Consider the following 45,260-nt stretch of genomic DNA (forward strand, 5'->3'; position numbering starts at 1 on the left):
GAATTTAATAATATTTCAATGTAATTATTTTGCTCATACAGTTGATTTGCTTATCCCTCGTCGGATTAACAGGCTCTATAAGACTTTCCGCAATGTTACTTCCAGCATTTTCTTCAAAATTTGAAAATGCGCCCTATATAGCAATAGAACTTGACGGTATTATATAGCAGAATTATAATAGTATGTAAGGAGGTGTGTGGTTTGGCATACAAGGTACTGATAGTTGATGATGAGTATCTAATTCGTCAAGGACTTTCAGAAGGAATACCCTGGAGTGAAATCGGATTTGAGGTATCCGGTACTGCTGCAAACGGCAGGGAAGCTCTTGCTCATATCAGAGAAACTGTTCCAAATGTCATAATTACAGACGTGAAAATGCCTGTTATAGACGGTATAGAGCTAAGCAGAATAGTTAAGCAGGAATATCCTGATATTAAAACTATAATTTTAAGCGGCTATGGAGAGTTCGAATATGCTCAAAAGGCTATTGAATACAATGTATGCTCCTACATCTTAAAACCTTTGAATGAAGAGGATTTAATAAAGCTTTTTAAGAACATATACAATGAACTGGAAATCCAAAGTAAAATTAAGAGTAAAATGAAGGAAAGTGGGTCGGCATCAGGTAATTTCTTTAACGGCCGCAGGGATGAAATTATAGATTACGTTTTTATGAAGCTTATCAGCAGGGATTTTGAAGAAGAGGGTCAGTATGAGAAAGATCTCATGAGTGTTGGATTTAATACTAGAAATAAATATTTTTACATAGCCGCTTTTAACTGCAGCAATATTAGTAAAAATAATGGAAAAAAAATATCTTCTGAAGAATTATTTCAATTATCAAGTAAATATTGCAAGCAGTTAGGTTATCAGGTTTTGTATCTGAATAGGGTTTTTTACGTAGTAGCACATTGTGAAAATAAAATTCTGCGGAGAGACCAGGAATATTTTGCAATGGGGATTAAAAACCATATTGAAAATACACTAAACTCAGAATATAACGGCAATTATGTTATAAGTATCGGCATAGGAAGGGTATGCAAGGAACTTTTAAATTTACGGGATTCTGCTAACGAAGCTGGTATTGCATTAAATTACAAGTATTATAGCGGCGAAGGAAATATAATTTTTTATGATGAAATTAGACTTAATCAAAATGTAAGTATAAATAAAAGCCAGATAGAAGCTGTTACTAAAGAACTTATTGCCGGAATTCTAAACGATAATGATGGACTTTTAGTTCCTTTGCTTAAAAAGCTGTTTTTGCATATTTCATCATTAAACTTGCTGGATATTAATAAATTATGTATAAAGTGTACACAAATATATTTATCAATAGTTGAGGAAATAAAAAAAGAGTACATTTTTATAACGGCTTTAACAGAAGAAGAATTTTTTAATAGGATTGCCAAATATGAAACCTTTAAGGATATGACCGAAGAATTTAAATGGGTTGTTCTTGATTTGAAGAAACAAATAAAATACTACAATCAAACCAGCGACAGACACCAGTTCATATTAAAAATTAAAAAACATATCAATGAAAATTACCATAATAATTTAACTCTGGATAAACTATCCCGTGACTTTTTTATAAATCCCTCATATTTAAGCAAGATTTTTAAAGATGAAACAGGAGAAAACCTATCAGATTACATATTGGGTGTACGCATGAAAAATGCCGAAAGGCTTCTTAAAACCTCTAATGCAAAGATACAGGAAGTATCAAAGCAGGTTGGATATGAAGATTACAGGTATTTCTGTACAGTTTTTAAAAAAGTCATGGGTGTGACACCTCTCCAGTATAGAATTAAGTCAACTTAAGCCGGGAGATGGAAATGAAAGTTAAATTAATTGGCAGTAAGAGCTTCAAAATGCATTATAAGGACGTAATTCTTGTTACGTCTATCCTTCTAGCTGCTATTTTCCTGATATCAGTAGCAATACACTCGTATTACAACACAGTAGGGTATATTAATAATAAACTGGATAGCATTAATATTAGTATAATAGAACAGACAGCAAACATAATTGAGAACAATTTAAGTCAAATAAGGAAAATAGCTGAATATATTGCAACCGATGAAATACTGATAAGTTATATTGAACAGTATGAATCCGGCTCTCCCGGAAATAAACCACTATTACTGAGAAATATTGTCTCGAGAACAGGTATTATGAAGCAATTCAACAAGTATATCTATAATATAGTTATTGTTACGAATAGCAGTATTATGGCACCAGGTGTGGATCTGGGAGTATATGACCTGAATTATGAAGCCATCAAACAGTCGGATTATATGGAGTACATAAAAAAGACTTTATGTGGTGAAGCTGCGTTCGTTCCTCCTTTTGAGAATAGCCTAACGGAGAATTTAAATTATAAGTTCGAATATATACGGTATAAGTATAATTTTGCCAGTATAATTAAAAAAGATGAAAAAGAGTATGGTTGTGTTTTCATACTGTTAAAGCCTGAGATATTTAGGGAACTTTTGAGTCCTAATACTTTTTTGATAAACCAAAAAAAGGAAGTTGTTGCTGTTGGTGCGGGTTTAACTGATGAGCAAATAAATCCGGTAGTCCAAAATTGTATACTAAATACAGGTAATAAAACGATATGTAATGAAACAGACAGCTATAAAATGTACCTGAAGAATCTCGAGTCTGTAAAGATGAATATTGCATATATTCAGAGGAATTCATATTTTATTAAAGATATTAAAGAGTATAGGTTCTACCTGCTTGTTACTTTAGTTCTTATCATTCTACTGGCGGTTATTATGTCGAGAATAATTTCTACAAAAATTATATCACCCTTACAGCAGCTTACAAACAGTGTTAAAAGTTATGTTTATGGAAGTAATGTAAAACTATATAAAAAGAACATTAAAGAAGCGAAACCCGGTTTATCCTTAAGGGAGAGTATACTGGTGTATCTAATTGGAGTAGTAATAGTACCCGTAAGTATCTATTTGGTTATTTCATATTATGTAAGTTATAATATTATTGAATCATACATTATCAATTCATATTCCAATGTTTTTAACCAGGCAGTTGAGAATATTAATTATTTTATTGATACTAAAGAAAAGATTATAAAAAATATCGCTTTCAATCTTACTGTGCAGAAATTACTGAGTGGGAAAACTTCTGAGGGAGATATATCTAAAATAGTTGACAGGGCGCTTAAACTGGGGAATGGAAGAGATGATGTATTTATTTACACAAGTACTAAAGATATTTTCTTTACAAATTCAAATGTCAACTCAAATACTACAGTTAAAAAGGAAATGCTGGAGGAAAGCCAGAATAAAAGAATAATTACAACGTGGGTTGATACTGTAAAAGATGAATACGGGAGAACGTTATTTAATCTGTTGATAAAGGTTAACAGCCTTGAAGAGTTTAATAATATAGGATTTATTCAATATCAGATTGGGGAATTTGAACTGGAAAATATATATAAGAACATAATAAAAGATAATACAAGCATTTTTATAGTAAACAAAAATGGACAGATTATTTCACATCCGGCTAAGAATATGATCTTAACAAGCCTTGAAGAAGAGAATATTGCTTTTGAAACAGAGAATTACGGAAGAGACAGGAACAAGCTTATTTTTATGAAAGAAATCAGAAATACTCCATGGTATCTAGTAGGCCAATACTCCTTTGACTTGCTTAATATTGACAAGCGCACTTTAATATATGAAAAAATTTATATTTTTGCATTATTCTTACTTTTAACTATTATTATTGCATTCATATTCGCATTTGGCCTGACCAGGTCGCTTGACAGGATAAATAAGCTGATTAAAAAAATGAGGATAGACAAATTCAATGTTGAATTTCCCCATAATACTATATTCAGCGAGATAAATGAATTAGGACAAGCTTTCAATGAAATGGTTGCTAGAAACGAGCAGCTTATTTACCAGCTTCTTAACTCAACTAAAAAACAGGCTGAACTGGAAAGCAAAAAAAAGAAATCGGAGCTTACTGCTTTACAGTTTCAGATAAATCCACATTTTCTTTATAATACTTTTGAAAGTATAAACTGGCTCATTAAACGCGACTGTAAAAAGGAAGCGATAAGTATGGTAAAATCCTTAAGTCAGTTTCTAAGGCATGTTGCTAGGTCAGACGACCCTATAGTTTTAATATCTGAGGAAATACAACATGCAAAACATTACATAAATATAATGAAAATAAGATATGGTGACCAGATAGATTTTATATGGGACATTGATGAAAAACTGATGTCCTCAAAGACCATAAGGCTGACACTGCAGCCGGTAATCGAAAATGCAATATATCATGGTATTCGTCCCAAGCAGAGTGAAGGGATTATAGAAATTAGCTGCAGAACGGATGAAAGTGGAGAGGTTATTATATTTTCGGTAACAGATAACGGTATTGGAATTCCGGAAAATATTCTTCAAAAGATTATTGAGGAAATAAACACTGATGAAGCCGGGGGGAGTATAGGGCTTCACAATATTCAGAGCAGAATAAAGCTATATTTTGGTGAAGAGTATGGTATAAGCATTTTCAGTAAGGAAAGTGAGGGTACAACAGTAGAAATCAGGATCCCAAACACACAAAAAAAATAAACAATACAAAAAAAATTAAACATTTTTATCTTCTGTATAATGTTAAAATAAAACTAGAGTTGGCTATAAATCTATGATAGCAATATAAATCTGTGATCTCGAAAATGTTATTTAGATAGAAACAGTCTTTTGAAAAAGGAGGAATATCTTCTGGAGAATGTAAATTGTAGAATTTATTCGAGTAGAATTTATTCGAGTGGAGAATCTGATTATTTTGTAGGTAAAAGAGGAAGACTAAAAAGGTACTTGGTTTGTTCTATGCAAGGGTATTTTCCAGTGCTTGTAAAGACAGGTCCGCAATCTCTTGCTGTTATTTACAGGACAGGGGGGACGCATGTAAGTATATCTGCTACACTTGCTGTATCAACATCTAGTGATGGAGGGAAAAGCTGGTCTGACCCTGTTGAAATATACCCAAGATGGGAAGATGTGAGGAATCCTGCGTTTGGCGTTAATAGCAGAGGTGAACTTGTTGCTGCATTCTGGAAAGGCAAGCAGTGCTATGAAGTAGCTGATGGGGAAGCCAAAGGCTTTAGTATAAAGTATGCGAAAAAAGGGGATTTTACATTCACAACAATTAGTTCTGACGGTGGTAAGACATGGAGTAAACCAACACCATTAAACATTGAAAATCTCAGGCTAATTTCTCCTTACGGTAGAATTATAACAGCCCCTGATGGTACTCTTCTGATGAGCGTATATGGGGTTCCTGCAGGTGATGATGAAGCAAAAGATAATGTGGTATACCTTATAAGAAGCAGAGACGGTGGAAGGACTTGGGGGAATGAATCCGTTGTTGCCCATGACTACAACGAAACCTCTTTTGCGTTTATGCCTGACGGGACTCTGATAGCTGCCGCCAGAAACTGGAGCAAGGGTCAGTTTGTTTCCATACTTTTTAGTAAGGATATGGGGTATACCTGGAGTGAACCAAAACAGGTGACGCGAAATTCAGAGCATCCTGCTGATTTGACGCTGCTTCAGAGCGGAAAGCTTCTTCTTACATTTGGAAGAAGGGTAAGGCCTATGGGATGTGGAGCCTTAATCAGTGAAGACGGGGGTAAGACCTGGAGGCATGACAAGGAAATTTTACTTGCAGGAGATGGTATAGAAAATGGTGACCTTGGATATCCTTCAACAGTACAACTTGATGACGGGACTATAGTTACTGTTTTATATTATGCGAGCGGTTCGGAAATGGCGAAAGGGACTTGTGGATGGGGAGATGTATCCTGCCAGGCCATACATTATAGAGAAGAAGATATTGCTTTTTAGCTCATATAATGATCATATAATGATCATATAATGATCAGATAATGATCAGATAATGATCAGATAATGATATAATGCCGATTTGTTTATTGCTTTGCTCTTGAGTATAAATGTTAAATGGGGGGAAGAAAACGATTGCCGGAAACCACCAATATAAGCAACCTATATAGCAAAAGAAAATTTCAAAAGACCCTACTGCTTATGTATAAGCATAGATATTATTATCTGCTCTTGCTTCCTGTTATTGCTTATTTTATTATATTTCATTATATCCCTATGTATGGGGTAACCCTTGCATTTAAAGATTTTAATATGAGGCTTGGGATTTTGAAGAGTCCATGGGCAGGTTTAAGTTATTTTCAAAGGTTGTTTGGAAGTAATAAGTTTTGGGAGGTATGTATAAATACACTCGTAATAAGTACTATGAAGCTTGCTTTTTGTTTTCCGGCACCGATAATACTGGCACTGCTTATAAACGAGATAAGAAATCCGAAGTTTAAAAAAATTGTTCAGACTGTATCATACATGCCGCATTTCATATCATGGGTAGTACTCGCAGGAATAATTATTGAACTGCTGTCTCCCAGCAGAGGTGCAGTAAATTATATTGTTACATTTTTTGGTGGCAAACCTATATATTTTCTTACAGAACCCTCCATGTTCAGATGGATTGTTGTTATAACTGCCATGTGGCAGAGTGTCGGGTGGGGAACAATAATTTATCTAGCGGCAATAGCAGGAATAGATATAACCCAATATGAGGCAGCTTATATTGATGGTGCCAACAGGTTCCAGATTATAAGAAGAATAGTGCTCCCGTCAATACTTCCTGTTATATCAATAGTATTTATCTTGAATCTGGGAGGAATTTTAAACGCTGGGTTTGACCAAATATTCAACCTTTATAACCCAATGGTATACAAGACAGGTGATATAATTGATACCTATGTTTACAGGGTGGGGCTTGTAGATATGGAATACAGTTTTTCAACAGCAGTGAATCTTTTCAAAAATGTTATTGGACTTATACTTGTTCTTTCTACTAATTTTGTGGTAAGAAGAATTGGTGATGGTGAAAATGCATTATGGTAGGAGGTGCATGGGTGTACAGACCTAAAAGAACTAGATGTGATATAATATTTGATGTATGTTTATACTTTTTAATGGTAATACTGCTTGTAATATTCCTGTATCCTATATGGGATACTATTGTCGTATCCTTGTCAAGTCCTAAATTTGTAAAAAAATTGGGGTTCCGTTTACTCCCTGATGATTTTACTTTAGCTTCCTATAAGGAAGTATTTAAAGACGATATTATTGCTATAGGGTATATGAATACACTAATAAGAGTGATAATTGGTACTACTTTGACGGTTCTTATCACATACTGTGGAGGGTATGCTCTTACCAAAAAGAGTTTACCATTCAGAAGGACGATTTTGCTTTTCATACTGTTTACCATGTTTTTTAGCGGCGGTTTAATACCATCGTATCTACTGATGAAAAAGCTTGGATTAATTGGGTCCCGGTGGGCTTTGATTCTGCCAATGACTACATCAGCATGGAATCTGATTATTGCAAGGAATTTTATTAAGACAATTCCTGAATCACTTGAGGAATCGGCATTTATTGATGGTGCCCATCCGTTAATAGTAGTGTTCAGAATAATGATGCCGCTGTCAATGCCTATAATTGCAGTCCTGGCACTGTGGTCGGCAGTTGGACACTGGAATTCCTGGTTTGATGCGCTGATATATGTAAGGTCTAGAGATAAAATGGTACTTCAGCTTGTATTAAGGAAAATACTTATCGACCAGGATGAAGAATTAATGAAAGGCGGGGCACTGGTTTTTATGCAGGATGATACATCTCCTGAAACTGTTAAAGCAGCTACTATTATAGTGTCTATAGCACCAATTATATGTTTCTATCCATTCCTTCAGAAATATTTTGTCAAAGGTGTATTGATAGGTTCAGTAAAAGGTTGATAAGGTAAATGCGGCATAAAAAATAAAATGCTAAAACCCGCCTCTTTTAAGGGTTTCAGTATTTTACAAATAATTAAAAAAATATAAAAATAGGAGGTATTTGTATGGGTATGAACTGTATTAATAGGGGTATTTTAAAGGTATTTGTACTTATCCTGATTGCAGTGATGGTATTTACCTTGGGCTTCACAGGATGTATCAAGAGTGATACTTCCGGCCAAACTGTAGAGGATACTAAATCTACCGGTAGCACAAAATTTGATAAGAAACTAAAAATCACATGGATTGTCTACAACCAGTTTGACAACCCTGTCAAGGAAGGCACGGAAACTCAGAAATTAATAGAGGAAAGGTTTAACGTAGAGCTGGATATTCCGGAACTTGATGTTCACAGTGAAGACCAGTGGACTGTTTTCTGGGCTTCAGGGAACACTGCAGACCGGATCCAGTCAAACAACATGAGCAAATACTTCAAAAAATTTGCAGATCAGGGCATCTTAAGGCCTATTACCAAGGACATGCTTTATAAGAATGCTCCAAACTGGATGAAAGCTGTAGAATCTTTGATTGACCCTAAGGTTTTCATGCCCCAGATTACGTATAAAGGCCAGGTTTGGGCAATCCCGTATACAAATATGGCACAAGCCAAGGTGAGCTTTGTTACGGCTGCAAGAAAGAGCTATATGGATAAGGTTGGGATTACTAAGCCTCCGGAAACACTGGATGAGTATTATAACTTGATTTATAAATTTACCAAGGATGACCCGGATGGAAACGGCAAAAACGATACTTACGGACTTCACTACCAGTTTGGATATGTATGGGGTACATTTGGTATTTACCCGCATTCCTGGTATGATATTAACGGTAAGGTAACTTATACAAGTACTACTGAAGAGTATAAGGAGGCTTTAAAGCTATTAAACAAGTGGTATAAAGAAGGACTCATAGACCCTGAATTTGTTACTGATAAAAGAGATATACAAAGGGCTAAATGGGCTGAAGGCAAGCTTGGAATGCTCGAAGACCATCCCTGGTGGTTTGCATCTTCAACACCAAACAACGTAAGCGCAATGGTGCTTGATAAATATCCGGGGGAGGAACTGGTATTTTTCCCGGCCGTCAAAGGTCCTAACGGTAAATCCGCTTCATACGCATACTATCCGAATGTTGTCAACAACGCTATATACTTTGGGGCTGAAACCAGTGATGAAAAAGTAGAAAGAATCATGGCTATAGAAGACGCAATTGCAGCGGATAGAGACCTGTATGTAAGACTATGGTTTGGTGAAAAAGGAAAAACATATGAAGTGAATGAGGATGGGATTATTATACCCAATAAAGACCTGTTAACAAAAGAAAAGATATCAGAGCTTGGCTTAATGCAGACATTTGCTCTTAAGCCGACTACTGAAGAAGACTTCAAGAAGGAGACGCTTAAGTCAGACATGCCGCCGTATGAAACTGCATTCAAAAATAATCGGATATACAGCGGTATTGTATTCCCGGTAGACGGAATTAACAAGGCTTATAACGAGAAGTCAGCGGACATAAGCTCAATATCGCAGGAATTCTATTTTAATGCCATTACCGGAAAGATTGACATTGATGCAGAATGGGATGCATACATTAAGAAATTGAATGATGCAGGACTGCAGGAAATCCTGAAAGGATTTGAAGAAATTATAGTCAGATAGATATATATGAGTCCTTTTAAAAAGCTGGGATTCCCGGTTGTTCCGCGGATTCCAGCTTTTTTTTGTAAATAATAGAGTATTTACCTACTAGGATATATTTCCGCATTACTGTCATTTCACGGTGATCCACCTGGAAACGGGAGGAAGATTATCAACTTGTACTGTCAATACGGCAATACCTGGCTTATGGCCGGACTGTATGACAGCCATACATCTGCCGCGGAAAATTCTACGGCTGTTACCCTTATAGGATTCATTGGAGGTAAGGTCACCATTATCAACCCCTGCAATGAAAGCAGGCCCTGTTACTAAAAATTTGGCCATCGGCTCCGCAAATGGGACTTTATTTCCTTCTTTGTCTAACAAGGCGACAACTGCATGTATTACGTCATGACCGTCTGCACGAAGCTCCTGTTTATCAATATCAAGCTGTATTTTGGCAGGAGAACCTGCAGTGCGTAGTTCACAGATAGCAGCCATTTTTCCATTAACATAGCATTCTGCCTTGAGGATGCCAGGTTCATAGGGTATGAAAAACATGGCTATCCTGTCTGCGGTTTCCTTAGGGGAAACTTCGCCAAAATATTTACCATTCAAATACATTCGGACTTTATCACAGTTTGTAAATGCAGCTACACGCATCATATCTCCTTCACGTCCATCGAAATTCCAGTGGTCGGCGAGCTTGGGAAATCCCCAAAAAACAGGCTCCATGTCATGCCTAACAGTTTCATCCATCACGCACACATATATAAACGGATTATCATTTCCAACCCAAAGAGACTTTAGATGGTACCCACGTGGTTTGATGATGCCACAGGTATCAATGGGACATGCAGCCCATCCTTTGCTTGGGAAGGGTCTTGCCTCACCAAGATAATCTATCCCTGCCCAGATGAAACCGCCAGCAACCCATGGACGGTCTTCTACATCAAGCCACGCTGGACGCGCCATATAGCGTTCGCCTGTTTCCCCGGTTGAGCGGTAATAAGGGACAATCTCACTGCCGATAATTGCTTTACGCAGTCCAAGTTTGCGGTAGTCATCATACCATTCTTCCTGGTAATTCAGCATGGCTACATCGACAAGTTTCAAAAATTCCATTACATATTTAACCATCTGTTCGCGAGTATACTCTCCACTGGACCCAGGTATAGCGTAGGGCATTAGTGCGCAACTGATAGGACGCGAAGGATCCTTTTTACGTGCATAATTAACAAGCATTTCCATAGTACGTAGAGTTATTTGCTCTGTTGGATCTTCACAACGATTGACTTCATTACCGACCGACCAGACAATAACGCAAGGGTGGTTATAATCCCTATCCATCATAGAATCAATGTCCTGTTTCCACCATTCTTCAAAAAACTTGTAATAATAACCGGATTTCCAGTGCCACTTGTCAAATGCCTCATCGATCACGAGAAAACCAAGTTTATCACAGAGGTTTAAAAGCTCGGGAGCAGGAGGGTTATGGCTTGTCCGAATGGCATTACATCCTAATTCCTTTAAGGTTTTCAGCCTTCTTTCCCACATGGCAGGTGATGGAACAGCAGCACCAACACAACCACAGTCATGATGCAGATTGACGCCTTTAAGCTTAAGATTTCTGCCATTAAGCCAAAAACCCGTATCACCATCAAATTTAAAATATCGTATACCAAATTTTTCTTCAGTTAAATCGATTTCCTTCTCATCTTTTACCAGTATGGCTTGGAGCGTGTAGAGGTTGGGAGAATCAATATCCCAAAGTATTGCATTTTCTATCAAAATATCAAGGTTTACAACAGTATGAGAATTTGATTCCACACTAAATTGAGTCTTTTCACAAGCAACCACACATCCGCTTGGGGCTTTGATTAAAAATTTAGCTGTACCGTTGACTGAAGACATTCCGGCATTGAATATTTTTGCTTCTATATGTACTTTTGCTGTTTTAGATTCAAGGACAGTAGAAGAAATATGAACTCCCCAAGGTATCATATGAAGTTTGGGGGTAATAATAAGGCTGACATGGCGGTAGATACCGGCCCCGGAATACCATCTGCAGGCCACAGGCTCAGAATTATCAACCTTTACGGCGATAACATTTTCTTCCCCGAAATTCAGATAAGGGGTTAAATCATAGAAATAGCTGGCATAACCATAGGGTCGTGTCCCAAGCAAATGCCCATTAATCCAGCAGGATGCGCACCTCTGGATACCTTCAAATAAAATCCTTACAATTTTTCCATCCCACTCTTGAGGGACATGAAGTTTCAATCTGTACCAGCCGACGTGCCATCTGGGCATATAGCCCTGACTTGAGCCTGAAGGCGTTTCTGCATCAAAAGGCTGCTCGATCTGCCAATCATGCGGAAGGTCAAGTTTCCTCCATGTGCTGTCATCAAAACAAGGATTTTCAGCGCCGGCAACATCTCCTAAATTAAAACGCCAATTGTTGTCAATAGGAATTATGTTTCTTAAAAAACCCATCGATTCTTCACTCCTATTTAGATTTTGAATTTTTATTAATGTGATTTATTTCGGCTTCATTGTAAAATCATCCTGATTTATATATATTTTTTATATATATAATAATATAACATAGTTACAATTAGGATTAAATTCGTTTTTAAAAAATTTTTTGCTTTATATTATATCCTTTATTTTTATCTTTTGGGTAAAGAATTTAAAATATATTATTGTTATTTTAATTGAATAAGTTTATAATTAATACAATAATAAAACCAAGAAAACGGAGGGAAAATTTAACATGGCAGAATCAAAGATTACAATCAAAGGAATTCCGCAGAAAAAACCCCAGATAGTTGCTAAAGAAGGTGTTATATTAATTTTTAAAATAATTCCGGGCAAAACCCAAATAAGTGGTATGCCGGCTTATGAATCATATTGCAGAGTTTCTATAAATAAAAATTTATGGAAAAAGGTTTCAAAAGAAATAAAAGAGACAACCTACTATATACTCGAAGGTGTACCCAAAGCAAATGTGAATCCAAAAGGAATGCCTTTCATATCAGTATTATGCTCTGACATTAAGGTTGTAAACGGTCTTGTGGAGGATGAAAAAAATCCGGGTTCTTTTAAGTTCCCCGGCAGTCTTCCGGAAGATACTGATGAGGTCATCCCTATTTCATCTATAAGGATACCTGAAAATCTAAAAGAACCTAAAACCGCAAAAAAGAAGGCACTAGACTATTTTAAAAAACATGGGACTTTCAAGAGTCCTGTTGTTGTTAAAAAGGATACTATGACTCTCGTCTCAGGTTATGCAAACTATTTAATAGCTAAAGACTTGAACATTGAAATGGTGCCTGTGTCGTATAACCTTTTAACAGGAGCTAAATCTAAAGATGAGATAAAAATAAAAAATATAAAATGGTATATGCTTGAAGAGGTTACGGAAATCAATGTGAAAGACATTATATTAACAGAGGATATCCATCTTAATGTTCAAAATTTTATATTCAGTATTAATTTAAAAGAAATAGCTAAAACAATGGAAATAACTACTCCAATTGCCGTAAGACCTTTAGAGGGAGGAAAATATAGTCTAGTTATTGGTGCTGCAAGGTATTTTGCTGCCAAAATACTTGATATAGAAAAAATACCTGCAGTAATAACTGACATGTCACATGACGAATTTATGGGAGCTAGACTTTTGCGGTACCATAAAGTTGGAGGTAACAATAAAGCAAGGGCTCCAAAAGGGATTGAAGGTGAAACTCCTATTTCGTTAATAAAAGTTCCTGAATCCTTTTTAAAGACAAAGCCTAACCCTGCAAAGGTAAAAGAGACCATTGAGTATTATAGAAAACATGGCAAATTTGACAAACCGGTGGTTATTAGGGGGGATAATAATCTTTTGGTTGATGGATATAAAAGATATATCGCTGCAAAGGAAATGAACCTTACTTCTGTATGGACGGTAAAGTTGAAGTAAATGTTTGATGACAATTCAAATATAAGTTGCCACCCCAGTATTAAATCAGTTTTTACTCTAATATTAAATCACCAAAGAACTCGGGTCTATGAAAATCCGGGGATTCTACTTTAATGGGATTCCAGCAGCCGAAATGGGGAAATTTTGTTTCGTCACCGCATTTATAAAAATTCCCTTCAAGTCTGTAGCCTGGCCTGATGTTCAACTTACCAAAGTATCTTTCTATAAAGGTAAAGGGTATGGAATATTCCACAGCCCAAAATTTATTCTGTGATTCGCTATTATTGTAACTTTCGACTATATCTTTGGTTACTGATGTAGAAATTCCAAATATTTCAAAAGGGTTATCGAGTATTATTCTTTCCCTATCATACCTGTTATCACCTAATCCTAATAAAAGAGTACCTATAGAATTCATTTCAAAGTTAAAATACCTGCTGTCGGAATCAGGCTTTGGTTTTATGAAAAACTCAACACAACTATCTTTATATACATCATCATTCATGTTATGGTATGTAATTTTAATTTCATTCTCCCATGATTTGAAGAAAATATGGAAATGAGTATCTGTATAAAACAGCTTTGCTTCTGTTTTCGGCCTGTAACCGTTATTATCCCACGGGAAATTATCAATGTTTATTACCGGTACATTTTTCCAAGCTTCCTGTAAAGGTTTTACTTGAAGGTTTATCTTTTTAACTGTATATATTTTTTTCATAATCAACAACTCCTTATTGTTTCCCTTGTTCAGTGAGGGATTTCAGGATTTCCGCTTAAATCCCTTAGGCCAAGCAAATTTACTTATACTGCTACTTGTGCTATTATCTTATCATATTATATATTATACTTATTATTATACATATGCAAGAGGTATATAGACCTGGGGGCGCATTTTCTTCATAAAAATAAAATGCGCCCGTTTTAATTTCCCCCCTTGTATTATAAAAAGCAATATGGTAAAATAACTTGTCAAAGAAATCCTTGCTCTGTACTCCGGTTACAGGGCCGTTTAGTCCGGGAGGAGGTGAATATCGGAATGGCAAGAGATTATGAAGCGCTTTATATTATTAATTCTCAGCTTGAAGAGGAAACAATAAAGGGGATTGTAGAAAAATTTAAGAACCTTGTTGAAACTTCGGCACAGTTGAAAAATATTGATGAATGGGGTAAGAGAAAGCTGGCCTATCCTATTAACAAGTTGAATGAAGGATATTATGTGCTCATAGAATTCAGTGCTGACCCAGGTTTTCCACAAGAACTTGAGAGAATATTCAAGATTACTGACGGAGTAATTAAGTATTTAATTGTAAAAAAAGAATAGACAATACAAAAATTGGTAAATATTTATATAGGGTGATATTTTATGAATAAAGCTATATTGATGGGGAGACTTACCAGGGACCCCGAATTAAGGTACACAAGTAATACTAACACGGCTGTATGTAATTTCACACTAGCGGTAGACCGGAGGTTTTCAAGGCAGGGTGAAGAAAAACAGACAGACTTTATACCTATTGTTGTCTGGGGGAAGACGGCTGAATTTTGCAGCAGGTATTTCCAAAAAGGACAACAGGTAGCAGTAGTTGGAAGAATTCAGACCAGGACATGGGATGATAATGAGGGTAAAAGGCATTATGTAACTGAAGTGATTGCCGAGGAAGCATATTTTGCCGATAGCAAACGTGATGAAAGCAGTATGCATCGTCCTGCCGATAATATGATGGATGGCAGTGGCCAGGAAAGTAATGCCGAGCTAGCCAAGGAAGACGGTTTTTACCAGATAGAAGATAATGATGATCTGCCCTTCTAGCGGTAAGTAACCGGATCTTTTGGGGAAGCCCGATGGTTATTTCGGATATTTTCGGACAGATGATTTTCTGTTGGAGTTTTTCGGATAAGCGGGCTTTAAGAAGCATGTTGTCGTCAAGATAAAGATAACCTCGGTAGGCCACAGGCAATGAAGGCAGGCTATGATTTGAATAATTAGCTGATTGATTCGATTGAAAGGAGGTTTATAGGATATGCCGGGTCAGAAGAAAGAAAAAAGCAGCGGAAAAGAAAATTATGATAAGGCCGATGCTAAAGGCGGTTATAAGGTAAGAAGACAAAGAAAAAAAGTATGTGTTTTTTGTGTTGAAAAAGTTGAAAATATAGATTATAAAGATATTGCAAGATTGAAAAAGTTTATCTCTGAGAGGGGTAAAATCCTTCCAAGAAGGGTTTCCGGGAATTGTGCAAAACATCAACGGCAACTTACCAGGGAGATAAAACGTGCAAGGCACATCGCATTATTGCCATATATAGCTGATTAGTTTATAATGATGTAATAGATGAATTAGGGGAATATAGTACAAAATAATGAGCCGGTATTATACTTCATAGCAAGTTTATAAAGGATGACCGGCTTATTTTATCTAAAACTTATGACTACTGGTGGACCAACACAAAAGTATTGAATAATTTATTGAATAATTTTATGATTTATGAGGTGGGCGGCAGGTATTATGCGAAAAATAGGATTTTTAGGGCCAAAAGGGACATTTTCCCAGGAAGCGGTGAAAACTTACCTTGACATTTTAGGGCGGGAAACTGAAGTTGAAGAGTATAAAGAATGTGATTACAGTACAATACGTGATATGCTTGTTGAGGTTGAGAAAGGTGAGATAGAAGAGGCTTTGGTACCTTTAGAGAACTCTTTAGAAGGTGCTGTAAGTGAAACTTTGGATATGATGGCAACTGAAGTAAATTTAAAAATTAAGGCAGAAATAATTATTGCAATAAGGCAGAACCTTTTAATTAAAAAAGAAAGCTGCCCGGAAAACATTAAATACATCATTTCCCATCCTCAGCCTATTGGCCAGTGCAGAAAATATATTTCTAATAATTTCCATAAAGCAGAGATTAAACTTGTTTACAGTACGGCAGGAGCTGCAGAGATGGTAGCTGCAGGAGAAGGCGATTCGGCAGCTATAGGGTCTGCAATTGCTGCAGAAGCTTATGGTCTGGATATTTATGCACGAGATATTCAAGATGGTGAAAATAATTTTACGAGGTTTGCAGTTGTATCTAAATGTGACAGCCAAAGGACAGGTTTTGATAAGACCTCAATAGTGTTTTCCACTGAGGATAAACCGGGAAGTTTATACAGGATCCTTGACATTTTTAATTTATGGGATATAAATATGACCAGGATTGAATCCAGACCGGCTAAAAAACAGCTTGGAAGTTATATTTTTTTTGTTGATATAGAAGGGCACAGGGATGACGATGATGTACGTGACGCTTTAACTATGGTAAAAAGGAAAACATCATTTTATAAATTTTTAGGTTCTTATCCTAAATATGGGTTGTACCGGGCTATACATCCCTAACAATGTTGAAAAGTGGTCGAATAATAAAACAGTAGATTAAAATACAAGTAAGTAGGCGGATATTGTAGGTAAACAGCCGTTGATATAGAGAAGTGGTTAGCGATAGAGGGAAGTGGTTAATATGGGTTTATATGATAAGGAAATTGATATAACGAGAAACATTAAGATAATTGAGTGGCTGAAAAGTGAGCTTTTAACAGATATTGCCAATTTGTTTAGGACTTTGGTCAATGGAGCCAGGGAAGAATTACATGAGTCTATTTCCGAAACATTATCCAATATTATTTTAATATGTTATTTATTAGGAAGGCGATTAGGTATCAGTTATAATGCTATTGAAATGAAAATAGAAAGTAAAATAAGGCTAGGCCTTATAGAATCCCATGATGTGGAAAAACATTATGGTGACCTTTCAGAATTGGCAAAGCACCTGAACAGCTCAAGAGCTAAGATGAAGTAGTTCAGGGACAAAAATGAAATAACCCCGGGGGAAGAGGAGTTTAGATGAATAATAAGAAATATTCACGAATCTTTATACCACGGACAAGCTCTTATCTTTGGATAATATTAATTTTGTTGGTGGTAATAACTTGGCTGGACTGGCGAATAGCCATACCGGGGTATTTACTGTTTATAGCTCTGGTAATATATAATTTCAGGGCTAACTGCAGAAGGCAAAGAGACATTGCAAAGTATATAGAAAATCTCACCTTTAATATAGATTCAGCCTCAAAAGACACTTTGCTAAATTTTCCTATGCCCCTTGTCGTAGTTGAACTTGACGGTACAATAATCTGGTATAACCAGAAATTCAGGAAGATATTTAATGGAGAGCAACTACTGGAAAACACCATCAGTTCCTTTGTTGCCGAGCTTCATCCTTACAGCCTGTTAAATAACCAGACAAATATTTTAAGAGAAATAAAAATAAATGAAACCTATTACAAAGTGATGGGGAATTTTATTAAAATACAGGGAAGGACCGATGTTACAGACTATATACTTCTTTTGTATTTTTTAGATAATACGGAAATTGTAGAGCTAAAAACAAAATATAATGAAGAAAAGCCTGTTACAGGGATTATAATTATAGATAACTATGATGAACTTATGCAGAGCATGGAAGACGTGGCGCGTCCCCAAATACTTGCTGAAATAGATAAAAAAATTGTGCAATGGATGGGTTTTACCGGAGGAATTCTAAAAAAATTTGAAAGAGACAAGTATTTATTTTTGTTTGAATATAAATATCTGAAGGACTTTGAGGATAAAAAGTTTGAGATTCTTGATACTGTAAAAGAGATAAATGTGGGGAATAAAATCCCTGTGACTCTTAGTATAGGTTTAGGCATAAATAACGGAACCCTGTCCCAGAACCTGGCTGCAGCAAGTGCAGCTATAGACCTGGCTCTTGGAAGGGGAGGAGACCAGGTTGTTCTTAATAACAAAAATAGTTTCAAGTTTTATGGTGGTAAGACGAGAGAACTTGAAAAACATACCCGTGTTAAGGCAAGGGTTATATCTTATGCCTTAAGAGAGTTAATAGACCAATGTTCACAGGTTATGATTATGGGTCACGAAAACCCGGATATAGATGCTATAGGTGCTGCATTGGGAATATACAGGATTGCTAAAAGCAGAAATAAAGACGCATATATTGTTTTAAGCCAATCAAACCCTACAATTGACAGTATGTTGGCCAGGATAGAAAAAACCCAGGAGTACAATAATTTGTTCCTGGAAAGAGGTGAGGCCCTTAACAGGATTAACGGCAAAACTTTGCTAATTATTGTGGATACTTACAGGACAAAATACACAGAATACCCTGAACTTCTTAAATATACCAACCAGGTGGTGGTTATTGACCATCACAGGAGAGGAACAGATTACATCCAAGATGCCACGCTTGTTTACCAGGAGATTTATGCATCTTCTACATGTGAACTTGTAACAGAGATAATCCAGTATGTAGATGAAAAGTTAAAACTGAAACCTGTTGAGGCTGAAGCTTTATATGCCGGTATAGTAATGGATACAAAATGGTTTACCTTCAAGACAGGGATCAGGACTTTCGAAGCTGCCTCATTCTTAAAGAAGCAAGGTGTCGACCCTTTATCGGTAAGACAACTGTTTCAAAATGATTTATCAACATTTTTAAATATTTCCGCTATCGTAAGAGATGCAGAGATAATGGAGAATAGCATTGCCATATCCATTTGTCCGCCCAATATAAAAAATACTTTACTTACAGCTGCTAAAGCTGCCGATGAGCTGTTGAGCCTTTCAGGCATAATAGCTGCATTTGTGTTATGTTCTGTTAATAATGGTGTATCTATAAGCGGGAGGTCTCTTGGTGAATTAAATGTACAGGTTGTACTGGAAAAACTGGGCGGGGGAGGGCATCAGACTGTAGCGGGGGCGCAACTTCAAGATATTTCTGTTAATGAGGCTAAAGAAAAACTAAAACATGCTATAATAGAGTATATAAGCGAAACGAATAACAACGGGTAGTAATAGACAGTACAGTGCAGTGTGGTAGATAAATAATGGATGAATGATAATGAATAAATGAATAATGGATAATTGAGGAGGGGTTTCACGATGAAGGTTATTTTAAAACAGGATGTAAAAAGCCTGGGGGAGAAAGATAGCATAATTGAAGTAAAGGACGGTTATGCCAGAAATTATCTCCTGCCAAAAGGTCTGGCGGTGGAAGCTACTGAAGGTAATCTCAGTATTATTAGAAATAGAAAGGAAGCAGAAAAACTAAAAAAAGATAAGGAATTGGAGAATGCAAAAGCCCTGGCTGGTAAACTCAATAATACGGTTATTACAATAAAAACCAAGGCAGGAGAGAGCGGAAAGCTTTTTGGCTCAATTACATCCATGGATATTGCGGAAAGTCTGCAAAAAAGCATGAAAATTAATATTGATAAAAAGAAAATTCATCTGCCTGAAGCTATAAAAAGTTTAGGAACTTATGAGGTTGAAGTAAAATTTTATGCAGGGGTAAGTGCATTATTAAAGGTGAATATAGAACAGGAATAGAGAGGTTTTAGCAATGGCAACAGAGTTAAATATATTGGGAAGGATACCCCCACAGAATATTGAAGCAGAACAGTCTGTCCTGGGGTCTATGCTCCTGGATAAGGAAGCCATACCTGTTGTTGCTGAAATACTAAGAAGTGACGATTTTTATAGGGATGACCATGGTGAAATATATGAAGCTATAATGGACCTTTTCAATAAAGCGGAGCCTGTGGATCTTATAACAGTTACAGAGCAATTGAAAGCAAGAGGGACACTGGATAAGGTAGGGGGCCTGGAATATATCACTAACATAGCTACTTCAGTACCGACAACAGCTAATGTAAAGCATTATGCCAATATTGTAGAAGAAAAGTCGATCTTAAGAAAGCTTATCAAAGCCTCTTCCAAAATTATAGATATGAGTTATGAGGCCTCTGATGAGATTTCCGTAATCCTGGATAATGCAGAAAGAAATATTTTTGATATACTCCAGAAACGCAGCTCCAAAGGATTTTACCATGTAAAGGAAATATTGGTAGAAACCTTCAACCGCCTGGAAGAATTATACAATAAAAAAGAGTTTATTACGGGAGTGCCTTCCGGTTTTATAGATTTAGACTATAAAACCTCCGGATTCCAGGATTCGGATTTAATACTCATAGCCGCCCGGCCGTCTATGGGAAAAACTTCCTTTGCCCTTAACATTGCCCAGTATGCAGCTATATATAAAAAGATACCTGTTGCTATCTTTAGCCTTGAAATGTCCAGAGAACAGCTGGTCAACAGGATATTATGCAGTGAGGCCCTGATTGACAGCCAGAAAATGAGGACCGGGAACCTGGATGATGAAGACTGGGACAAAATTGCCCATACTCTTGGCCCTTTATCTGATGCTCCTATTTATATTGATGATACTCCTGGAGCTTCAGTTATGGAAATTAGGGCAAAATGCAGGAGGCTTAAGCTTGAAAAAAATTTGGGACTTGTAATTATAGACTATTTGCAGTTGATGCAGGGAAGAGGAAGAGTTGAAAACAGGCAACAGGAAATATCGGAGATTTCCAGGTCATTGAAAATATTGGCAAAAGAAATAAAAGTGCCCGTGATAACTTTGTCCCAGTTAAGCCGTGCTCCTGAAACCAGGTCGGACCACCGCCCTGTCCTCAGTGACTTGAGGGAGTCGGGAGCTATTGAACAAGATGCTGATATGGTAATATTTATATATAGGGATGACTATTATAACCAGGATACGGATAAGAAGAATATAGCTGAAATAATAATTGCCAAGCATAGGAACGGCTCTACAGGAACTATAGAGTTGGTATGGCTAGGTCAATATACGAAATTCGGCAATTTAAAAAGAACATAAATAGTCGAAACATAGAATAAAAATTCGGGAGTAAGCGAAATGCAGTGGGAAAATACGAAAGCAAGAGAAATACAGGAGAAGGTACTTAAAACAATAAAAAAGCATAGTCTTATTGAACCCGGGGAGTCAGTTCTTGTAGGAGTTTCAGGAGGGCCGGACTCTGTCTGTCTCCTTCATGTCCTTTATTCCTTATCCCTGTCTCACCAACTTAAGATAGAAGGGATATTTGCTGTCCATATAAATCATATGCTGCGGGGTAGGGAATCGGACATGGATGAAGAGTATGTAAAGGAGCTTTGCAACCAACTGGGCATCAAATTGTTTTCTGTATCTTTAAATATCAGGGAAATATCAGATAAAAAAGGCATTTCAATAGAAGAGGCTGCAAGGGAGGAAAGGTATAGCCAGTTTGCTTTACTTGCCGGCCAAATAGGTAATTGTAAAATTGCGGTAGCCCACAACAGAAATGACCAGGCTGAAACAATAATAATGAATATAATCCGGGGCACAGGCCTTGACGGGCTTAGGGGAATGGATTATAAAAGGGGAAAAGTAATAAGACCTCTACTGGACATTGGAAGGAATGAAATAGAAGAATATTGTATTATGAATAATCTAAATCCACGTACTGACAGTACGAACCTAAAAAGCATTTATACCAGGAATAAAGTGAGGCTGGAACTAATACCTTATATATCTAAGAGTTTTAGCATAGATATGGTGGAAAGCACTAATAGAATGGCAGATTTAATAAGAGATGACTACTGTTATCTTGAAGAAGTGGCCACGGAGCAATATAAAGAATGTGTATTGAATGAGCATTTGTTGGAAGCATACGGTAATGCAATTGAGTTGGACAATGCAAAGAAGTTGGATGACCAAATGAATTTAGTTAATGGAATAGAACTGGATATAAAAAAAATAATGAATTGCCATAACGCCATCAGAAAAAGGGTTATAAGGAAGGCAATAGAAAAAGTTAAAGGAAATTTGATGTCTATAGAAAGTGTCCACATTGAAAAAATACTTGGGTTATGCCTGGAAGGAAGGACAGGTTCCCAAATCTGCCTGCCCCATAATATTCGTGTAGCGAAATCCTACAATATTTTAAAAATATATATGTATGACAAGCTTTCTAATGAACTGCCCTGTGAATTGTCCCGGGAAACTGCAGGAGAAAATAGAGAAGCTAAATTTACTTATTTTAACAAAAAGCTTGAAATACCGGGGATTACACCTATAGAAGTCCTGGATGCTTACCTGGAAGCAACTGTTATTGATAGAAATTCATTTGATGTTGAGATATTTAAAAATTTGAGCTATAATTCACTAGTACAATTTTTTGATTATGATAAACTAAAAGCAGGGATAAATATAAGGAATAGGGAAGAGGGAGACATAATTGCTCCCTATAAATGTAAAGGTACAAAAAAATTAAAAGAATACTTTATAGACAATAAGATACCCAGGGAAATCAGAAATCGCATACCTCTGATTGCTAAAGGGAAAGAAATAGTGTGGGTTATTGGGTACAAGATAAGTGATAAATTCAAAATAACTGAAAACACTAAAAGTATATTAAGGTTGGAATTTAGAAAAAGCAAGAATTGAAACAGAGGAAGGGAAATACTTAACGCGGGGGTGTAGAACTTGATATGCAGCAATAATGAAGTTAATAATCAATTTAATAATGATCAATTTAATAATGAGGTTGAAAGGATACTGGTACCGAGAGAGAAAATTGCCGAAAAGGTAAAGGAATTAGGCAAAAAGATTTCGGAAGATTATAAAAATTGCGAGCTGGTATTAATAGGTGTATTGAAAGGTGCTTTTATATTTCTTGCAGATCTCATGAGAGAACTTACTATCAATGCAGATATGGACCTGATATCGGTTTCCAGTTATGCGAATGATACGGAATCTTCCGGAATTGTACGTATAATAAAGGATGTGGATATAAATATCTCCAATAAACATGTCCTGATAGTTGAGGATATTGTGGATACAGGTCTCACGCTAAAACATTTAAAGGAGCTTTTTAGGACAAGGGGCCCCAAAAGTGTGAAAATATGTGCAATATTTGATAAACCTTCTAGAAGAAGGGTAAATATAACTGTAGATTACAAGGGGATAGAGATACCCAATGAATTTGTTATAGGCTATGGCCTTGACTATAAAGGAAGATACAGGAATCTTCCCGATTTATGCGTCTTGAATCCTGAAGTTTATAAGAAAAAATAGCGAGAAAATGATGAAAATAAACAACAATTTATTGTATTTTAATTATATATATGCTAATATAAAATAACGGGAAAAAGCACTGCTGCAAAGACTATATTTTGTACTGCAGGCAGGGAGGGAGATATTTGAAATATTTGAAAGGTTTAAGCTTTTATATAGTATTATTTGTGATAATATTATTTATATTGGCTTTGTCCCAAGGTACTGATAATCCTATAAATATGGATTATTCGGATTTAATAAGGGAAATTCATAACAATAATGTAAGTGAAGTTGTCTTAGAAGGACAAAAGGCTACGGTTGTTTTGAAAAAGCCGTATATTACCGATAGGGTTAATAAATATGTTATATATATACCTGATGTAGGGACTTTTTTATCTGAAGTTTCCGAGCAGATGAAAAACGGTCAGATAAGGGTAAGGACGGAGTTTCCGCCTACAGCTCCATGGTGGGTTGCAATATTGCCAACTGTAGGGCTTATTGTTATTTTTGTGCTTTTCTGGGTGTTTTTCCTTCAGCAATCCCAGGGAGGCGGCGGTAGCCGGGTTATGTCTTTTGGTAAAAGCAGAGCAAAAATGAGTACCGATGAGAAGAGGAAAGTAACTTTTAATGATGTTGCCGGTGCAGATGAAGAAAAGGAAGAATTAGCGGAAATTGTAGAATATCTGAAAATGCCGAAGAAGTTTATTGAGCTTGGTGCAAGGATACCAAAAGGTGTGCTGCTTGTAGGACCTCCGGGTACAGGTAAAACTTTGCTGGCAAGGGCGGTATCGGGTGAAGCAGGTGTTCCGTTTTTCAGTATCAGCGGTTCCGATTTTGTAGAGATGTTTGTTGGTGTAGGTGCCTCCAGGGTAAGAGACCTTTTTGAGCAGGCAAAGAAAAATGCACCATGTATAGTTTTTATCGATGAAATAGATGCTGTTGGTAGGCATAGGGGTGCAGGACTGGGAGGAGGACACGACGAGAGGGAGCAGACACTAAACCAGCTGCTCGTTGAGATGGATGGGTTTGGTATAAATGAAGGAGTCATTGTCCTTGCTGCCACGAACAGGCCAGATATACTTGACCCGGCTTTATTAAGGCCCGGGAGATTTGACAGGCGGATATTTGTGGGTTTGCCGGACATAAAAGGAAGAGAAGAAATATTAAAGGTGCATGCAAGAGGAAAACCTCTATCCCCCGAAGTAAAATTAAACGAACTTGCCAAGAGCACTCCAGGGTTTACCGGAGCTGACCTGGAGAATTTACTGAATGAAGCGGCTCTTCTTGCGGCAAGGAAGAATAAGAGGAAAATTGAGCCGGAGGAAATTAAAGAAGCTACATTTAAAGTTATAATGGGTCCGGAGAAGAAGAGCAGGGTAATGAGTGAAAGCGAGAAACGGCTTACTGCTTACCATGAGGCAGGTCATGCTATTGCTGTCAAACTTATATCAACTACTGATAAAGTAGACAGGATTTCAATAATACCTTCGGGTAGAGCAGGCGGGTATACCGCATTTAAACCTGAGGAGGATAAAACATACCTTACCAGGTCACAACTCATGGAAAAGATAGCAATAGCGTTAGGTGGAAGAGCTGCCGAAGAAATAGTCCTTGGGGAAATAAGTACAGGAGCCTACAATGATCTGAAAGAAGCAAACAATGTAGCAAGAAACATGATAACAAGATATGGTATGAGTGAAAGACTCAGCAACCTTATATTCGGTAGTGAGACAGATGAAATTTTCCTGGGTAGGGATTTTGCCCATACAAGAAATTATAGTGAGCAGATAGCTGCGGAAATTGATATGGAAGTTAAGAATATAATTGATAATTCCTATCAAAAGATAGTAAATATACTCAAAGAAAATATAAACAAGCTCCATACTATTGCAGCTACACTAATAGAAAAAGAGAAGTTGGAAGGGCAGGAATTTGAAGAACTGTTTGTAAGTGCGTGAGATTGCAGTTTTTTCATAAACTTGACTTAAGTTTGTGAATGTGTTAAATTAATTTGTAACAAAATAAATATAGTTTTGCCTTATCAAGAGAGGTGGAGGGACTGGGCCCGATGAAACCCGGCAACCGGCATTTTATATGCATCGGTGCCAATTCCTGCAGGATGTAATCCTGAGAGATGAGGAGCAAAATTAAACCTCTTCATTGTTTAAGAGGCTTTTTATTTGTTCCGGAAAACAATAAATTGAAGAGGGGAGATATTAAAATGGAAAGAAAACTATTTACATCTGAATCAGTTACTGAAGGCCATCCTGATAAAATTTGCGACCAGATCTCTGATGCAGTGCTGGATGCAATTATAGAAAAGGATCCTATGGCAAGAGTTGCATGCGAAACAGCTGTTACAACCGGATTAGTGCTTGTAATTGGTGAAATCACGACAGACTGCTATGTTGATATTCCAAAAATCGTTAGGGAGACAATAAGGGAGATTGGTTATGACAGGGCAAAATATGGTTTTGACTGTGATACATGTGCTGTTATTACATCAATTGACGAGCAGTCTCCTGACATAGCTATGGGGGTTAACCGTGCTCTGGAAGCTAAAAGAGGAGAAATGGTTGACAATGGCATCGAAGCTATAGGAGCTGGAGACCAGGGTATGATGTTTGGGTTTGCCTGTGACGAAACTCCCGAACTTATGCCCATGCCCATATCACTTGCCCATAAGCTGGCGAAAAGGCTGAGCGTAGTTAGAAAAGAGGGAATTATTCCATATTTAAGGCCTGACGGGAAATCACAGGTAACTGTGGAATATGAGGGGGATAAGCCTGTAAGGGTGGATACCGTTGTGGTATCAAGCCAGCATAGTCAGGATGTTGACCACGATACTATAGAAAGGGACATTATCCGCTATGTTATTAAACCAACAATTCCAGGGGAGCTTATGGATGATAACATGAAAATATATGTTAACCCGACGGGCAGCTTTGTGGTTGGAGGGCCTCAGGGTGATTCAGGATTGACGGGGAGAAAAATTATTGTTGATACTTATGGAGGATATGCCCGTCATGGAGGTGGAGCGTTTTCCGGGAAAGATCCGACAAAGGTTGATAGGTCAGCTTCCTATGCGGCCCGTTATGTTGCTAAGAATATTGTTGCTGCAGGACTTGCCCGCAAATGTGAGGTGCAGCTTGCATATGCCATAGGGGTAGCAAAACCTATATCAGTTTCTGTTGATACCTTTGGTACAGGGGTAATTCCTGATACACATATTGTTAAGCTGATAAATAAGCATTTTGATTTAAGACCTGCGGCCATTATTAAAATGCTGGATTTAAGGCGACCAATATATAAGCAGGTTGCAGCTTACGGACACTTTGGAAGGACAGATTTGGATTTAACATGGGAGAAAACCGACAAGGCGGAAATATTTAAAAAAGAGGTTATGAGTGCGGTGACAATATAGTATATAATTGGGTCTTAAAAATAACGGCTGCCCTGAATTAACAAATTTCAAGGCAGCTTTTTTTACAATTGCCAATTGACTGTAACAAAATACACCTCACAGCATATTATAAATGAGGGGTGTTTTCTAATGTTGGCACAAATATTTCGTTTAATCATGTACATATTGGCGTTATATGGTTTTATATCAATAATTGCAACGATAGTAAGGCGTTTTTACCGTAATATCAACCTGAGAAATTCTAATATGAGAATGGCATTAATAGTAAAGAACCAGGGGGAAATAATTGAAGGAGTGGTAAGAAGTATTTTTTCAGGGGGAATTCTGGAAAGTATAATACAGGGAGACAACTTTTATATAGTAGACATGGGTTCAACTGACAAAACAGTGGAAATTTTACAACGGCTTAAAAATACCTACCACAATATGGAAATTTTATCTGAAAAGGATAAGGATAAAATTTTTGATGATTTTAGTGAAGAAGGGACAAAAACTTAAAAACACGGCGGGTAAAACGGGCCCATTTTTTTTGAAGAATGGATTGGATATATTGTAAATATATTGTATACTAAAAATAATAATTAGTTTCAAAATAATGCTAATACGGTGGGGTGCAGCGGATATAGTGGTTGTTATCGAAGGTACGGTAGAAGAAATTATTTTTTCCAACGAGGCAAATGGTTACGTTGTATGTGAAGTGGCTTGTGAAAACGGCGTAGTGACGGTTGTAGGTTATATGCCCTTTTTATCCGAAGGTGAAATACTGAGGATAAGGGGTGCATGGGTAACCCATCCTGACTACGGAGACCAGGTGCAGGTAGAGTATTACGAAAAGATTATGCCTGAAACGGCGGAAGCAATTGAAAAATATCTGGCAGCTGGGGTAATCAAGGGCATAAGGAAAGCTACAGCAAAAAAAGTTGTCAGAAAATTTGGGGATGACACTCTCAAAATCATATTGGAGCAACCTGAAAGATTAACTGAAATAAAAGGCATAGGACTTCCAAAAGCCCTTGAAATCGGAAAAGCCTTTGCAAAACACAGACAATTTACCGGAATTGTATCCTTTCTGCACGAATATGGCATAAGTCCTGCATATACCGCAAAAATATATAAGATTTTTGGAGACAGTACTATAGAAGAGATAAAAAAGAATCCGTACAGGCTTACCGATGAGATAACGGCTATTACTTTTAAAATTGCAGATCGTATTGCAAAAAGTCTGGGGATTGACCCTTCTTCGGAACTTCGTATCTGCAGCGGTATAAAATATGTATTGTCCCAGGCTGCTCTTAACGGCCATACGTATCTTCCTCTGGAAAAATTAGAAGAATATTCCTTAGAACTTTTGGAAGTTGATATTGAGAATATAAGCAATGCTTTAGCATCTATGGTATTCAAGGGTTCTATATATATGGAAAGGGAAGAAGGGAAAAAGGACAAAGTCTATTTAAGTCAGCTATACCAGGCTGAAATTAGTGTAGCTTCAAGGCTTTTGGCTTTGTCAAAATATGGTTCATTATCAGACAAAAAGGATGTGTATAAAGCAATAAATGAAAGAATAGACAAAACGATAAAATATGTGCACGAAAAGGACGGAATTACGCTTGCCGAAGCGCAGAAATATGCCATAAAAGAGGCACTTACAAATGGAGTGCTGGTTATTACCGGAGGACCGGGAACAGGTAAAACAACAATAATAAAAAGCATAATTAAGCTTCTTAAAAAGGAGGGCTACGAAATAGCGCTGGCAGCGCCAACGGGGAGAGCTGCAAAGCGGATGACGGAAGCTACAGGTTTTCATGCGAAAACCATACACCGGCTTCTTGAAACGGGGTACCTTGGTGAAGATGAGGAGCCTTCATTTGGAAGGACTGAATTAAACCCCATAGATGCAGATGTGATAATTGTAGACGAAATGTCAATGGTAGATATATTCCTCATGGATTCCCTGGTTAAAGCTGTAAAACCTGGTGCAAAGCTTATACTTGTGGGAGATGTGGACCAGTTGCCTTCTGTAGGCCCCGGCAATGTGCTCAAGGATATTATTATGAGCGGGTCGGTTAAGACTGTAAGGCTTACAGAGGTGTTCAGACAGGCAGAAGAAAGCATGATTGTTGTAAACGCCCACAGGGTAAACAGGGGAGAAAAACCCATATTTAATATCAAAAATAAAGATTTCTTTTTTGTCTCACGTGAAAATGCGGATAGCATAGTAAAAACAGTAGTAGAGTTGTGCAGCAGGAGGATCCCCGCCCAATTCGGGTACGACCCCATTAAGGATATACAGGTGTTGACTCCTACTAAAAAAGGCCATGTTGGGGTAGCAAACTTGAATATAGAACTCCAGAAGGAACTAAACCCTAAGGGCCGAAATAAGAAGGAAAAAGCCTTCCCGAACTTTTTATACAGGGAGGGTGACAAAGTAATGCAAATTAAGAACAATTATAATATTAAATGGGTGAAGGTTAAAGACAGTCATAATGTTAAGGACTTAAGCATCACTGGAACAAATGATACAAATGATACAAATATAGAGGGTATGGGGGTATTTAACGGTGATACAGGCATCATACACAGTATAGATGAAGAAGATGAAATTATAACGGTAGTGTTTGACGATGATAAGATTGTAGAGTATTCCTTCGATGCTTTTGATGAAATAGAGCCTGCTTATGCGATAACAATACACAAGAGCCAGGGAAGCGAATTTCCCGTAGTAATATTGCCTGTGTTTTCCGGCCCGCCGGTATTAATGACGCGGAACCTTTTATATACGGCAATAACAAGAGCCAGAGACCTGGTGATTATTGTGGGAATGGAAAAAGTATTGTACAATATGGTGCAAAATGACAGGGAAACATTAAGATATTCCGGATTGGGGGACAAGCTTGCAAAATGTGGAAAGATAGATAGATACTAATGCAAGTATTGCAATCGACTAATCGACCACTTGAATGTTACATTATAGTATCAAAAATTTAATCCGATATATTATACGGTAGGAGTGATTAAACTGGATGGTGGTATTCTTGAATTTGTAGAAAGGCTGATTTTTCCGCCTAAATGTATATTTTGCTCAGAATTGTTGGGATATAAGGTTGAAATGGAAATATGCAGCAAATGTTTTAACAAAATACCGTTAATAACTGACCATTTGGCTTTTGTAGAGGAGTTTATGCATGGTACTGATCCTGGATCTACATGGTTTGACGGAGTATTTTGCGTATGTGAATATAGTGGAATTATTAAAGAGGCAATAATGAGATACAAGTACTTTGGGAAATACTCTTATTACAGGGCTTTTGCAAACCTTATGGCCGATATGTTAAAGACAATGATAAACGTAGCGGAATTTGATATAATAATTAGTGTGCCTTTACATAAACAAAGGGAAAGGAGGAGAGGATATAATCAATCTCTGCTTATATCCAAAGAATTGGGCAAGATTATTGGTATACCTGATAAATCCGGACTTCTGACAAGATTGAGATATACAGATACCCAGAGCCTTCTCCATAAAAACGAAAGGTACCTTAATGTAAAAGGTGCCTTTAAGGTAACTAATGAAAAGGAAGTGGAGGGTAAGGTTATTTTACTTATTGATGATGTACTAACTACAGGCTATACTCTGAACGAATGCAGCAGGATGCTTAAAAAAGCCGGTGCAAGAGAAGTTTATGCTGCGGTTATTGCAGCAGCTTTACATATATAAAACCTTTAGCTAATATCAAGGGTTTTATGTAGGACCGAAGTTTCTATACTATAACTATAATAAAATATAAAATAGTATTTATCGGGAGGGTTTTATTATGGCTGAATTGAAAAATTGCAAAAGGTGCGGGAAATTGTTCAACTACATTGGAGGTATCCCCATATGCCCTGCTTGTAAAGATGAGGAGGAAGCGGATTTCCAAAAGATAAAGAAATATCTTTATGAAAATCCGGGGGCATCCATTTCCCAGGTTGCCAGTGACCTTAATATGGGAATAGATAAAATAAAAAAGTTTTTACGGGAGGGAAGGTTGGAGATTATTGGGGATGATGGGATACCCATACTGCGATGTGAAAAATGCGGTGAACCTATAAAAACCGGTAGGTTCTGTGATGAATGCAGCCGAAGTATGTCTACGGAGTTTTCAATGGCAGCAAATAAAATGAAGGGTAAAAAATCTTTTCAAGGGGAACGTCCCAGTGTTGGGATGAGGTACCTATCAGTGGGGGATAAGAAAAAAGAAAAATAATTTTTACTGGAAAGATAATATTCAAATAATGATATTAATATTTATTTATATTTACCGATATTATTATTGAAAAGAGGTGAAAAAGAGGTTATGAAAATATGGGGAGATATTTCCGGTATCCCCGGGATATACGGTAAGAATAAGAGTGTGAATAAAATAAGAGAAATTACGGAAGTAAAGCCTAAAAAGGATGTAGTATCAATATCCGATAAAGCTAAAGATTATCAATTGGCCATGAAGTATTTAAAAGACATCCCTGACATTCGGAAGGATAAAGTGGAAGAAATTGAAAAAAAACTACACTTAGGGAATTATAATGTAAAGGGAAGCGAAATAGCCGAAAAAATTATAAAATCGGTTTTTGATAAAAAAGTGTAGAACCATGGTTTGGAGGAATATTTATGTTGGACTCTCAGTTGGTGGAAAGACTTTCTGATGTCCTTGAAAAAGAGGATGAGATCTATTGTAGTTTCCTGGATCTATCAAGGCAAAAGACTGAAGTTATTATAAATGGCAACGTGGCGGAATTGGAAAATATCACAAAAAACGAGCAGGTTCTGGTTAACAGGATAGGGAAACTTGAAGGAATGAGGGAACAGATTGTAGCAGAAATAGCTTCGTATATACAGGTAGCTCCTTCTGCTCTTACCATTACGTCAATTATAGAAAAGCTGGATACAGTACAGCGAGAAAAACTTAAAAAGACAAAAGAAAGTATTATAAATACCGTTGAAGAAATTAAAAAAATAAACCAGTTGAATAAAACTTTGATAAATAATTCACTGGAATATATAGATTTTTCAATAAACCTTATGACTTCAGCAAACAGCCGGGGTGTTAAGTATAGAAAAGATGGAAAAGAGGGAAATGGAGAGCATTACAGCCTTTTTGACGTAAAGTTATAGAAAGCTGTAGAATGTTAGGATGGTAGGATGAGCGGCATTATACATTAAAGCACGTATTGAAACATATTCTTAAGGAAGGCGGATCTTTATGGCAGTTGGATTTGGAAGTTATGAAATAGCAAAATCAGGTTTGTTTGTAAATGAACGGGCCCTTAATGTAACAGGCCATAACATATCAAACTTGAATACGCCGGGCTATGTAAGGCAACAGGCGATGATTGCGAATGCACCGTACCAAACACTCCAAGGTAAAAGCGGCCTGTACCAGTTGGGCTTAGGGGCTGATGTACAGCAGATAAGACAAATAAGGAACCGCTTTCTTGACATCATGTACAGGAAGGAAAACATGTCTTTTGGTTACTGGGAGGCCAAGTATAAAACAATCCAGGACATAGAGGCCATATTGGGTGATCCTATGAAAGAAGGACTACAGAGTGTTATGAACCAGTTTTGGGATTCATGGCATGAACTGGCCAAAGAACCTGAGAGTTTAACAGTAAGGGCTATAGTAAGGCAGAGGGGAGAAACATTGATAAACACCGTCAACCATATAGGAGAACAGTTGGACAAGTTACAAAGGGATTTAACCTCGGAGATTAGTGTACGCGTTAATGAAATAAATAATATAACTTCACAAATAGCTCAACTTAATGCTGTTATTTATAAGTACGAGGTATCAGGGGGTACCGCTAATGATTACAGAGACCAAAGAAATCTTCTTGCAGACAGGTTAACAAGGCTTGTAAATGCGGAAATAACTGAAACACCGGAAGGTTATTTCCTTGTGACAATTGGAGGTTATGCAGTAGTAAACAGAGAAAAGAGTACCAAGCTATATGTGGAAGAGGGTATGGGGAACGGAATAATGGGCCTGCCAAAGCCAATAATAAAGCTGGAAGGCTCAGAAATAACATCTCCCTTGAAGAGTGGAACTTTAAAAGGATTGATAGATTCAATAAGTGAAGTTGAAGAAACAAGAGAAATGCTGAACAACTTGATTAGTGCCATGGTTTCAGAAATTAATAAACTGCATAGAAGCGGGAAGACCATGGGACAACCTCCGGAAGATGGGGATGACTTCTTTAAGCCGATTAAAAATGGATTACCTATGGTTCTGGGAAATATTAAGCTAAATGATAACCTAGCGGACTTGAACAATATTGTGGCATCAAATATGGAAAAATCAGGGGATAATACTATAGCATTAAAGATTTCAAACTTAAGGAATGAGCCTTTAATTCCGGATGAGACGGGAATATTAAGCATTGATGAATATTATCAGAGTATAATTTCAAAAATCGGACAGAAGGGAGACCAGGCTGCAAGTATCGCTGAGAACCAATATAACCTGCTTATGGCAGCTGATGCCAAAAGGGAGGCTCTTTCAGGAGTTTCCTTAGACGAAGAAATGACGCATATGATGAGGTTTAAATTTGCATATGACGCTTCTTCAAGGGCGTTTAATGCTATAGATGAAATGATGGAAACAATTATTAACCGTATGGGTTTAGTTGGAAGATAATAAACAAGGCAATGAAGAAGGTGAAAGTTTATGAGCGGATCCTTTTTCGGGTTTAATACTGCAGTAAGGGGGCTTTTTACCGCCCAAAAACATCTTGATATAATCAATCATAATATAAACAATGTGAATACTCCAGGGTATTCCAGGCAAAAAGCGACACAAGTTGCTGCTAGACCCTATCCTCTACCGGGAATTGCCGGTATGATAGGTACGGGTTCTGAAATTGTTTCAATAAACAGGATAAGGGATGAGTACTTAGATTACAAGTATTGGAGTGAAAACAAGGCTTATGGAGAATGGTCAGCCAAAATGGAACTTCTTGCAGATATGGAAGTTACTTTTAATGAGCCCTCTGAAAGTGGTTTTACCACTATAATGAACGAGTTTTTCAATGCACTTCAGGAACTGTTAAAAGACGCTTCATCTGCGCCAAATAGGACTTTGGTACAGCAGAAAGGAGTCACCCTGGCAAAATATTTCAACAGTATGGCTAACCATTTTGAAAAACTTCAAGCTGATGTTAACCAGAGGATAAGGCTTAAGGTTGAAGAAATAAACTCGCTCGCAGTGCAGATTCAGCAGTTGAACAAGCAAATCTATACAGCAGAGCTGGATGGAAGCGTAGCCAATGATTTAAGGGATAGAAGGACCCTTTTGGTTGATGAGTTGTCTAAAATAGTAAATATTGAGGCAAATGAGGTAATCACAGGCAAAATGCCCAACGGAATGCCTGAAAAGCATTTTATTATTACTATAAACGGCAAATCTCTTGTAAATCACTTTAATGTGACTCAATTGAAGCTAACCCGCAGAGATGATACCATGAAACTGAATGAGGAGGATATCCCGGATTTGTATGAAATAAGCTGGGAAGACGGAAACAAGTTTGAGGCAAAAGGCGGTGAATTGAAAGGGTACCTTGATATAAGAGACGGTAATGACGGAATGCTGGGAATTGACGGAAAAACTGCCAGCCCTAATTTTAAAGGAATTCCCTATTACATAAGGCAGATGAATACCTTTGTAAGGATATTTGCAATGGCTTTTAACGAGGGCTATATTGATAAAAACGGTGACGGTGTAATTGACCCTGGCGAAGATGGAATAGGACATGCAGACGGGTACGGTTTGGATCCTGATGGTGACGGAGCTCTTTCGGCTAAGACAGGTATCAGGTTTTTTACAATAATAGGCGATGACGGAAAACCCCTTGATAGTGAAGCTTTTATTGATGGGGCAGGGGATATTTCCAGTATAATAGAAAGGTATAAGAATGTAACTGCCAAGAATTTTACTATAAGCAGAGATGTATTGGAGGATTATAACAATATTGCCACTTCAGATGTTGAGGGTGAAGTTGGCAATATAAAGGTGCTTTATGAACTTATTAAAATGAGGCACAATACCAGTATGTTTGCAGAAGGGGCACCGGAAGATTTTATGAAGTCACTTATAGCAACCCTTGGCATAGATTCACAGCAGGCAGTAAGGCATTCCGAGAATAGGGAGAACATTATAAAACAGATAGAAAACAGGAGGCTTGCGTATTCAGGTGTATCACTGGATGAAGAAATGGCTGATATGGTAAGATACCAGCACGCATACAATGCAGCAGCAAGGATGATTGTAACAATGAGCGAAGTTTATGATACCTTAATAAACAAGCTTGGGGTGTAAGGTAGTTTAAAAATGGATGGGAGTGATTATGAGTGAGAGTTACCAACAATATGCTCATAAACAATATGGTAGGCTACATAGGAAAGAATTTGAACAGGATGAGTAAATACCAGTATCAGCTTGCTACGGGCAAAAAGATAGCGGTACCTTCAGATGACCCGATTGTGGCTGCAAGGGCATTGAAACTGCGGACAGATCTGGCGGAAGTGGCGCAGTACAAGAGAAATGTAGAGGATGCCCAGTCCTGGATGGAAATAACAGAAGATACAATTGCAAAATTAGGTGATGTGCTCCAGAGAGCAAGGGAACTGGCAGTGGATGCAAGCAATGGGACAAAAACGCCGGATGATTTGCAGAAGATAAGGGAAGAAATAAAACAGCTCAGGGAGCAGGTAATCCACCTTGCAAATACCACCTATGCGGGAAGGTATATATTTTCAGGATTTAGCACAAACAAGCTGCTGATAGGAGATGATGGTTCTTTCAATATTGATGTTGTGAATGCTAATGAACAAATAAGGTTTGAAATAGGAATAGGCGATGATATTAATGTAAATGTCCCGGGAGGAGATTTGTTTAATAACGGGGCTGACGCTGTAAAAGGTAACGTCCCTGCATTTATAAAGGTTTTTGATGATTATCTTGCTGCCCTGGATTCAGGAAAAAATGAGGAAGTAGGGAAGATGATAGGAGTTATGGACAGTGCCCATGATAATCTCTTGAGGGTGAGGGCTGATGTGGGAGCCAGGTTGAACAGGCTTGAGCTTACCTCAAACCGTCTGAGTAATGATACCATAAACTTTACAAAATTGATGAGTTTGAATGAAGATATAGATGAAGTGGAGGCAATAATTAACCTTAAAAATGAAGAAAATGTTTACAGGGCGTCATTGGCGGGCGGGGCAAGGATAATAATGCCCACACTGCTGGACTTTTTAAGGTGATAAAAAAGAAAGGGAGGTTGGAATTGTGATAACTCCCGTAGAAAGAATAAACCCTGTTAAAGAGAATTACCGTATTTCAGAAAAAATGCGGTTTTTAAAAGGAATAAAAAACACAGCAGCAGGAATTGACGGGAAAAGCAGTGCGGAGAAGAATAGAACACAAAAGAGTGTAGGTACCTGGGATGACAGCATAATAGAATGGAATAAAACAGAAAGCAAAACGATAACCAAAAGCAGGGAGGCAGTGTTGGAAATTGACCAATACGAAGCCTTTGCAAGTGTTGGGTATAAAAATACGATGGATTTGCTGAGGGAGTCGGCTCAGAGGGCTTACCAGCATGTAATGGAGTATATCGGTAAAACAGCAGAAGATGGGGATAGGCTTGCAGCTATTGAGTTGGGGGGAAATCCATTAGCTGATATAGCTGAAAGGGATGCTTTCCCTGAAAAGGAATTTGGCATAGATTTTATACCAAAGGCAAGGCCTAAGTACGATGTAAAATATATAACCAGGATGTACAGGATGAACGGTACAATAGCAGGGACAAAAGTGGACAGGTTTATATAACTCGAAAGGGATTGTTAGAAGGCGTATTTTTGTTTACTATTAAAATTATCCGCCATTAAAATGACGTAACCTCTGCACTTTAGTGCAGGTGTTGTTAAGTATAAGAAAGTTAAGGAAGAAATATGTCAATATACTGGAATACTGGGGGAAAATCTAATGGTGCTTAATACGAGGCATTTTGGAGAAATTATTGTTCAGGAAGAAGCAATAATAACCTTTGAAGAGGGATTACCGGGCTTTGAGAATGTAAGAAAATTTATAATATTAGATACGCAAAATCCTGAAGAAGAGGGAAATGAATCCCCTTTCAAGTGGCTCCAATGCGTAGATGATCCAATGCTGGCCTTTGTAATAGCTAACCCTTTTGTATTCAGACCGAACTATGACATAGAGCTGAACGATGAAGTTGTAGAGCTGTTGGGAATAGAGAAAGAGGAAGATGTAGTGTTATATGCTATTGCAGTGGTACCTGAGGATATCAGGAAAATAAGCATAAATCTAAAAGCCCCCCTCGTAATAAATGTAAGGAATATGAAGGGTATGCAGGCTATACTTGATACCGATAAATATAGCATAAGGCATTATATCATGGATGAAATTGCCAGACAGGAGGTAGGGGCAAATGCTTGTTCTGACAAGAAAGAAGGACCAGTCTATTGTAATAGGTGATAACATAGAAATAACAGTACTGGAAATACAGGGAGATCAGGTACGTATCGGAGTTAAAGCTCCGAAAAATGTAGTTATCCACAGAAAAGAAATATACCTTGAAATACAGGAGGAAAACCGGAGGGCGGCAGAAATACAGAATAATTTATCAACTGATGTTTTAAAGCAGGCTTTAATGATGGGAAAAGGACAAGGTAGAAACAAAAAAGGTGAAGATAAGGATAAATAAAGACAAGTAAAAACAAAAAAGAAGAAAAAAATTATTTTTCCTATAAAGTTTCCGCAAAAAATATCGATATAATAGATAAGATGTGATAAAGTGTATTTCATAGCGGCCGCATGAAAAATACATTATATTATATTGCAAGAATTATAATTAACCAAAAGCAATTCAAACAAAAAAACAAAAACAAACTGCGGGCAGGGAGGCCCGGAAAAAAACAAGGAGGTAGTTTTTATGAGAATTAACAACAACTTAATGGCAATGAACACCTACAGGCAGTTATCCATTACTAATAGTGCTAGTGCACGTTCAATGGAAAAATTAAGCTCAGGTTATAGGATTAACAGAGCAGGTGATGACGCAGCAGGCCTTACTATTTCAGAAAAAATGAGATCACAGATTAGAGGTTTAAATCAGGCTTCAAGAAATGCTCAAGATGGTATTTCCCTAATTCAGACAGCTGAGGGGGCATTAAATGAATCCCATGCTATTCTTCAGAGAATGAGAGAACTGGCAGTACAGTCTTCCACTGATACAAACACAAATGATGATAGAGCTGAACTTCAGAAGGAAGTTACTCAGTTAATTGCAGAACTGGATAGAATCGGAAACAATACGGAATTTAACACTCAAAAACTATTGGATGGAAGTTTCTCAACTAAACAGATCCATATAGGTGCAAATTCAGGACAAACGTTGACTATTAGTATTGGTAACATGACAGCTAGTGGATTAAGTGTAAGTGGAGTGAATATTTCTACTCAAACTGGTGCAGATGCTGCTATAGAAACCATAGATAATGCCATTAAGTCACTTTCTTCTGAACGGTCCCAGTTGGGTGCATGGCAAAACCGTCTAGAACATACCATTAAAAACCTGGATAATGCGGCAGAAAATCTACAGGCAGCAGAATCCAGAATCAGGGATGTAGACATGGCAAAGGAAATGATGGAATTTACAAGACAGAATATTCTGCAGCAAGCAGCAACAGCAATGCTTGCCCAGGCAAATCAGGCTCCTCAGGGAGTGCTTCAGTTATTAAGATAGTATATGAAAAGATAGTATTTTTAATAAAGGGAGTCAGTATACAGACTCCCTTTATTAAAATTGTGTGCAAATAAAATTTTAATAAATATAGATATTTTGGAAGTTTTATGTTTATACAGCTGCAATAAAATCAAAAAATAGAAAAGGATATCGGATTATGAAACTTAGCATTGGTATGATGGTTAAAAACGAATCAAAGCATTTAGAAAAATGCCTTGAAAGTTTAAAGCCAATTATGAATAAAGTAAAGTCGGAACTGATTATTATAGATACTGGGTCAGAGGATAATACAGTAGAAATTGCAAAAAAATACACCGACAAAGTATATTATCATAAGTGGAATAATAATTTTTCGGAAATCAGGAATATGACCGTAAAATATTCAAAAGGAGAATGGTTTTTTTTTATAGATGGGGATGAAATTCTGGAAAATCCAGGAGAAATGATTCATTTTTTAAATTCTAATATATGTAATAAATACAATTCTGCCTGCGTTTTATTAAAAAATATTATGCAAGATAAAGATGATGCTAGTTATGCTGTGACCATGATTTTACGATTGTTTAAAAAGGATAAAGATTTTCGATTTAAAGGGGCTGTCCATGAACAACCACAGTACAAAAATCCTATATATGCCTTAAATACTACATTGGTTCATTATGGATATATATCGACGGACAAAGTTTTAATGGAGAGAAAATTCAGGAGAAATACAGAAATACTCAAAAGTGAGCTAAATAAAGAACCGGATAATATTTATATCTGGTATCAGATATCCGCCAGCTATGGGATGTATAAAAATTATGAAAAAGCATTGGAATATGCGTTAAAGGCTTATGAAATCGCGAAAAAGAAAAACATGACCTTACATAATAGGATGTATATATATACCCATTTAATGATGATGTATTATGCAAATGAAAAATATGATAAGGTAGAAGAAATATGCAGGGAAGCCTTATCTGTAAAAGACGGATATATAGACTTATACTTTTATATGGCAAGTGCGCAAAAGATGCTTATGAAAAATGAAGAAGCCATAAGAAGTTATTATAAATATTTGTCACTGTTAGATTTGTATAGAAAGAAACAACTTGATACAATAAAGGACAATGCTGTTGCCCATTATTCGTTAGATAAAGCAAATTATGCCTTTGGTGACTTATGTGTTTTATATGAAAGAACAGCTAATTACGAAAAAATACTAGAATATGCAAAAAAAATAGATGATATAAACGTTTTGAGTTCTGTTTTTTATCAAATTATTTCAGCTTACTTAAAGTTAAATTCCATTCATGATTTAAAAATTTATTATGATGAAAAAGTATCCAGGAGGGACGATAAAAGCATTATTCATAAATTTGAAGAAACATTAGAAAATTATATGAAGAATTTAGATTTGGAAGAGCAAATAAGAATAATAATGGAATTTTCTACTGGAAGTACAGCTTACAGCTTATTAAATAAAATAAGGATTAATCTAAAAGAAGATATCTTCGAAATTAATGAAGATATGCTAAAAAATATTTCTGAAATTGATTACAATGAAATTCCGCCATTTTATGGAGATATAATTTACTATTTAATTAAAGCAAAGATTCCATTGGAAAAAATAATTCAAAAAGTAAGTGAAAACAAGCTCATGCAGTTTTTAGGGCATTGTTATAAAAAACATGAAGGGTTTATAAAAACTATTGTAGAATATTTAGAAAATATTAAGGTTATCAGTAATAATTTAATTCAAGTAAGAATTAGTAAGGAGATAGATAAATTCCTATTGTTATCAGAGGAATTAGATGAAGTCCAATACAAGCAAATATTTAGAAGATATTTAAATGATGGTATTTTTTATATCAGTAAACTTTATAATAAAGAAATTATAGAAAAGGAAATGGTTTGTGATGTAAAAAACGAAGAGCATACATTTTTAATGTACATTTATCTGGCTAATAATATAAAAGTTCGGGACAAAAGAAGTTATATTGGTTACTTAAGAAAAGCTCTCAATGCATATCCTTTTATGAAAAAGGGCATACAAATTTTGTTGGATGAATTACAGGAAAACGAGAATATTGAAAACGAAAGTTTACAACAATATCAAACAAAAGTAAAAGAACATATTATACATTACATTAATTGCGGAGAATTAAATAAAGCAAAAACTCTCATTGATGAGTATGAAAGAATAATAAAAACAGATGCAGATATATATTCCATGAAAGCAGTTTTAGCCATGATGGAAAATAGATTAGAAGATGCTGAAAAAGCATTAGAGGAAGGTCTTAAAATAAATCATCGAAACTGTGATTTATTGTATAATAAGGCTTATTTGTATAAACTTAGAGGACAAATTGAAAAAGCTGTAGAAATTTATAATAAAATTTTAGAAACAACAGATGATGTTGAGCTCAAAAAAGAAATAGAAGAAGAATTGTCAAGCTTTTTATGTGAGAAGCATTCTCCCGACTCAAATTATATTGTGACTAAAATGGAGCAACAAGGAATTGTGGGTAAAGAATTGAGTGATAATTGGAATAGTAAAAATTCATCAATGAATAAAGATACGTTTAACGAAGAAAGTGTTTCTATTACTAATGTTGAAATGGAAGACTATAAAAGACAGTTCAAAAGTAATATCGAGTCATTAATAGAGCAAAATTTACTTCAAGAAGCTAAAGAACTGATAAAGGAATATGAGGATATTGTAAAAGATGATATAGATATTTACTCCATAAAAGGAGTTATAGCCATAATGGAAGGGGATATGGATGAGGCGGAGGAGATATTAGGAGCCGGGTATAAAATAGACAATAATAATTCTGATATTCTTTATAATATGGCATGCCTTTACTTTAATAATGGCCAATTTGGGCTAGCTAATCACCTTTTTAAAAGATTATATAATCGAACGAATGATATAAATTTGAAAAAAGAAATAGAAAAGACGGTTGGAGTTTCTATCAAAAGCTGTAAAAACAAAGTGCTAATAGGAAGTCCTATATATCAAAAACCCCAAATTCTAAGAGAGTTTTTACGGTCATTAGAGGAATTGGAAAAAGATGTAATGAAAGTAGACTATTATTTTATTGATGACAACAAAATTGAAGAATCGAGTGATTTATTAAAGCATTTTGCTGAAAAATTAAAAAATGTTTTCATTTACAAAACTCAAAATGAGGATGATTATAGATGTGATAATCATACACATCATTGGAAGGAAAACTTAGTATGGAAAGTAGCGAAATTTAAAGATATGATAATTAAGTATGCCAAAAGGAATGATTATGATTATGTGTTTTTTGTAGATTCTGATATAGTATTACATCCAAATACATTAAAACATCTACTATCAACGGGTAAAGACATAATTTCAGAAATATTTTGGACTAAATGGGAACCGAATTTGCCCGAGTTACCACAGGTATGGTTAATGGATGCTTATACTCAATATAATACTAGACGCGGCGAACAACTAACCAAAAATGAAATAACAAATAGAAGGCAGGCATTTATTAATCAATTAAAAATACCTGGCATATATAAGGTAGGAGGATTAGGAGCATGTACATTGATTAGCAAGTATGCAATCGAAAAAGGTGTTAATTTTAAAGAGATTGAAAACCTATCATTTTGGGGGGAAGATAGGCATTTCTGTATTCGAGCTAAAGCGTTAGGGCTCGATCTTTATGTTGACACACATTATCCTGCTTATCATATTTATAGAGAATCAGATTTGGCAGGAGTTAATGACTATAAAAAAAGAGCAACATCAAAGGTTATAACACTAGTAAATACTAATTATTCTGGTTCTAACAATATTGCAATGTATAAGCTTATACCGGAAAAGATAAAGGATAAATATTATGTTGAACTAGTTAATCAAGATAACAGCTACAGTTTTTTTTATAAAATTATTACAAGTAATGTAGTAATTACAACTGAAGGAAATTATCATTTTAATAAAGAACTATTTAATAGAAAACAATTAGTGATAGATTTATGGCATGGATTTCCTATAAAATCTATGGGATATGTGGATAAAGGAGAAAAATTTAAAGATAATATTGAGAAAATATGGACTAATATAGATTATATAGCGTCTTACTCAAAGTTATTCAATGAGATTATGAATCAATGTATACAAGTAGAGAAAAATAAATATAAAATTCTGGGTGCACCAAGGAATGATTTTTTATTTGTAACTAATGGAAGAGAAAATTTATCGAATTTATTACAAATTGATTTAATTAATAAGAATATTGTTTTATATGTTCCTACATATAGGTATACCGCTAGAGGAAATAGGGAGGATGGAAATAGAAAGTGGAATAATTACTTTGGTTTTGAGTCTTTCGATAATAAAGGTTTTAGTCAGTTTTTGCAGATGAATAATATAGTTTTAATATTGAAACTACATCCGGCAGAAGAGCATATTGTAATTGATAGTTTAAAAGAGAGTAAAAATATACGAATTATTACTAATAATATGCTTTTTGAGAAGCAACTGGATTTGTATGAAGTTTTAAATGGATGTGATGTTTTAATAACAGATTATTCCTCCATTTACTTTGATTTTTTATTATTAGATAGACCGATTATATTCACACCTGTAGATTTAATTGAGTATAGGAAAAATCGGGGGTTTTTATTGGAACCTTATGAGGATTGGACGCCTGGACCTAAATGCTTAAGGCAAGTTGAACTTGAGAAAGAAATAATAAATTGTTTAGCTAACACTAATTATTACCAGGATAAAAGGAAGATTGTTCTAGACAAGGTTCATGAATTTAAAGATGGATTTTCAACGAAAAGAACATGGGAATTTATTGATAATTGCCTGAGTAGCATGTAATTATTTTATGAATACTTTTAAAGTGAGGTTTTAGAAATTATGAAAGCGGTAATTTTAGCGGCAGGAATAGGTTCAAGATTACGTCCTATAACTGATAATACACCAAAAACACTCGTAAAAGTAAATGGCAAGCCAATAATTAATTATATTCTTGATGCTATACAATCGGTTGGTATTTATGATGTAATTATATGTAATGGATATAAAGCAGCAAAATTAGTGAATCATTGTAGAACATACTATCCTGATATTAATTTCATATTTGTAGAGAACAAGGAATATGATAGTACGAATAATATGTATTCTTTTTATCTTGCAAAAGATTACTTAGATGATGACATTATACTAATGAATGCAGATGTGGTTTTTGATAAAGATATTTTAAAGGGTATGATATTACAACACAATACAATGGTTGCGGTAGAAAGGGGTAGATATTTGGGAGAATCTATGAAAATAATTGTAGAACAAGGAATAATTAAAGGAATATCTAAAGAGTTTTCTGCAGAACAGTCTTACGGAACATCTATTGACATATATAAAATTATGAAGGATGATTTAGAATGTATCAAAAATGAAATGTATGAAATCATAGAAATAAAAAATGAAAAAACCCGTTGGACAGAAGTAATGTTGAACAATCTCTTCAATAATGGTGAATTAATAGCATTTCCATATGATATTTTTAATAAAAAATGGGTTGAAATTGATAATTATATGGACTTGATGGAAGCAGAAAAATTATTTGGAGAAGAAATATGAAATGACGTAATTTATAACGATTATAATAAGAGTTTTGTAATCTTTGCAGATTAAACATGTTAAGCAAGAATATGTTACTATTTTTCAAATACGTTCTATATTATATGTAGCAAATAAAATTGAAGGTGATACTATGCGTATAATATGGCAGAATATTTGTAAAATTATAGAAAGAGAATTGCAAGTTGATATCATTAAGACTGATAATATAGTAATAGAAGAATTTAATTACCAGACCGGGAAATGGAGTCCAGGAACACTCCCTTTAGTAAAAAAGATAATTGTTAGAGATCCTTTATCTAAAAATGGCGTAAGCTATTTAATTGTAGCTATTGAAGTACTTGACGGTGATATATGGGAAATAAAAGTACGTGGGTTACGGAACAAAAGAAATTCAGAATTTACTAAAACTGTTTCTCAGAGCGACATTATTGAACTGTAATTTGAAATGCTTAAATTTTGCTTTTTTAGATAGTTTTTAGAGGATGTTATTACGGTCATTAGAGGACAGACATGTATGTCTTGTAAAATTGGTATAGTTCTATTTAAAACAAAGCTTGGATTAAATGAAAGAATTTTCAAGTCTTATGGAATCGCTTTGAAGAATTGTCACAATATATTGCGCTAATATTGTTCTACCTGTACTTTACACAAGTAGTTGTAAATCATTGAATTTTGTGTAAAATTAGTATATAATATGTCACATAAGATAATGACATATAGTAATATGCATTATGGTGCAATATTGTTCCTTTAAAAGGATGATTTTATGATAGATTTATTGGTGGGTGAAATGAAAAAGTAAAATCCACTTTGTAGGATTAAATTCCACCCAAATATATAGTTAATTAAAAAATGTGATATAGTGTTCACTTATATTAACTATTTTATAGAAGATTTTGCTGTAACAGCAA

The 45,260-nt window shown here is 35.9% G+C and carries 37 protein-coding genes and 1 riboswitch; of the genes, 35 read left to right on the top strand and 2 right to left on the bottom strand.

Translation table 11 applies throughout. The annotated features are described in order from the left end of the window. Window positions 1–201 precede the first annotated feature (201 nt). The 6 genes from HPY74_04980 to HPY74_05005 all read left to right on the top strand — a co-directional run bounded on the left by HPY74_04980 (window position 202) and on the right by HPY74_05005 (window position 9,573). Window positions 202–1,824, top strand: a complete 1,623-nt coding sequence (locus HPY74_04980) for a response regulator transcription factor (GenBank protein NSW90033.1) — start codon at window positions 202–204, stop codon at window positions 1,822–1,824. Window positions 1,825–1,838: 14 nt separating this feature from the next. Beyond that, window positions 1,839–4,616 carry a sensor histidine kinase gene (locus HPY74_04985; protein NSW90034.1) on the top strand — a complete coding sequence of 926 codons (2,778 nt, stop codon included), beginning with the start codon at window positions 1,839–1,841 and terminating at the stop codon, window positions 4,614–4,616. A 276-nt stretch (window positions 4,617–4,892) separates the two neighbouring features. After that, window positions 4,893–5,891, top strand: a complete 999-nt coding sequence (locus HPY74_04990; GenBank protein ID NSW90035.1) for an exo-alpha-sialidase — start codon at window positions 4,893–4,895, stop codon at window positions 5,889–5,891. 114 nt (window positions 5,892–6,005) lie between these two features. Beyond that, the gene (locus tag HPY74_04995) at window positions 6,006–6,980 is read left to right on the top strand and encodes a sugar ABC transporter permease (protein NSW90036.1); all 975 of its coding nucleotides are present in this window, start codon (window positions 6,006–6,008) and stop codon (window positions 6,978–6,980) included. A gap of 11 nt (window positions 6,981–6,991) precedes the next feature. Next, the gene (locus tag HPY74_05000) at window positions 6,992–7,876 is read left to right on the top strand and encodes a carbohydrate ABC transporter permease (GenBank protein ID NSW90037.1); all 885 of its coding nucleotides are present in this window, start codon (window positions 6,992–6,994) and stop codon (window positions 7,874–7,876) included. Window positions 7,877–7,980: 104 nt separating this feature from the next. After that, the gene (locus HPY74_05005; GenBank protein NSW90038.1) at window positions 7,981–9,573 is read left to right on the top strand and encodes a hypothetical protein; all 1,593 of its coding nucleotides are present in this window, start codon (window positions 7,981–7,983) and stop codon (window positions 9,571–9,573) included. 111 nt (window positions 9,574–9,684) lie between these two features. On the opposite strand, the gene HPY74_05010 is transcribed toward HPY74_05005, so the two are convergent. Next, window positions 9,685–12,048: a glycoside hydrolase family 2 protein gene (locus tag HPY74_05010; GenBank protein ID NSW90039.1), complete on the bottom strand. Its 2,364-nt coding sequence runs from the start codon at window positions 12,046–12,048 to the stop codon at window positions 9,685–9,687. 280 nt (window positions 12,049–12,328) lie between these two features. Here HPY74_05010 and HPY74_05015 point away from each other — a divergent pair, with 280 nt between their 5' ends. Continuing rightward, the gene (locus HPY74_05015; GenBank protein NSW90040.1) at window positions 12,329–13,516 is read left to right on the top strand and encodes a ParB N-terminal domain-containing protein; all 1,188 of its coding nucleotides are present in this window, start codon (window positions 12,329–12,331) and stop codon (window positions 13,514–13,516) included. A 52-nt stretch (window positions 13,517–13,568) separates the two neighbouring features. On the opposite strand, the gene HPY74_05020 is transcribed toward HPY74_05015, so the two are convergent. Continuing rightward, window positions 13,569–14,234 carry a carbohydrate-binding family 9-like protein gene (locus tag HPY74_05020; protein NSW90041.1) on the bottom strand — a complete coding sequence of 222 codons (666 nt, stop codon included), beginning with the start codon at window positions 14,232–14,234 and terminating at the stop codon, window positions 13,569–13,571. Between the two features lie 318 nt (window positions 14,235–14,552). Here HPY74_05020 and HPY74_05025 point away from each other — a divergent pair, with 318 nt between their 5' ends. From HPY74_05025 to HPY74_05160, 28 genes are all read left to right on the top strand, one after another. Then, complete coding sequence (locus HPY74_05025) at window positions 14,553–14,837, top strand: 30S ribosomal protein S6 (GenBank protein ID NSW90042.1); 285 nt, start codon at window positions 14,553–14,555, stop codon at window positions 14,835–14,837. A 42-nt stretch (window positions 14,838–14,879) separates the two neighbouring features. Continuing rightward, window positions 14,880–15,326 carry a single-stranded DNA-binding protein gene (locus tag HPY74_05030; protein ID NSW90043.1) on the top strand — a complete coding sequence of 149 codons (447 nt, stop codon included), beginning with the start codon at window positions 14,880–14,882 and terminating at the stop codon, window positions 15,324–15,326. 211 nt (window positions 15,327–15,537) lie between these two features. Next, a complete protein-coding gene (locus HPY74_05035; protein ID NSW90044.1) occupies window positions 15,538–15,828 on the top strand; it encodes a 30S ribosomal protein S18 in 291 nt (96 codons plus the stop codon). Between the two features lie 192 nt (window positions 15,829–16,020). After that, window positions 16,021–16,887, top strand: a complete 867-nt coding sequence (pheA, locus tag HPY74_05040) for a prephenate dehydratase (GenBank protein ID NSW90045.1) — start codon at window positions 16,021–16,023, stop codon at window positions 16,885–16,887. Window positions 16,888–17,008: 121 nt separating this feature from the next. After that, entirely contained in the window at window positions 17,009–17,347 is a 339-nt protein-coding gene (locus HPY74_05045; protein ID NSW90046.1) for a hypothetical protein, read from the top strand. A gap of 44 nt (window positions 17,348–17,391) precedes the next feature. Continuing rightward, window positions 17,392–19,398, top strand: coding sequence for a DHH family phosphoesterase (locus HPY74_05050; protein NSW90047.1), 2,007 nt, complete (start codon window positions 17,392–17,394; stop codon window positions 19,396–19,398). Between the two features lie 90 nt (window positions 19,399–19,488). Further along, entirely contained in the window at window positions 19,489–19,935 is a 447-nt protein-coding gene (locus HPY74_05055; GenBank protein NSW90048.1) for a 50S ribosomal protein L9, read from the top strand. 13 nt (window positions 19,936–19,948) lie between these two features. Next, entirely contained in the window at window positions 19,949–21,286 is a 1,338-nt protein-coding gene (gene dnaB / locus HPY74_05060; GenBank protein ID NSW90049.1) for a replicative DNA helicase, read from the top strand. Between the two features lie 69 nt (window positions 21,287–21,355). Next, window positions 21,356–22,897, top strand: coding sequence for a tRNA lysidine(34) synthetase TilS (tilS, locus tag HPY74_05065; protein NSW90050.1), 1,542 nt, complete (start codon window positions 21,356–21,358; stop codon window positions 22,895–22,897). A gap of 42 nt (window positions 22,898–22,939) precedes the next feature. Then, window positions 22,940–23,527, top strand: coding sequence for a hypoxanthine phosphoribosyltransferase (hpt, locus tag HPY74_05070; protein NSW90051.1), 588 nt, complete (start codon window positions 22,940–22,942; stop codon window positions 23,525–23,527). A gap of 125 nt (window positions 23,528–23,652) precedes the next feature. Continuing rightward, entirely contained in the window at window positions 23,653–25,467 is a 1,815-nt protein-coding gene (locus HPY74_05075; protein NSW90052.1) for an ATP-dependent metallopeptidase FtsH/Yme1/Tma family protein, read from the top strand. Between the two features lie 77 nt (window positions 25,468–25,544). Continuing rightward, window positions 25,545–25,650, top strand: a riboswitch (SAM riboswitch). An 80-nt stretch (window positions 25,651–25,730) separates the two neighbouring features. Next, on the top strand, window positions 25,731–26,933 hold the full coding sequence (locus tag HPY74_05080; protein ID NSW90053.1) for a methionine adenosyltransferase: 1,203 nt from the start codon (window positions 25,731–25,733) through the stop codon (window positions 26,931–26,933). 129 nt (window positions 26,934–27,062) lie between these two features. Further along, window positions 27,063–27,431 carry a hypothetical protein gene (locus tag HPY74_05085; GenBank protein ID NSW90054.1) on the top strand — a complete coding sequence of 123 codons (369 nt, stop codon included), beginning with the start codon at window positions 27,063–27,065 and terminating at the stop codon, window positions 27,429–27,431. 127 nt (window positions 27,432–27,558) lie between these two features. Next, a complete protein-coding gene (locus tag HPY74_05090) occupies window positions 27,559–29,856 on the top strand; it encodes an ATP-dependent RecD-like DNA helicase (protein NSW90055.1) in 2,298 nt (765 codons plus the stop codon). A 105-nt stretch (window positions 29,857–29,961) separates the two neighbouring features. Continuing rightward, window positions 29,962–30,648 (top strand): ComF family protein, encoded by a 687-nt coding sequence (locus HPY74_05095; GenBank protein ID NSW90056.1) that lies wholly within the window; start codon window positions 29,962–29,964, stop codon window positions 30,646–30,648. Between the two features lie 97 nt (window positions 30,649–30,745). Beyond that, on the top strand, window positions 30,746–31,177 hold the full coding sequence (locus HPY74_05100; protein ID NSW90057.1) for a MerR family transcriptional regulator: 432 nt from the start codon (window positions 30,746–30,748) through the stop codon (window positions 31,175–31,177). 90 nt (window positions 31,178–31,267) lie between these two features. Continuing rightward, window positions 31,268–31,555: a flagellar biosynthesis anti-sigma factor FlgM gene (gene flgM, locus HPY74_05105; protein NSW90058.1), complete on the top strand. Its 288-nt coding sequence runs from the start codon at window positions 31,268–31,270 to the stop codon at window positions 31,553–31,555. Window positions 31,556–31,578: 23 nt separating this feature from the next. Then, window positions 31,579–32,082 (top strand): flagellar protein FlgN, encoded by a 504-nt coding sequence (locus HPY74_05110; GenBank protein ID NSW90059.1) that lies wholly within the window; start codon window positions 31,579–31,581, stop codon window positions 32,080–32,082. Between the two features lie 88 nt (window positions 32,083–32,170). After that, window positions 32,171–33,604: a flagellar hook-associated protein FlgK gene (flgK, locus tag HPY74_05115; protein ID NSW90060.1), complete on the top strand. Its 1,434-nt coding sequence runs from the start codon at window positions 32,171–32,173 to the stop codon at window positions 33,602–33,604. 30 nt (window positions 33,605–33,634) lie between these two features. Beyond that, entirely contained in the window at window positions 33,635–35,281 is a 1,647-nt protein-coding gene (gene flgK / locus HPY74_05120) for a flagellar hook-associated protein FlgK (protein NSW90061.1), read from the top strand. Window positions 35,282–35,313: 32 nt separating this feature from the next. After that, complete coding sequence (gene flgL, locus HPY74_05125) at window positions 35,314–36,225, top strand: flagellar hook-associated protein FlgL (GenBank protein NSW90062.1); 912 nt, start codon at window positions 35,314–35,316, stop codon at window positions 36,223–36,225. 25 nt (window positions 36,226–36,250) lie between these two features. After that, window positions 36,251–36,793: a hypothetical protein gene (locus HPY74_05130; GenBank protein NSW90063.1), complete on the top strand. Its 543-nt coding sequence runs from the start codon at window positions 36,251–36,253 to the stop codon at window positions 36,791–36,793. Between the two features lie 156 nt (window positions 36,794–36,949). Beyond that, window positions 36,950–37,462: a flagellar assembly protein FliW gene (locus tag HPY74_05135; protein NSW90064.1), complete on the top strand. Its 513-nt coding sequence runs from the start codon at window positions 36,950–36,952 to the stop codon at window positions 37,460–37,462. Then, the gene (csrA, locus tag HPY74_05140; protein NSW90065.1) at window positions 37,416–37,691 is read left to right on the top strand and encodes a carbon storage regulator CsrA; all 276 of its coding nucleotides are present in this window, start codon (window positions 37,416–37,418) and stop codon (window positions 37,689–37,691) included. The genes HPY74_05135 and csrA overlap by 47 nt, the downstream gene beginning before the upstream one ends. 228 nt (window positions 37,692–37,919) lie before the next feature. After that, window positions 37,920–38,732: a flagellin gene (locus tag HPY74_05145; GenBank protein NSW90066.1), complete on the top strand. Its 813-nt coding sequence runs from the start codon at window positions 37,920–37,922 to the stop codon at window positions 38,730–38,732. A gap of 157 nt (window positions 38,733–38,889) precedes the next feature. Then, window positions 38,890–43,584 (top strand): CDP-glycerol glycerophosphotransferase family protein, encoded by a 4,695-nt coding sequence (locus tag HPY74_05150; protein ID NSW90067.1) that lies wholly within the window; start codon window positions 38,890–38,892, stop codon window positions 43,582–43,584. A gap of 39 nt (window positions 43,585–43,623) precedes the next feature. Beyond that, window positions 43,624–44,346: a phosphocholine cytidylyltransferase family protein gene (locus HPY74_05155; protein ID NSW90068.1), complete on the top strand. Its 723-nt coding sequence runs from the start codon at window positions 43,624–43,626 to the stop codon at window positions 44,344–44,346. 133 nt (window positions 44,347–44,479) lie between these two features. After that, window positions 44,480–44,788 (top strand): hypothetical protein, encoded by a 309-nt coding sequence (locus tag HPY74_05160; GenBank protein ID NSW90069.1) that lies wholly within the window; start codon window positions 44,480–44,482, stop codon window positions 44,786–44,788. The last annotated feature ends 472 nt before the right edge of the window (window positions 44,789–45,260 follow it).

The organism is Bacillota bacterium, from assembly GCA_013314855.1.
In the GTDB taxonomy this organism is placed as follows: Bacteria; Bacillota; Clostridia; order Acetivibrionales; family DUMC01; genus Ch48.

What these genes read in the sequence shown, in the direction of transcription:
- HPY74_05015 (NSW90040.1), top strand. Translation starts at nt 12,329, where the DNA reads ATGGCAGAATCAAAGATTACAATCAAAGGAATTCCGCAGAAAAAACCC.
- HPY74_04985 (NSW90034.1), top strand. Translation starts at nt 1,839, where the DNA reads ATGAAAGTTAAATTAATTGGCAGTAAGAGCTTCAAAATGCATTATAAG.
- HPY74_05160 (NSW90069.1), top strand. Translation starts at nt 44,480, where the DNA reads ATGCGTATAATATGGCAGAATATTTGTAAAATTATAGAAAGAGAATTG.
- HPY74_05030 (NSW90043.1), top strand. Translation starts at nt 14,880, where the DNA reads ATGAATAAAGCTATATTGATGGGGAGACTTACCAGGGACCCCGAATTA.
- HPY74_05020 (NSW90041.1), bottom strand. Translation starts at nt 14,234, where the DNA reads ATGAAAAAAATATATACAGTTAAAAAGATAAACCTTCAAGTAAAACCT.
- HPY74_05080 (NSW90053.1), top strand. Translation starts at nt 25,731, where the DNA reads ATGGAAAGAAAACTATTTACATCTGAATCAGTTACTGAAGGCCATCCT.
- HPY74_05155 (NSW90068.1), top strand. Translation starts at nt 43,624, where the DNA reads ATGAAAGCGGTAATTTTAGCGGCAGGAATAGGTTCAAGATTACGTCCT.
- flgM (NSW90058.1), top strand. Translation starts at nt 31,268, where the DNA reads ATGAAAATATGGGGAGATATTTCCGGTATCCCCGGGATATACGGTAAG.
- HPY74_04995 (NSW90036.1), top strand. Translation starts at nt 6,006, where the DNA reads ATGGGGGGAAGAAAACGATTGCCGGAAACCACCAATATAAGCAACCTA.
- HPY74_05025 (NSW90042.1), top strand. Translation starts at nt 14,553, where the DNA reads ATGGCAAGAGATTATGAAGCGCTTTATATTATTAATTCTCAGCTTGAA.
- HPY74_05050 (NSW90047.1), top strand. Translation starts at nt 17,392, where the DNA reads ATGAATAATAAGAAATATTCACGAATCTTTATACCACGGACAAGCTCT.
- dnaB (NSW90049.1), top strand. Translation starts at nt 19,949, where the DNA reads ATGGCAACAGAGTTAAATATATTGGGAAGGATACCCCCACAGAATATT.
- HPY74_05145 (NSW90066.1), top strand. Translation starts at nt 37,920, where the DNA reads ATGAGAATTAACAACAACTTAATGGCAATGAACACCTACAGGCAGTTA.
- HPY74_05010 (NSW90039.1), bottom strand. Translation starts at nt 12,048, where the DNA reads ATGGGTTTTTTAAGAAACATAATTCCTATTGACAACAATTGGCGTTTT.
- HPY74_05005 (NSW90038.1), top strand. Translation starts at nt 7,981, where the DNA reads ATGGGTATGAACTGTATTAATAGGGGTATTTTAAAGGTATTTGTACTT.
- HPY74_05035 (NSW90044.1), top strand. Translation starts at nt 15,538, where the DNA reads ATGCCGGGTCAGAAGAAAGAAAAAAGCAGCGGAAAAGAAAATTATGAT.
- HPY74_05045 (NSW90046.1), top strand. Translation starts at nt 17,009, where the DNA reads ATGGGTTTATATGATAAGGAAATTGATATAACGAGAAACATTAAGATA.
- pheA (NSW90045.1), top strand. Translation starts at nt 16,021, where the DNA reads ATGCGAAAAATAGGATTTTTAGGGCCAAAAGGGACATTTTCCCAGGAA.
- HPY74_05110 (NSW90059.1), top strand. Translation starts at nt 31,579, where the DNA reads ATGTTGGACTCTCAGTTGGTGGAAAGACTTTCTGATGTCCTTGAAAAA.
- csrA (NSW90065.1), top strand. Translation starts at nt 37,416, where the DNA reads ATGCTTGTTCTGACAAGAAAGAAGGACCAGTCTATTGTAATAGGTGAT.
- HPY74_05055 (NSW90048.1), top strand. Translation starts at nt 19,489, where the DNA reads ATGAAGGTTATTTTAAAACAGGATGTAAAAAGCCTGGGGGAGAAAGAT.
- flgK (NSW90061.1), top strand. Translation starts at nt 33,635, where the DNA reads ATGAGCGGATCCTTTTTCGGGTTTAATACTGCAGTAAGGGGGCTTTTT.
- flgK (NSW90060.1), top strand. Translation starts at nt 32,171, where the DNA reads ATGGCAGTTGGATTTGGAAGTTATGAAATAGCAAAATCAGGTTTGTTT.
- HPY74_05100 (NSW90057.1), top strand. Translation starts at nt 30,746, where the DNA reads ATGGCTGAATTGAAAAATTGCAAAAGGTGCGGGAAATTGTTCAACTAC.
- HPY74_05150 (NSW90067.1), top strand. Translation starts at nt 38,890, where the DNA reads ATGAAACTTAGCATTGGTATGATGGTTAAAAACGAATCAAAGCATTTA.
- HPY74_05085 (NSW90054.1), top strand. Translation starts at nt 27,063, where the DNA reads ATGTTGGCACAAATATTTCGTTTAATCATGTACATATTGGCGTTATAT.
- HPY74_05135 (NSW90064.1), top strand. Translation starts at nt 36,950, where the DNA reads ATGGTGCTTAATACGAGGCATTTTGGAGAAATTATTGTTCAGGAAGAA.